51 protein-coding genes and 1 pseudogene are annotated in these 54,723 nt (G+C 62.0%); 29 read left to right on the top strand and 23 right to left on the bottom strand.

The window, feature by feature from the left end:
• Positions 1 to 874, top strand: an 874-nt coding sequence (locus DWV00_RS32555; protein WP_147298030.1) for an SMP-30/gluconolactonase/LRE family protein, incomplete at its 5' end; no start/stop codon positions are given.
• A 328-nt stretch (positions 875 to 1,202) separates the two neighbouring features.
• Here DWV00_RS32555 and DWV00_RS32550 read toward each other — a convergent pair.
• From DWV00_RS32550 to DWV00_RS32545, 3 genes and pseudogenes are all read right to left on the bottom strand, one after another.
• Positions 1,203 to 1,841: pseudogene (locus tag DWV00_RS32550) on the bottom strand (nucleotidyl transferase AbiEii/AbiGii toxin family protein); the annotation flags it as partial.
• Positions 1,842 to 1,862: 21 nt separating this feature from the next.
• Positions 1,863 to 2,066 (bottom strand): hypothetical protein, encoded by a 204-nt coding sequence (locus tag DWV00_RS34820; RefSeq protein ID WP_245965130.1) that lies wholly within the window; start codon positions 2,064 to 2,066, stop codon positions 1,863 to 1,865.
• Positions 2,063 to 3,175 carry a type IV toxin-antitoxin system AbiEi family antitoxin gene (locus tag DWV00_RS32545; RefSeq protein ID WP_245965129.1) on the bottom strand — a complete coding sequence of 371 codons (1,113 nt, stop codon included), beginning with the start codon at positions 3,173 to 3,175 and terminating at the stop codon, positions 2,063 to 2,065. Before DWV00_RS32545 ends, DWV00_RS34820 begins: the two co-directional genes overlap by 4 nt.
• Before the next feature lie 518 nt (positions 3,176 to 3,693).
• Here DWV00_RS32545 and tssC point away from each other — a divergent pair.
• The 18 genes from tssC (at position 3,694) to DWV00_RS32450 (ending at position 28,603) form a co-directional block, all read left to right on the top strand.
• Positions 3,694 to 5,724 (top strand): type VI secretion system contractile sheath large subunit, encoded by a 2,031-nt coding sequence (gene tssC, locus DWV00_RS32540; RefSeq protein ID WP_115537735.1) that lies wholly within the window; start codon positions 3,694 to 3,696, stop codon positions 5,722 to 5,724.
• A gap of 30 nt (positions 5,725 to 5,754) precedes the next feature.
• Positions 5,755 to 6,312 (top strand): Hcp family type VI secretion system effector, encoded by a 558-nt coding sequence (locus tag DWV00_RS32535; RefSeq protein WP_115537734.1) that lies wholly within the window; start codon positions 5,755 to 5,757, stop codon positions 6,310 to 6,312.
• Between the two features lie 60 nt (positions 6,313 to 6,372).
• Positions 6,373 to 6,750 carry a GPW/gp25 family protein gene (locus tag DWV00_RS32530; RefSeq protein WP_115537733.1) on the top strand — a complete coding sequence of 126 codons (378 nt, stop codon included), beginning with the start codon at positions 6,373 to 6,375 and terminating at the stop codon, positions 6,748 to 6,750.
• A gap of 8 nt (positions 6,751 to 6,758) precedes the next feature.
• Entirely contained in the window at positions 6,759 to 8,597 is a 1,839-nt protein-coding gene (tssF, locus tag DWV00_RS32525; protein ID WP_115537732.1) for a type VI secretion system baseplate subunit TssF, read from the top strand.
• Positions 8,561 to 9,724 (top strand): type VI secretion system baseplate subunit TssG, encoded by a 1,164-nt coding sequence (gene tssG, locus DWV00_RS32520; protein ID WP_115537731.1) that lies wholly within the window; start codon positions 8,561 to 8,563, stop codon positions 9,722 to 9,724. Before tssF ends, tssG begins: the two co-directional genes overlap by 37 nt.
• A complete protein-coding gene (locus DWV00_RS32515; protein ID WP_115537730.1) occupies positions 9,721 to 12,432 on the top strand; it encodes a contractile injection system protein, VgrG/Pvc8 family in 2,712 nt (903 codons plus the stop codon). The genes tssG and DWV00_RS32515 overlap by 4 nt, the downstream gene beginning before the upstream one ends.
• A 6-nt stretch (positions 12,433 to 12,438) precedes the next feature.
• Positions 12,439 to 15,081, top strand: a complete 2,643-nt coding sequence (locus DWV00_RS32510) for a DUF2169 family type VI secretion system accessory protein (RefSeq protein WP_115537729.1) — start codon at positions 12,439 to 12,441, stop codon at positions 15,079 to 15,081.
• The gene (locus DWV00_RS32505; protein WP_115537728.1) at positions 15,078 to 16,145 is read left to right on the top strand and encodes a pentapeptide repeat-containing protein; all 1,068 of its coding nucleotides are present in this window, start codon (positions 15,078 to 15,080) and stop codon (positions 16,143 to 16,145) included. Before DWV00_RS32510 ends, DWV00_RS32505 begins: the two co-directional genes overlap by 4 nt.
• Positions 16,142 to 16,699 (top strand): DUF3540 domain-containing protein, encoded by a 558-nt coding sequence (locus tag DWV00_RS32500; protein WP_245965128.1) that lies wholly within the window; start codon positions 16,142 to 16,144, stop codon positions 16,697 to 16,699. The genes DWV00_RS32505 and DWV00_RS32500 overlap by 4 nt, the downstream gene beginning before the upstream one ends.
• Before the next feature lie 34 nt (positions 16,700 to 16,733).
• The gene (locus DWV00_RS32495; RefSeq protein WP_115537726.1) at positions 16,734 to 17,132 is read left to right on the top strand and encodes a DUF4150 domain-containing protein; all 399 of its coding nucleotides are present in this window, start codon (positions 16,734 to 16,736) and stop codon (positions 17,130 to 17,132) included.
• Positions 17,133 to 17,216: 84 nt separating this feature from the next.
• Positions 17,217 to 17,639 (top strand): hypothetical protein, encoded by a 423-nt coding sequence (locus tag DWV00_RS32490; RefSeq protein WP_115537725.1) that lies wholly within the window; start codon positions 17,217 to 17,219, stop codon positions 17,637 to 17,639.
• 25 nt (positions 17,640 to 17,664) lie between these two features.
• Positions 17,665 to 19,116, top strand: coding sequence for a type VI secretion system baseplate subunit TssK (gene tssK / locus DWV00_RS32485; protein WP_245965127.1), 1,452 nt, complete (start codon positions 17,665 to 17,667; stop codon positions 19,114 to 19,116).
• Positions 19,109 to 19,888, top strand: coding sequence for a DotU family type IV/VI secretion system protein (locus DWV00_RS32480; RefSeq protein ID WP_115537724.1), 780 nt, complete (start codon positions 19,109 to 19,111; stop codon positions 19,886 to 19,888). The genes tssK and DWV00_RS32480 overlap by 8 nt, the downstream gene beginning before the upstream one ends.
• Before the next feature lie 22 nt (positions 19,889 to 19,910).
• On the top strand, positions 19,911 to 23,918 hold the full coding sequence (locus DWV00_RS32475; RefSeq protein WP_115537723.1) for a type VI secretion system protein: 4,008 nt from the start codon (positions 19,911 to 19,913) through the stop codon (positions 23,916 to 23,918).
• A gap of 14 nt (positions 23,919 to 23,932) precedes the next feature.
• Positions 23,933 to 25,078: a type VI secretion system protein TssA gene (gene tssA, locus DWV00_RS32470; RefSeq protein WP_115537722.1), complete on the top strand. Its 1,146-nt coding sequence runs from the start codon at positions 23,933 to 23,935 to the stop codon at positions 25,076 to 25,078.
• Between the two features lie 93 nt (positions 25,079 to 25,171).
• A complete protein-coding gene (locus DWV00_RS32465) occupies positions 25,172 to 25,672 on the top strand; it encodes a hypothetical protein (RefSeq protein ID WP_115537721.1) in 501 nt (166 codons plus the stop codon).
• Positions 25,673 to 25,778: 106 nt separating this feature from the next.
• Positions 25,779 to 26,873, top strand: a complete 1,095-nt coding sequence (locus tag DWV00_RS32460) for a GNAT family N-acetyltransferase (RefSeq protein ID WP_115537720.1) — start codon at positions 25,779 to 25,781, stop codon at positions 26,871 to 26,873.
• A gap of 791 nt (positions 26,874 to 27,664) precedes the next feature.
• The gene (locus tag DWV00_RS32450) at positions 27,665 to 28,603 is read left to right on the top strand and encodes a hypothetical protein (protein WP_115537718.1); all 939 of its coding nucleotides are present in this window, start codon (positions 27,665 to 27,667) and stop codon (positions 28,601 to 28,603) included.
• Between the two features lie 12 nt (positions 28,604 to 28,615).
• On the opposite strand, the gene DWV00_RS32445 is transcribed toward DWV00_RS32450, so the two are convergent.
• Positions 28,616 to 29,158: a hypothetical protein gene (locus tag DWV00_RS32445; protein WP_147298028.1), complete on the bottom strand. Its 543-nt coding sequence runs from the start codon at positions 29,156 to 29,158 to the stop codon at positions 28,616 to 28,618.
• Here DWV00_RS32445 and DWV00_RS32440 point away from each other — a divergent pair.
• The 3 genes from DWV00_RS32440 (at position 29,148) to DWV00_RS32430 (ending at position 31,000) form a co-directional block, all read left to right on the top strand.
• Positions 29,148 to 29,426, top strand: a complete 279-nt coding sequence (locus DWV00_RS32440) for a 7(1) septoil knot domain-containing protein (RefSeq protein ID WP_115537716.1) — start codon at positions 29,148 to 29,150, stop codon at positions 29,424 to 29,426. The two genes, DWV00_RS32445 and DWV00_RS32440, sit on opposite strands and share 11 nt — an antisense overlap.
• Before the next feature lie 291 nt (positions 29,427 to 29,717).
• On the top strand, positions 29,718 to 30,761 hold the full coding sequence (locus DWV00_RS32435) for a sigma 54-interacting transcriptional regulator (protein WP_115537715.1): 1,044 nt from the start codon (positions 29,718 to 29,720) through the stop codon (positions 30,759 to 30,761).
• Positions 30,758 to 31,000 (top strand): hypothetical protein, encoded by a 243-nt coding sequence (locus tag DWV00_RS32430; RefSeq protein WP_115537714.1) that lies wholly within the window; start codon positions 30,758 to 30,760, stop codon positions 30,998 to 31,000. The genes DWV00_RS32435 and DWV00_RS32430 overlap by 4 nt, the downstream gene beginning before the upstream one ends.
• A 69-nt stretch (positions 31,001 to 31,069) precedes the next feature.
• Here the strand turns inward: DWV00_RS32430 and alr are convergent, their stop codons facing one another.
• The 3 genes from alr to DWV00_RS32415 form a co-directional block, all read right to left on the bottom strand.
• Complete coding sequence (gene alr, locus DWV00_RS32425) at positions 31,070 to 32,137, bottom strand: alanine racemase (protein ID WP_115537713.1); 1,068 nt, start codon at positions 32,135 to 32,137, stop codon at positions 31,070 to 31,072.
• A 137-nt stretch (positions 32,138 to 32,274) separates the two neighbouring features.
• Positions 32,275 to 33,567, bottom strand: coding sequence for a D-amino acid dehydrogenase (locus DWV00_RS32420; protein WP_115537712.1), 1,293 nt, complete (start codon positions 33,565 to 33,567; stop codon positions 32,275 to 32,277).
• Between the two features lie 216 nt (positions 33,568 to 33,783).
• Positions 33,784 to 34,086: a hypothetical protein gene (locus tag DWV00_RS32415; protein ID WP_115537711.1), complete on the bottom strand. Its 303-nt coding sequence runs from the start codon at positions 34,084 to 34,086 to the stop codon at positions 33,784 to 33,786.
• A 99-nt stretch (positions 34,087 to 34,185) separates the two neighbouring features.
• Between DWV00_RS32415 and DWV00_RS32410 the strand changes: the two genes are divergently transcribed.
• Positions 34,186 to 34,590, top strand: a complete 405-nt coding sequence (locus DWV00_RS32410; RefSeq protein ID WP_115537710.1) for a hypothetical protein — start codon at positions 34,186 to 34,188, stop codon at positions 34,588 to 34,590.
• Between the two features lie 66 nt (positions 34,591 to 34,656).
• On the opposite strand, the gene DWV00_RS32405 is transcribed toward DWV00_RS32410, so the two are convergent.
• From DWV00_RS32405 to DWV00_RS32390, 4 genes are all read right to left on the bottom strand, one after another.
• On the bottom strand, positions 34,657 to 35,178 hold the full coding sequence (locus DWV00_RS32405; RefSeq protein ID WP_147298027.1) for a hypothetical protein: 522 nt from the start codon (positions 35,176 to 35,178) through the stop codon (positions 34,657 to 34,659).
• A 63-nt stretch (positions 35,179 to 35,241) separates the two neighbouring features.
• A complete protein-coding gene (locus DWV00_RS32400; RefSeq protein WP_181885655.1) occupies positions 35,242 to 35,661 on the bottom strand; it encodes a DUF3455 domain-containing protein in 420 nt (139 codons plus the stop codon).
• 262 nt (positions 35,662 to 35,923) lie between these two features.
• On the bottom strand, positions 35,924 to 37,273 hold the full coding sequence (locus tag DWV00_RS32395) for an MFS transporter (protein WP_115537707.1): 1,350 nt from the start codon (positions 37,271 to 37,273) through the stop codon (positions 35,924 to 35,926).
• A gap of 18 nt (positions 37,274 to 37,291) precedes the next feature.
• Complete coding sequence (locus DWV00_RS32390; protein WP_115537706.1) at positions 37,292 to 38,464, bottom strand: M20 aminoacylase family protein; 1,173 nt, start codon at positions 38,462 to 38,464, stop codon at positions 37,292 to 37,294.
• Positions 38,465 to 38,592: 128 nt separating this feature from the next.
• On the opposite strand from DWV00_RS32390, the gene DWV00_RS32385 reads away from it, so the two are divergent.
• Positions 38,593 to 39,543, top strand: a complete 951-nt coding sequence (locus DWV00_RS32385; RefSeq protein WP_115537705.1) for a LysR substrate-binding domain-containing protein — start codon at positions 38,593 to 38,595, stop codon at positions 39,541 to 39,543.
• On the opposite strand, the gene DWV00_RS32380 is transcribed toward DWV00_RS32385, so the two are convergent.
• Both DWV00_RS32380 and DWV00_RS32375 read right to left on the bottom strand, forming a co-directional pair.
• Positions 39,540 to 40,781 (bottom strand): MFS transporter, encoded by a 1,242-nt coding sequence (locus tag DWV00_RS32380; RefSeq protein WP_245965126.1) that lies wholly within the window; start codon positions 40,779 to 40,781, stop codon positions 39,540 to 39,542. The two genes, DWV00_RS32385 and DWV00_RS32380, sit on opposite strands and share 4 nt — an antisense overlap.
• 100 nt (positions 40,782 to 40,881) lie before the next feature.
• Positions 40,882 to 41,949 carry a trans-sulfuration enzyme family protein gene (locus DWV00_RS32375; RefSeq protein WP_245965131.1) on the bottom strand — a complete coding sequence of 356 codons (1,068 nt, stop codon included), beginning with the start codon at positions 41,947 to 41,949 and terminating at the stop codon, positions 40,882 to 40,884.
• A gap of 71 nt (positions 41,950 to 42,020) precedes the next feature.
• Between DWV00_RS32375 and DWV00_RS32370 the strand changes: the two genes are divergently transcribed.
• Together DWV00_RS32370 and DWV00_RS32365 are read left to right on the top strand one after the other, a co-directional pair.
• Positions 42,021 to 42,470: a helix-turn-helix domain-containing protein gene (locus DWV00_RS32370; RefSeq protein ID WP_115537703.1), complete on the top strand. Its 450-nt coding sequence runs from the start codon at positions 42,021 to 42,023 to the stop codon at positions 42,468 to 42,470.
• Positions 42,471 to 42,847: 377 nt separating this feature from the next.
• Complete coding sequence (locus tag DWV00_RS32365) at positions 42,848 to 45,187, top strand: two-partner secretion domain-containing protein (RefSeq protein ID WP_245965125.1); 2,340 nt, start codon at positions 42,848 to 42,850, stop codon at positions 45,185 to 45,187.
• A gap of 65 nt (positions 45,188 to 45,252) precedes the next feature.
• Here the strand turns inward: DWV00_RS32365 and DWV00_RS32360 are convergent, their stop codons facing one another.
• Positions 45,253 to 45,798: an NYN domain-containing protein gene (locus DWV00_RS32360; RefSeq protein ID WP_115537702.1), complete on the bottom strand. Its 546-nt coding sequence runs from the start codon at positions 45,796 to 45,798 to the stop codon at positions 45,253 to 45,255.
• Between the two features lie 197 nt (positions 45,799 to 45,995).
• On the opposite strand from DWV00_RS32360, the gene DWV00_RS32355 reads away from it, so the two are divergent.
• Entirely contained in the window at positions 45,996 to 46,952 is a 957-nt protein-coding gene (locus tag DWV00_RS32355; RefSeq protein WP_245965124.1) for a LysR family transcriptional regulator, read from the top strand.
• 143 nt (positions 46,953 to 47,095) lie between these two features.
• Here the strand turns inward: DWV00_RS32355 and DWV00_RS32350 are convergent, their stop codons facing one another.
• A complete protein-coding gene (locus tag DWV00_RS32350; RefSeq protein ID WP_115537700.1) occupies positions 47,096 to 47,554 on the bottom strand; it encodes a hypothetical protein in 459 nt (152 codons plus the stop codon).
• A gap of 246 nt (positions 47,555 to 47,800) precedes the next feature.
• Between DWV00_RS32350 and DWV00_RS32345 the strand changes: the two genes are divergently transcribed.
• Entirely contained in the window at positions 47,801 to 48,175 is a 375-nt protein-coding gene (locus DWV00_RS32345; protein ID WP_115537739.1) for an NUDIX hydrolase, read from the top strand.
• A 73-nt stretch (positions 48,176 to 48,248) separates the two neighbouring features.
• Here the strand turns inward: DWV00_RS32345 and DWV00_RS32340 are convergent, their stop codons facing one another.
• The 7 genes from DWV00_RS32340 to DWV00_RS32310 form a co-directional block, all read right to left on the bottom strand.
• Entirely contained in the window at positions 48,249 to 49,028 is a 780-nt protein-coding gene (locus tag DWV00_RS32340; RefSeq protein WP_115537699.1) for a phosphoribosyltransferase, read from the bottom strand.
• Between the two features lie 160 nt (positions 49,029 to 49,188).
• Positions 49,189 to 49,425: a hypothetical protein gene (locus tag DWV00_RS32335; RefSeq protein ID WP_115537698.1), complete on the bottom strand. Its 237-nt coding sequence runs from the start codon at positions 49,423 to 49,425 to the stop codon at positions 49,189 to 49,191.
• A gap of 41 nt (positions 49,426 to 49,466) precedes the next feature.
• A complete protein-coding gene (locus DWV00_RS32330; protein ID WP_115537697.1) occupies positions 49,467 to 49,763 on the bottom strand; it encodes a 4Fe-4S dicluster domain-containing protein in 297 nt (98 codons plus the stop codon).
• Positions 49,760 to 50,074, bottom strand: a complete 315-nt coding sequence (locus DWV00_RS32325) for a hypothetical protein (protein ID WP_115537696.1) — start codon at positions 50,072 to 50,074, stop codon at positions 49,760 to 49,762. The genes DWV00_RS32330 and DWV00_RS32325 overlap by 4 nt, the downstream gene beginning before the upstream one ends.
• 16 nt (positions 50,075 to 50,090) lie before the next feature.
• On the bottom strand, positions 50,091 to 50,672 hold the full coding sequence (locus tag DWV00_RS32320; RefSeq protein ID WP_115537695.1) for an RNA polymerase sigma factor: 582 nt from the start codon (positions 50,670 to 50,672) through the stop codon (positions 50,091 to 50,093).
• A 107-nt stretch (positions 50,673 to 50,779) separates the two neighbouring features.
• The gene (gene dbpA / locus DWV00_RS32315) at positions 50,780 to 52,183 is read right to left on the bottom strand and encodes an ATP-dependent RNA helicase DbpA (protein WP_115537694.1); all 1,404 of its coding nucleotides are present in this window, start codon (positions 52,181 to 52,183) and stop codon (positions 50,780 to 50,782) included.
• Positions 52,184 to 52,276: 93 nt separating this feature from the next.
• Complete coding sequence (locus tag DWV00_RS32310) at positions 52,277 to 53,524, bottom strand: DUF1479 domain-containing protein (protein WP_115537693.1); 1,248 nt, start codon at positions 53,522 to 53,524, stop codon at positions 52,277 to 52,279.
• Positions 53,525 to 53,618: 94 nt separating this feature from the next.
• On the opposite strand from DWV00_RS32310, the gene DWV00_RS32305 reads away from it, so the two are divergent.
• Positions 53,619 to 54,605, top strand: coding sequence for a helix-turn-helix domain-containing protein (locus DWV00_RS32305; RefSeq protein ID WP_115537692.1), 987 nt, complete (start codon positions 53,619 to 53,621; stop codon positions 54,603 to 54,605).
• On the opposite strand, the gene DWV00_RS32300 is transcribed toward DWV00_RS32305, so the two are convergent.
• Positions 54,565 to 54,723: phosphate acyltransferase (locus tag DWV00_RS32300; RefSeq protein ID WP_147298026.1), on the bottom strand; the 159-nt coding region annotated here is incomplete at its 5' end. The two genes, DWV00_RS32305 and DWV00_RS32300, sit on opposite strands and share 41 nt — an antisense overlap.

The raw sequence follows: 54,723 nt of genomic DNA, 5'->3' as shown, positions 1-54,723 counted from the left end.
CGTTTGGCGTGCGGGGCAAGGCGCGCTCTACTGGGTGGACATCCCCGCGCAGACGCTCGTGCGCTATGAGCTGTCGCGCGCGCGCCGCACCGAATGGCTGTTGCCTGAACGCGTGGGCTGCGTCGCATTCGACCGGAACGGTACGGTGCTGGCCGCGCTCGAAACGGGACTGTTCGCGGTTGAACTGCACGAACCTTCCGCCATCGATGCGGGCACCGAGCATGTCGGCGCGCTTCGCGGCGAGGTGACGGTACGCCACCTCGTCACGGTAGCGCACGAGGCGCAGCGGATGCGTTTCAACGACGGCCGCTGCGACCGTCAAGGCCGTTTCTGGGCTGGGACGATGGTGCAGGACACAACCGCACCCCACCCCGCCGGCAAGCTCTACCGCTATGACGCGCAAGCAGGACTGTCCGCGCCGATCGTCGAAGGCCTATGCACGCAAAACGGCCTCGCCTGGTCGCCCGACGGACGCACGATGTACCTCTCCGATTCGCATGCGTCGAGCCGTCTGGTTTGGGCATTCGACTACGACATCGACGACGGAGCGCCGACCAACCGCCGCGTCTTCGCCGACTTGCACGACCACGCGGGGCGCCCCGACGGCGCGGCGGTCGACGCCGACGGGTGCTACTGGACCTGCGCGAACGATGCCGGCCTGCTGCTGCGCTTCACGCCGAACGGCCGGCTCGATCGGAAGCTGGCGCTGCCGGCGTCGAAGCCCGCGATGTGCGCGTTCGGCGGACCGAACTTCGACACGCTGTTCGTCACGACGATCTGCCCGAATCCGGCCGGCGAGCACGACGGTTTCGTGTGGGCGTTCAACACGGGGGTCTGCGGGCTGCCCGAGCCGGAGTTCGCCGGAACGCTGTAGCGGCGCGAGCCGCGCACGCACGCCTCGATGTCCGCTCGTCGATCGCTCGACCGGCCCGAGCAACGGCTCTGGCGCAAATATCCGGTCGGAACGAGGAAGCAAAGCGCTTGCGCACTTATTTCGGCGTAACGCCTCGTGCAACACGAGCGTATCGACGAGCTTGACGCTGCGAATCGGCATCAGCGACCGCGCTCCTTCTCGCTCGTGTCCTGAAGGTCCTTCACGATCTGCGCCGCCTCAGCCTCGAGGTAGCCGATCGGCTTTACTCTGTCGGTCAGTCTCATGTCGATGCTCCGCTTCTCAGGACCAAATATCAACCGAGCATCAATCACGGCCCGAGCCAATCTACCAGTCCGATCCTGAATTCAGCGAGCAGATTCTCAGTTGCACTTACCGGATCGTCGGAGCGAGATTCGCTCCGCAGCATATGCATTACCAGCCGACCATGCAGTTCGGGATCATCCAGGATGCGGACGATCTGTTGCTTGCTTTCCGCAGAAGCGACTGACGCTATATCCAGGCCAAGCAATCTTGGGCCGGCGCGCTCGAACACATAATCACATGCCGCCAGCAACGGCAACTCTTCTCCATAAAGCCTGTCGGCGTTGCCCGCAGCGGCATAGTTCTCCAGCAGATATCGGAAATCCACCGCGTCTTTTGAATTGGACTGTCCGCGGTCCAGCCATGCGATCAACTTCGTCATCACGAGACCCGGTATCGACGCAACGGGGATCTCGCAATGGTCTGCAATGCGTACCACCACCGCACCGTTCAGCGCTTCGGCGTAGCCCGCTACGTTCATTACGATTGCCATGTCCGGCGGCCACGCCACTTGCGAGGGGGAAATCTCGACACCGCCGAACGGCACCAGATCGACCGGAAAGCCGTCTCCAACCGCCGGTGAATAGTGAAGCCGATGGAGAATTTCCGCGTCCGGCCGGAAGGTCGGCTCGTGAAGAAGCGCAGCTCTGAGCGCTTCGAATGCCGGTCAACTCTCGATGGCCATGGCGAAGTCGATGTCGGGACTGGCGCGGTTGAGAGGGAAGCCATGAAGGTGGTACATCAAAATATCTCGCGCCGTCGCACCGACAACGAAATACTGTAGGTTCGTCAGCCGGGCAACGCGGTCCATGATTATCAGCACCGCACGCTTGCCTTCCGGTAGCGGAGTCTTCAGTTGTATCGCCGTCATGCGCCCTTCTCCAATTGGTCGCGAATCAACATCGCCACCTCCGCGTTGCGAGGCTCCCGCGTTCGCTGGAGATCCGCATACACGAGCAAAGGTGGCACGGTCAGTTGTTTCATCCGTGCCTCGTCGAGATGCCAGAAAGCGTCGATGATTTCCAGCGTACCGGCGGGATCGGCACGCAAGCGGTGGCGCTTGGCCAACGCCATGATTGCGGCCGGTCTCGCCGCCGGTTCGACATAGAGCGTTTGCGACGCCGGCCGAAGCTGCCCGGTCAGTTTTGCAGCAGCCACTTCCCCGCTCCACCATGCTTGCCGCGCAGGAAGCTGCGCATGCTGCCACCACGACGGATCACTCGCTGTGAACCGTTGTACGTTGAGCTTCGGCAACAGGCGAAGTGAATAATTGATCGCCCACTCTTCCCTCAGGGCGGCAGGGTCGAGCAATCGCCGGTCGTCCGTGCCTGCCAGCATGCCGCGTTCACGTAGGTCGTCGAATACGCTGCCGACAGCACCAAGTGCCACCCCCGCGGACGACGCGATTTCTCGGTACGGACGGTTGATTAGTTCCGGAGCGGATACCAACACAAAAATCATCCGAAGCGCTGAGGCGCTTGCGGACACGGCCGGCTTTCCCGATCTCAAGGCGAGACGCTTGATATCCGGATTCGCTGGCCTACCTGTTACGAGGACGTGCTGACCAGGCGCGTGAACATACAGATTACCGGCGAGGTCGATGAACTGCAGACCTTGCTCGACACATTCATCCGCCAATACAGGTGTCAGGTAGGCAGTGGCCAGAAGGATAGGAAAGTCCTCAGCGACGCCTTTGGCAGCGATAGCCCTCACCTCCTCCCGCGACTTTATCCGGCCGCGGGCCGCAAGCGTGTATGGCTGGGTGACACCGTTCACCTCCAGCGTGACCTTCGCTTCCCTTGACGACGCAACGCTTCGCCTGGCCGGACGGAAGCCGATGACACGCAGAGGAACGCTCAGACGCCCCGTGGCCGCATGGACGAGTTGTCTTACCAGCGTTTCGGTTGGGCGGTCGAAGTTCGGAAGCTCGTACTGGTTGCCGTTGTTCATAATTTTCGTTTGTTCAATAAAGATGAACACGTAGATATTATGAACACAAACGGCAACGTGTTCAATTTTTCCTCACGTTCATACTTCATGAACAACAGTCCGCATTGAACAAGCGCCCACGGCCCACGGACGTCGAACTCAGAAAAGCTCGTCGCTGCGTCCAAACCCACCCACCTCTGTCAATTCCCACCCACGCGCCGCTCATCGGCTAACTGCAATCGAGACAGCGCGCCGGCCGGCGGCCGGCCCTGGGTGCGATTCGACCCATCGTCCCAAGCGAAAACAAAAACAACCAATCGAATCAAAGCGTTGCACCTCACCCTCAACATGGCATACCTCTTGCAGTAAAGACGCCGCGAATCTGTCTATCGCCCGTCATCCACGGATGGAACGGCCGGGCCATGGTGAAAGACCGAATCGAGTGCTGTACCTGTCCGCCACCAGACCATGGCTGAGTTGCGGATTTACGCAACGACGGCGCATTGAGCATGCTCGTCGCCGAACACATCGACCGTATCGAAAAGTCAGTAAATCGAGGTGAGAAAACCATGAGTGAAAGCGTTCAAAAGAAGCTCCTGCGCGTTCGTCCTCCCCGCGTCAAGATCACCTATGACGTGGAAACGGGCGGCGCCATCGAAAAGAAGGAGCTCCCCTTCATCGTCGGGATCCTGGCCGACTTGCAGGGCGAGCGGAAAGACCCGGATACCTATCCGCCGTTGAAAGAGCGCGCCATGGTCGAGATCGACCGCGACAATTTCAACGACGTGATGGCGACGATCCAGCCGCGCGTCGTACTCGGCGCCGTCAAGCAGACCGACGACGCGCTGAAGGACCTGCTCAAGGACGACAACGACAACGAATTGACGTTCGCGAACATCGATGCGTTCGAGCCGATGAACGTCATCAAGGCCCTTCCTTCGCTCAGCGCGCTATACCTATCGCGCAGCCAGATCCGCGAACTGCAGGCCAAAGCGGAAGCCCATGACCCGGTGTCCGCGCAGCTCGATGCCATGATCGAAAAGGCCAACCCGGGCAAGGAAGGCGCGCCCGCGGTCGACGAAGCGAGCGTCACCGCGGCGGGCACCGCGATCGCGCCCATGGTGGGCATGACCCCGGAACAAACGACCCCGTTGGTCACCGCGTTTTCCACGCAGTTGAATCTCTATTTCGTCGAATCCAACGCGGATGCGGCCAAGCAGATCGAGCAGGCGCGCAAGCGCGGCGCGATCGCGGTGATCGACGAACTCGTCTCGCTGATCGACGAAAAACTCAGCGTCGCGCTGTCCAGCATCATGCATTGCGACAGCTTCAAGGCGATGGAATCGACCTGGCGCGGACTGCACTACCTCGTCATGAACACCGAGACCAGCGTCATGCTCAAGCTGCGCGTGTTCAACGCCACCAAGGACGAACTGCGCAAGGACATGATGAAGGCGGTCGAATTCGACCAGAGCGCCCTCTTCAAGATGATCTACGAAGCGGAGTACGGCACGTACGGCGGCAATCCGTACAGCCTGCTCATCGGCGACTACGCCATCGGCAAGTCGGGCGAGGACGTGGACTTCATCACGAAGATGGCCGAAATCGCAGCGGCCGCGCATGCGCCTTTCATCGCGCAGGCTTCGCATGACATGTTCAGCCTCAACGGCTTCGACAAGCTCGACAAGCCGCGCGACCTCAAAAAGATCTTCGAAGGGGTGGACTTCGCGCCCTGGCAGGCTTTCCGCGAAATGGAAGACGCGCGCTATGTGACGCTCGTGTTGCCGCGCGCGCTACTGCGCCTGCCCTACGGCTCGCCCACCAAGCGCAATACCACGCCCTGCGAAGGCATCAACTTCGACGAGCACGTGGGCGGCGGCGGCTCCGCGACGGTCTATTCGATCACGGGCGAACCGTACAGCTATCCGAACCCGGAGCCGAATCACTTCCTTTGGGGCAACCCGGCTTATCTGCTCGCCGAGCGCATCACCAACGCGTTTTCCCTCTATAGCTGGACGGCCGCGATTCGGGGCGTCGAAGGCGGTGGCTTGGTCGAAGGCCTGCCCAGCTACACGTATACGTCGAGCAACGGCAGCGTCGAGCTGTTCTGCCCCACCGAAGTGTCGATCACCGATCGCCGCGAAAAGGAGCTCAACGATCTCGGCTTCATCACGCTGTGCCACTGCAAGGGGACAGGCAAAGCGGCCTTCTTCGGCGGCCAGACCACCAATCAGCCCAAGAAGTACTTCTCCGATTCGGCCAACGCCAATGCCAAGATCTCGGCGATGCTGCCGTACATGCTCGCGGCGTCGCGCTTCGCGCACTACATCAAGGTGATCATGCGCGAGAAGATCGGCTCGTTCATGACGCGCGGCAATGTGGAGACGTTCCTCAATTCTTGGATTTCCAACTACGTGCTGCTCGACGACAACGCTCCGCAGGAAGCCAAGGCCGCTTACCCGCTGCGCGAAGCCAAGGTAGTCGTGACCGACGTTCCCGGCGAACCGGGCGCCTATCGCGCCACGGTATTCCTCAAGCCGCATTTCCAGCTCGAAGAGTTGACGACTTCGATCCGGCTGGTAGCGAATCTGCCGAAGTAACTCTCACCTCTTTTCATCCGAGGAGCAGTCATGGATTTAATTCTTTTCCAGCCGGGCGACCAAACCATCATGAATTCCGAGGGCAGCGAACTCGACAATTCGGCATGGGTATCGGACGGCCCGACCGGGCTGTGTATCGAAATCGTGTCGCTGCACCAGGGCATGAAGCAGCAGCTCACGACCGACGTCAGCAACAACGCGCGAACCTCCGGCCGCCCGATCATCACGGAGTTCACGCTCGTCAAATACGTCGATCAGACGTCGGTGAAGCTGTACGAGTACTGCCTAGGCGCGAAGGTGCTCGGTTCCGGTGCCGACGCGCCGAGCACGATCTACATCGCGCGCGAATCGGGCGGCAGCATTCAGAACGTCATCAAGATCGAACTGAAGGATGCGCTCCTCAGCGAGATGCAGCTTCAGACCCATCCCAACGACATGCCGACCGAGCAGTTCAAGCTCAACTTCACCGAGATCATCTGGACATATACGCAGCAGTTCAATGATACGACGCAGAAGGGGATGAAGACGGCGGGCTGGAGTTTGGCCAAGAACACGCCGATCGCCGGCAAGTTCACGTCCGGCAAGTAATAGCGGCAGCTCGCACTCATCCTCGTCACGGCACACGCTCGACACTCATCGGGAGACGACATGCAGTTTCTGCTCGAACGCCTCGCGCAGCCTCCAACGTTCGACGGCACGCAGTCATTCGACCTGCGCGCCGCGATCGCTGCGCAGATCCAGCGTCTCGTCAGCGCGCGCATCGCACGCACGGGCGGCGACCTGGATTTGCTCGACGTCGGCTGTCCGAACGTGGTCGAGTTCGAGTTGTACAGCAAGCCTCAGCTCGAGCAGTACGCGCAGCGGCTTGCTCGCCTCATTGCACGCTACGAGCCGCGCCTGCGAAAGCCGCGCGTTCAGATCGAGCCCAACGGCGCCGCGCTCACTCCGTACCGCGTGGCGATCTACGGCTCGATCGACGAAAGCGACGAGATGGATGTCTTCCATTTTGAGTTGCCTTCTCACTGAGGTCACGCATGCAACCCGCCACCGCCACGCTCAGCGACTGCTTCCGCGAGGAATTGGCCGCCCTGCGCACCGAATCGGCACAGTTCAGCGAAAAGCATCGCGAGCTGGCGCGTACGCTCGGGCTCAACGCACGTGAAGCAACCGACCCGCAAGTCGAGTTGCTGCTGCAATCCTTCGCGTTCATCGGCGCGCGTTTGCGGCACCAGATCGATCAGGACAAGGCGGGCCTGCCCAATGCCCTGCTCGCGTTTCTGTATCCGCATCTCGAAGCGCCGATTCCGTCGATGCTGATCGCTCGCGTCGACGTGAAGCCCGACGGCACCGATTTCTCCAAGGAGCAAGTGCTGGAGCGCGGCCGCACGGTAACGGCGGCGACGGCCAATCACCTCGGGCAAAACGCGGAATGCCGTTTTCAGACGTGCTACGACACGCCGCTGCTGCCCTTGCGTATCGAGACGGTCATCCTGGAATCGGCGATCGAATACGAATGCCTGAACAAGACGCCGTCGGCTCATTCGGTGCTGCGTGTGCGCCTGCGCCCGGACGGCGTGGGCACGCTGCATGTCAACGGCCGCGGCCCGCGCCGCCTGCGCTTCTATATCGACGACGCGCAGGCGAACGCGATGGCCTTGTACGAACTGCTGGCGGTGCATCTTTGCGCGATTGCCGTGCTGCCCGCCGCCTCGTCGCAACCGGCGCGGCTGCTGCAGCCCGACGCTTTACGCTGGGTCGGCATGGAGCCCGACGAAGCGGTGTTGAAGGCGAACCCGCACACGCATCCGGGGTATCGGCTGCTGCAGGAGTATTTTTCGTTTCCGGAAAAATTCCATTTCTTCGAAATCGACCAGCTCGAGCAACTCGACTTCAGTGCGGTCGGCCCGTATTTCGACCTGATGCTGGCGCTCGACGCACCCTACCAGCCGACGCTGCATTTCACCGCGGCCTCGTTGTGCCTGAACTGCGTGCCGCTCATCAATCTGTATTCGACGCGGATCGATCCGATTGCGCTCAATCACGACGACTACGAATACCGTGTGACGGGTGACTTGAAGAATCATCGGTGCTGCGAGATCTATTCGATCGAACAGCTCGAGTCGATTTCGACCGAGGGCCAGCCGCGCCCGATCGCGCCGTACTTCGCGATGGACAATTTCCGGCGGCTCGAGCAGCAGGACTATTTTTATCTGAGCCGCCGCTTGCCGGCGACGGTCGATCACGTCGCGGGAAGCGAGATGTTCGTCTCGTTTCTCGACGCGCAATTCGACCTCAGCCAACTCACCGACGAAGTGGTCGGCGGCCGCGCATTGTGCACCAACCGGCGTCTGCCCGAAGGGCTGATGTCGGGTAGCCCGCTTCATCTCGAAGGCGCGGGGCCGGTCAACGGCATTCAAGCGCTGACCAAACCAACGCCGCACCATACGGCCGTGCAGATCGGAAGCCGCCCATGGTCGCTCGTGTCGCAGCTCGCGCTCAATCACCTGTCGCTCGACGGGGGCGCAATCGCGCTCAGCGCGCTGAAAGACATCCTGCGTCTGCACGTTGGCCCGCATCAGAACCGCGGCTGGAAGCAAATCGAAGCGATCAAGGAGATGCGTAGCCGCAGCATTGCGCGCCACGTCGGCAGAGACGGCTGGCGCGGCTTCGTGCGCGGCTGCGAACTGACGCTGGTCATGGAACCCATGGACTTCGGCGCAGGCAGCACGGTCCTGTTCTGTTCCGTGCTGCGTCACTTCCTGCGCGCCTACGCAAGCGTGAATCACCTCGTCGAAGTCACGCTGGAAACGCGCAACCTCAAAGGAACCGAGAAGCAATGGCACGCATTGGCCGGCACCGCTATCGCACTGTAAAGGAGTACATGCTCCGGCAGTACGGCAACTTCAACGTATTCCAGTTGATGCGCTTGCTGCTGTCCGATTCGGGCAGCAAGCAGTCGATCGGGCAGCGCCTGCGCTTTCGCGCCGATCTCTCCGCCGCATTTCCGGCTCGCGAATTCGCCCAGATCAGGCTGTTGCCCGCGGTTGAGAACGAGAGGGCCGCCGATAAAGACGCAGGGGAAACGGCCGGCGAAAAGGCCGACCAAGAAGCCGGCGACGAAACCGTCGAAATCGTCACCTCGAACTTCTGCGTGGCCAGCGTGACCGGGCCGATGCCCGAAACGTTCACCGAATGGGCACGCGAGCTGTCGGCACTGCGCTCGACGGCGATGGCCGATTTTCTCGACATTTTCAATCAGCGCGCCAACGTCCTGCGCTATCAGATGAAGCACGCGCTGACGCTGGGCCTGAACGACATGCCGCCGGCCGACACCGAGATGGCGCACTGCCTGGCGTCGTTGATGGGCCTCGCGAGCCCGAAACTGGCGGCCCAGGTTCCGCTGCCCGCACGCGGCTGGCTCGGCCTCGCCGGCCTGCTCGCCAATCGCCGCAAACATGCGTCGACCCTCGTCCACGTGCTTGGCATTGCACTCGGCACCGGCGTGAAGCTGACCGAGCATATCGGCGCCTGGCTCGACATCGACGAGCGGGACCGTTGCGCGCTCGGCCGGCGCAATCATCGGCTCGGCCAGACGGCGGTCGTGGGCCGTCGCGTATGGGACCAGCAAGCGCGGCTGCGCATCGACATCGGCGCGATCGACTACGACGCGCTGCGCCGCTTGCTGCCGCCGACGCCGTTGCAAAGCGCTATGTCGGAGGGCGAGGCTCCTCGCCACGACGCGAGCGGCGAGTCCGGTTACGCGATGCTGACCGGCTTGGTCAAGCTGCTCGTCGATCGCCTGGCCGATTGCGAGATCGTGCTCAATGTGAGCGCCGACAGCATTCCGCCGACGCAACTGCCCCAACCGGCCCGACGCCGAGACTTCACGTCGATGCGGCTCGGCCAGACCGCGTGGCTTGCCGGCGCGCCTGAGCAGCGCGACCCGATACGCCCGGTCCGCTACCTGATTCCGGCATCCAACTCGGTGGGGATGGCATGAGCGACGCGACACTCGAATTTTCCGTCGACAGGCTGGCCGCGCCGGAACCGCTCGTCTTCCTGCACTGCGCGATCTTCGTCGATCGCAATACGATCCTCGGTGCCGAAACGTTCCGCCTGGAGAGCTTCCAAGGACAGGAAAGCATTTCCGAGCTGTTCGAATTCCAGCTCGAACTGAGCGCCAACTCCGACGGGCAAAATCCTGTCTCGTTCCGTTTCGATCAGCTCGTCGGACGCCCGATCACGGTCGGCATCGGCAAGCAGGGATCGCCGGACGCAAACGCGAGCGACTTCAAATCGGCGATCGGAGGGCAAGCCGCCGCCGGCTCGAAGCTATCCCTCTTCAACGGGATCGTGACGAGCTTCGCGGTGAAAAACCGCGGCTCGTACAGCATCACGATGAAGCCCGCGTTGCAACGTCTTTGCTTGACGAATCACTATGTCGTGTTTCATCGCAAGACCGTTTGGGAAATGATCCGGACGCTGCTCGATGCCCACAACATCGCGTACGCACCTTTCATGCAAACCCAGGACAATCTGGCCGTAATCCGACGCCAGGACTGGATGCAGGCGGGCGAAACCGATTTCGATTTCCTCAAGCGGCTGATGGGCAAGGCGTTGCTGTATTTCTACTTTGTCCATACGGGTGCCGGCCACCTCGTGGTGTTCTCCAACCAGCCCCGGTACCCCGATGCCGTACCGGGCGGCCGGCCGCTGCGCTACACCTTCACCGACGCGCAGGCGTTGGGCCTGGAACAGGAAGACATCGTCACCGAATTCAGCATGAAAAAGACGCTGGGCAGCACCGGCGTGCAAGGCGTGTTGACGCAACAAGACGGCGCTTGGCTGCACAACAGCATCGTTCGGTTTCATTCTTATTTCGCGAACGAGGGATCCGACGCCAATCCCTTGCCGTTCAACTTGTACAAGAGCTATCAGTACGGCGGCAGCACGGACGAAGCGCAAATCTTGTCCACTGCGACACAAAGCACGCTCGACGGCAGTCATAACGAACTGAGCGGGGCCAGCAACTGCGTCAGCTTTCGCGTCGGCCACCGCTTCACCTTGAGAAGCGGCGGAACAGGGCCGACCGACCCCATCGAGCCGTTTCTCGACAGCGGCATATTCGTCCTGAGCCAGGTCTCGCATCAAGCGAGCGCGGACGGCGGCTATAAGAATCAGTTCCAGGCAGGCGACGCCTCGTTCCTCGTCACGCCCTACTCCATCCAGTCCACCCAGCAAGGCAGCGTGCTGGCCGAGGTGATGTCGGGCGCGACCGCCCCTGGGCAGAACCCCGTCGACTTCGGGGCCGTGTCGTCCTTCAGCCCGGCGCAGAGCAGCTTCGTCGACGTGATCAACGGCACGCCGTCTCCGCAAATCGGCGTCTACGTGCGCTTGTCGACGGCAGCGGCGAGCGATCCGCACGTATGGGTCAAGCTGTCGTCGTCGATGCAAACGGCGCCGACGATCGGCTCCATCGTGCTCGTCAGCCGCGCCCAGGACGAATCGGAGCTGCCGGAAATCCAGAACGTCATCCAGACCAACGGCAGCGAGCTCGTCGTGCCGTCGGGCTGGCTGTCGAACACACACGTGGGCAGCAATTACTCGACGAACTACGGCGACAACCAAAGCATCAACTACGGCAAGTATTCGACGCCCGATTTGAACCAGGCGACCCGCATCGTCACGAGCGCCTATCAAACGAGCATGTACGACAACGTGAGCTTCTCCCAAGGCACGAGCTACAGCTTCAGTTGCGCGGACTCCTTGGCGCCGAGTGCAAGCTCGAATCCCGCGGAGCTGTACGGCCCCGGCGGGGCGACCTCCGACATCGTCAATGCCTCGGAGTCGTTCGGCTCCAGCTACAGCCGGCAGAGCGGCAATACGACCAATAGCTACTCGCACTTCGATCAGTCGTTCAGCAACAGCTGGGTGCAAACCGAGGAATCGACGCGCTACGCCGGCAACAGCGTCAGCGTCAGTACGGGGCTCACGAGCACCTCGACGACGACGCTGGGCGCATCCACGACCAACACGAACATCGGGGTGTCCACCAATGTCTCGACGACCGGCCAGACATTCACCACGAGCATCAGCGGAGACGTCGTTGAGAACATCACCGTCGGCGACACGATCCGCACGTCGACGAACGGCAACCTGACCGAGACCAGCGTAACCGGCAATACCACGCGCGACTCGACGAGCGGCAACATCGTCGAAACGAGCGTGACGGGCAATACCGTACGAACGTCGACGAGCGGCAACATCACCGAAACGAGCATTACCGGCGATACCGTACGGACGTCGACGAGCGGCGCGATAACGGAGACCTCGATCACAGGCGATGTCGACCGCAACTCGACGAGCGGCGACGTGACGGAGATATCCCTCTCGGGCAATGTCACCCGGACCACGACTTCCGGCACCGTCGAAGAAACGACCACCATGGGGGGCGTCACCCGAACGACGGTCAACGGCGAGGTGGTGTCGAACGACGTGAAAGGATCGGAGACGGCCACCGATACGGCCGGCGATAGCACGCGGATCAACACCAGCGGCGCCACCACGAACATCGTCACTCAAGCGGAAAGCACCGAGGTCGAAACGGCGGGCCCCGGCGCCCGCGTGACGAACTACGACGAGACGCCGCACATCGACAATATCGTGACGCGCATCCTCATGATCGAAGCGACCGTCATCTTCATGTGAGCCGAGATGAAAGTCATCAAACCCCAATCGCTCGGCGTGCTGTTCAAGCCTTACTCGTTCATGGGACGCCACTATCTTTCCGTCGCCGCGATCGGATTCTTCGGTTTGGGCACGGAGACGGAGCGCTTTCTTCCCGAGAGCAAACAATGGGCGCACGTGGTCGCGAGCCTGCCCGCGGGCCAGCCGCTCGACGAAGCCATGTCGAAACAGGGGGCGGAGGCGCTATTGCTCGGTTCCGCCTATGCGCCGAATCGTCAAGCCTGCACGAGCCTCACCGTGCAATTGCAAATCGACGACAGCGCGGGGCAGCCGAGCATCAGCAAATGCCTGTGCGTCTGCGGTGAACGCGAATGGCGAGCCAAGGCATTGCGCACGCGCCGCGTCAGCCGCCCCAAGCCTTTTCTCCAAATGCCGCTGACCTACAGTCGCGCATTCGGCGGCCCGCGCAATCCGGCCAACCCCATCGGCTGCGGCAGCCGCGGCTCGCGACTCGGCAAGGGGCGAGGCGCGATGCCCAACGTCTCCTATGCGCCGCACGCGGTGGATACCGCCTGGCGGTCCCGCGTCGCCGCCGGATTCGGGCCGATCCCCGTCGGCCATGCCGCGCGCCAACCTAAATTCGGCAGCTACGGGCGCACCTGGCGCAAGCACGACGCGCCGGGCTTCGCGCGCGACATCGACTGGAGCGTGTTCAACATGGCGCCGCCGGACCAATGGGCCGATGCGCCGTTCAAGGGCGGCGAGCGCTACGTCTTGCGCAATCTGCATCCGCAACACGCCGAGCTGGCAGGCAGCCTGCCCCGCTTCGCCGCGCGCGCGTTCGTGCTGGACGAAGGCAAAACGCCCGAGCAAGCCCGAGAAGTGCCCTTGCAGATGGACACCGTCTGGTTCGTTCCCGATCACGATCTGGGCATCGTGATCTATCACGGTAAAGCCGAGATTCAAGACAGCGACGGGCTGGATGTCGGTGTGCTGATGGTGGGCTACGAGCACAACGGCGAACCGAAAAGCGAGGCCCACTATCACGAGGTGATGGCGCTGCGCCTCGATGCGGAAACGGGCCGGCTGCATGTCTTCAACGACAGCCAGTTGGCTCCGCAGCGCTCGGCGGCCGGGGAAGCGCGACGCCAGCAGGCCCAGCAGGCCGCCGAAGAAGCCGCGCTCGCGCGCAGCCAGCGGCGCCTCGACTTGCTCGACGCACAGTACTGGGCGAAGCGCGGCACGCCCCCGCCCGCCGACCATCAAGTCGCGCGCGCGAAGCTTCCGCCGCTCGGGCTGATGACTTCGCAAACAGCAGTGGAGGGCGATTTCGATCTGACGGACATCGTGACCAAGGCTAAGGCGCTCGCGGACGAAGCCGAGCGCCGCGGCAAGGAAGCGCTGGCCAAGCTGCCGAAGGCGGTGTCCGTCGCCGTCGATGCGGCGAAACTGTTGGCCACCGCGCTCGAGCACGCAGCGGTACCGGCCTACGACCTGCTGCCGCCCGACCAAACGGGCCGCGATCCGCAAATCGAAGCCATGCGCTCGCAATTGCCCAAGCCGGCGAGCGACGCTGACGCGAAAGCGCTCGCGCAATACGAGAAGTCGTGCGCCGCCGTGATGAAGATTCCGTCGCTCAAGCGTCAGGCGCGTCGCGCCGCGCCGAAGGTTACGCTTCCCGCGCTGCCCTATCCCGCGGACGTGGCCGAGTCGCTCGGCATGCAAATACGGCAATGGCGCGAGGCCGGCGTGAGTCTCGCCGGGCGCGATCTCGCGGGCGCCGATCTGCCCGGTGTCGATTTCTCGGGCGCGGATCTACGTGAAGTCATGTTGGACGGGGCCAATTTGACCGGCGCCAAGTTCGTCGGTGCGGACCTGCGCGGTGCGGTGTTCGTCGGCGCGCGCCTGGACCGAGCCGACTTCTCCGGGGCCAATCTGGAGAAGGCCAATCTGTGCGAGAGCGAGGGCTGCGCGATTTCGTTCGAAGGCGCGAATTTGAGTTATGTGCAGGCGCTCGGGGCCCAGTGGCCGCAAGCGAATTTGCGCCGCACGCGTCTTCACCGGCTGCTCGGCATCCGGCTGGCATTGCCGGCCGCCGCGCTCGACGACGCCGACGCGAGCAAGGCCACCCTCTTCGATCTGAACGCAGACGACAGCAGTTGGCGAGCGGCCAGGCTAGAGAAGACGGTCTTGCTGCGCGCGAGCCTGCAACGGGGCGACTTCGGGCGCGCCATGCTGAAAAAAACCGTGTTCAACACATCCGATCTGCAGTCGAGCCGATGGGATCATGCGCGGCTCGACAGCGTGCAAGGCGGCGGCAAAACGACCTGGCGCGACGCCGCGCTGGCCGGTGCCGCAGCCACGAACTGCGGTTTCCATGGCGCCGATCTCTCGCATGCCGACCTGAGCGACGCACAGTTCCTGCGGTGCGATTTCGGGCAATGCGATATGAGCGACGCCACCCTGACGGGCAGCGCGTTCTCCCGCTGCGGCCTATATCGCAGCAGCCTGCGCTCGATCGACGCCGGGACAGCCGAGTTTTTTCATTGTCTGTGCCGTAAGACCGACTTCACCGGCGCCCGTTTGTCAGACGCCGCCTTCGTCCAATGCGAGCTCACCGGGTCGATTCCGGTCGAAGGCCAATCCGCGCAAGCAAGGGGCCCAGCATGACGATATGGGACGACATTGCGTTATCGATTCAGCTCGATCAGCCGATCCGCAAGCGCGATCTGCGCGGACTGTTCGCTCGCTCGCGCGATCTCGGCGGCGCGATATTCCACGAGGTCGATTTTTCGGGGGCCTCGTTCGTCGACTGCGTGCTCGCACGCGCCAAATTCATCGAGTGCGATCTACGTGGCGCCGACTTCAGCAACGCCGATTTGGATCACGCGACGTTCGTCAAATGCGATCTGTCGCAAGCGAGGCTGTGTGCCCGCAACATGCGGCACGACTGCTGGGTCCAGTGCGATCTCTCCGAGAGCAGTTGGGAGCATGCCGACATGCAGGTCAGCTCCATCGTCAAAAGCTCGTTGAAGTCCGCCCGCTTCGACGCCGGGACGCTCGAACGCTGCACGTTGATCGACGACGAATTCGACGGAGCGAGCGTCGCGGGGGCAAAACTCACGCAATGCGTGGTCAGTCCCGCCGATTGGCACAAGGTCGCACTGGGGAATATGCGCGCGGACGGCGTCATTTTCTCGAACGCGAATTTTCATGGCCAAGTCATGAGCGGCATGCACTTGCGGCGCTGCTCGATGCAAGGCGCGGACCTGAGCGGCGTCGACCTGGCCGGGGCCGATCTCACCGAATCGAATTTCTACCGGACGCGCCTGCGGCAGGCCAACCTCAGCAATGTGAATGCGCCGCACGCGCTCCTGCTGCAAGCGCAGCTCGAGCAAGTCGACCTGTCCGGCGCCCGATTGGAAGGCGCGATCTTCCAGCAAGCCGCGTTGCGAGACTGCCGGCTCGACGGCGCCCGGCTGGCGACGAGCGTCTGGAACAAAAGCAAACACGAAAACGTGTCGTTTCAAGGCGCGGACCTCGCCTACGCCCGATGGGAGCACGTGCAGGGCGAGCACCTCGATTTTTCCGACGCCAATCTCGATCACGCCCAGTTTCATGCCGCGAACCTGTGCGATACGAATTTTCGCGGCGCAAGCATGCGCCACATCGGCAAGACCGACAAAGCACGTCTTGCCGCCGAATCCCGCACCCTCGCTCTGGAGAACGAATGATGCGCTCCGCCAAGACCGCCAACACACTTCCGCCGCCGCTGCCGCTTTATCTGGTCGAGGCTCGAATCATCGTCGCGCTCGAACAGCACGCCTTCTTGCTCAACGACGGACGCATGGCCCACCAAGCGCTCAGTTGCCTGATACGGCCGGAAGTAGGCGACCACGTTTTGGTCGCGGCCTGCCAGAACGAGACGATCTACATTCTGCACATCCTGCATCGCAACGAGCCGCACCAAGTGCAGTTGAGCGTGCCGGGCGCACACGAAGTGTGTGTTGCACAGCCGCAGATCAGCCTGAACGCCGTCGATGCCATCGCGCTGCGCTCGCTCGCCGACGTGGAGGTCAGCGCCACCACCGGTGCCCTTAGCCTGAACGGCCGCAACCTGTTCGCCACCGCGCAGGACAGCTTCGTGCAGAACGTCGGGCATTTCGTCGGCCAGGCCGAACACTATCTGCTGGAAGTGCGCCAACTGCTTCGCCTGCACGGCCAGCAGGCGATCGTGACGGCCGAAGAGGACGTGAAGGTCGACGGCGAACGCATCAGCATGGGCTGACGCCACCACCCGACGATTGCCTCAGGAGAAGCGCATGTTCGCTACCAATAGCGTTGCCGCCATGTCGATGATGACGATACCGGACGTCTGCAAGACGCCCATCCTCGTGCCCGTGCCGATCCCGTATCCGAACATCACGATGTCTACGCTGCACATTCCATCGGTGTTCAACGTGATGTTCGGCGAAGGACTCGCCGAGAACCTGATGACGGAAGGCACGATCAGCATGGGCGACGAACCCGGCGTCGAAGGCGGCATCGTCTCGGAGATTTTCATGGGCCCCGACACCTATGTGATGGGCAGCATGAAAGTGATCGTCGGTACCGCGTTCGCCGCCCGCCTGACCTCGCTCGTCGGGATGAACGGCATGCCGTTCAACACCATGGGCATGTCGATCGTGCCGGCGCAATTCCGCGTTCTGCTGCTGGGGTAGACCATGCACTCATCGCTCACCCCGGTACTTCGCCGGCCCTCTCTGGCCGCGACATGGCGGCGATGCCGCACCGCCGCCGCCGTCATGACCGCTGCGTACCTGCTGGCCGCCTGCAGTTGGCTCGGCTTCAGCAAGCATGCAGCCGTATCGCAAATCAAGGTGGTGGCGCAGGTCGACGCCGATCAAAACGCCGCGACGCAGCTCGATATCGTGTTCGTCTACGACAACAGCGTGCTGGGCCTGCTGCCGAGCACGGGACCCGATTGGTTTCAGAAGAAAGACGCATTGATCTCGGGGCTCGCGAACGACATCGACGTCGTCAGCTTGCAGGTGCCGCCCGCCACCGTGGCCGGCCCGACGCTGCCCAAGCGGCACGGCAAGGCGATCGCCGTCTACGTGTATGCCAATTACCTGAGCCCCGCGGGGCAGGCGAAGGGCAACATCACGCCCTACAAGAATGTGACGATCTGGCTCACCGCGACGACGATTCAATACAAGCCGCAATGAAGCCAGCCAAAGAAACGAGCATGGAATGAACAGCGCCATGATCCAAACTGCTCCTCTGCCCGACGCGATCCAGTGGTCGGAAGGCATGATGCTTTCGCCGCAGCATCTTCAGCAGAACGACCGCTACTGGCATGCCCATTTGCGCCATCGTCTGCAAGCCATCGCACCGAATTACTGGGGCGTGCTAGCACTGCGTTTCGAAATCGTCAACGAAGTGCTGAGCATCGGCGAACTCGAATGCGTGTTGCCCGACGGCCTGCTCGTGGCGTTTCCGGGCGCGCTGCCGCGCAATCCTCCCGGCAACGTCGAACTGGCGCTCGGGGCCGCGTGCAAGAGCGGCGACGCGCCGGTCAAGGTCTGGTGCTGGGTCAAACCGCGCGGACCGCAGGCAGCTTGCCAGGACAGCCTCGAGCGACGCTACAACTCCATCATCGACGAGCCGTGCGTCGACGAGAACACGGGCGACAACGGCTTGGCGCTGCCGCGCCTGCAAGTGCAGTTCGAGCTCTACCTCGGCAACAGCTCGCCGGCAGCGCATAGCGCCGTGCCGCTTCTCGAGCTCGTGCGCGGCGAAAACCAACAGTTGCAGGTCACGGCCTATCATCCGCCGATGCTGCACGTCGAGGTATCCGACAGCCTCGGGCAGTCGAACTTGTGGCGCAGCCTGCATCAGATGCACGACCGTCTGTGGGACAAGCTCGCGCAGCTCGGCGAACATGGCAAGACCAGCGATGCCGAAGAAAACATGGGCAACGAACGGCGCCAGCACTTGAGCGCGGCCCGTCACATCAGCGCCTGCCTGCCGCCGTTCTCGACCCTGTTGCACGAGCAGACTCACCCGAGCCTGCTCTATCAGGCGCTCGCGGGGATCGTGGGCGCGCTATCGAGCATCGGCCCCAATCCGCTGCCGCTGCTGATGAAACCCTATCGGCACGACGATTGCCGGCCGCAATTCCAGCAGGCGATGGACTTCATCCAGGCACGCATGGATCTCGTCGACACACGCTATGAAATCCTGTCCTTCCTGCGTGTGGACCAGCACGACCCGATGCTGCAGGACGCCTGCTTCGAGCGGCGACTGCCCGCGGACATCGGGGACGAACTCCTCATCGAACTGGAGCCGCGCGAGGCACAGACGGCAGCCCAATTGCTCGGATGGCTGAACGAAGCGGTCATCGCCGACGCCGCGATGATGCCGCTGCTGCGCCGCGCCCGCGTCGGAGGCGCCACCGTGCGCGCGCTGCAGCCCCACGAAATCGAGCGAGAAAAGTTGCGTCCGCAAGCATTCCTGTTCGTCGTCGAGAACGAGCGCCTCTCCCTCGACGATCAAGGCACGCAAGACGCCTTCCGCACAAGCGAACTCCTGCAGATACAGGGCAGAAAGAACGAAAGCCAGCCGGCAGGGATCACGCTGTACCGCAGAAAGCAAAAGACGAGCGCCGCGCCGGCGGCGCCTTCCGAGAACGGCCATGCGTGAAGCGCCGACATGGCTCGCGCCGCCGCCGGGCAACCTCGAACTGGTGGCGCGCTTTGCCGATTTCTATCAGGAAGTGGCCGCGCTCAAGCGCGCCCAGGCCGACGGTTGGCTAGCCGCCTACCTCGCGGGCGAGAACGCGCCCCAGCCGACGACGAGCGCCGAATTCGCGCAGCGCGCGAGCGCGCGGCTGCTCGGCGCGCTGCGGCAGCAGGAACGCCGCTGCACCGCCCAGGCGGGGTCCGAGGCGGGCCAGCTCGAGCGCACGGCACTGTATCTGATGGCTGCGCTCGCCGACGAAATCCTCATCTTCGAGCTCGATTGGCCCGGACGCGAGGCGTGGCTCGGGGTGCTGCTGGAGCAATCGATGTTCGGATCGAGCAACGCGGGCTCGCGCTTTTTCTCGAAGGCCGAGCAACTTGTGCGCGACAACTTGCACGCACCGCTGCGCATCGACTTGGCCTCCGTGTTCCTGCTCGCGCTGGAACTCGGCTTCAAGGGCTGCTATCGCGCGCGGCAAGCACAGCCTCAGTTGGACAAGATACGCAGCCAGTTGTACCAGCTCGTCTCGGCCTCGGGCCGCCACGTGTACGACGATGAGCCCGCTTTTGCCCAAGCCTACGCCTACCCGTTGACCGGGCGCAGGGACGAACGTCTTGCGCCGATTTCACCGTGGCGCAACCTCGGGCTGTACGGCTTGATCGCGTACCTCGCGCTGACGACGGTGGCGTGGATCGTGTTGATGCATCCGTTCGCGCGGTATCTGAATTCGTAGCGGCTCAAGCAGGAGCGCACTTGTGGAAGTGTTGCAAAAATTGATCGAACTGCCTAAGGATCCGAGCAAGTGGGTGCCCAGTCCCCACGCGCTTCACATTGCGCTTTTCGCGGCGGCGTTCCTGCTCGCGTTCGGCTTGGCGGTGGGCGTCGCCCGCAAACTATGGGGCGCGCTCAAACCGCTCATCAAAGCGCCGAAAATCCCGGCCCTGTGCGGCTGCGCGCCGCCGTCCACGTCACGCTTGGCCGGATGGACCGAGCGCGCTTCGCTCGCGATCGACTACCTGCGCACCCGGCGCGAGTGGCGATACGCCACGCCTTGGCTCCTGATGCTGGGCCAAACGGCCGCCGGCAAGACGAGCCTGCTCGGCTCGGTCGACCCGCAATTCAGGCAGCCGCTCGACGAACGTGAGCAACGCATGAACGTCGACGGGGCGACCTGGCACGGGCTCTCGCAAGGTTTCATGCTCGACCCCGACGGCAAACTGCCCTATGCCGCGGCGAACGCCGTGCTGGAGGGCAACGAGCCGGACGAGCCGGACGTGCGCCGCTGGCGCAAACTGCTCGACCAGCTCGATGCGTTGCGCCCGGAGCGGGCGCTCGACGGCATCGTGCTGGTGGTATCGGCCCGCACGTTCTTGCAGCGAGACCCGGCACAATGCACGACGGAAGCGCAGAACGCACGGCAGCAGTTGCGCACGATCGAAGAGCGGTTGGAATTTGCGCTGCCGGTGTACGTGATCGTCACCGCATGCGATCTCGTCGACGGCTTCAGCGCATTCTGGCGCTCGCAAACCCCGAGGCGGCGAGGCGAAATCATCGGCTGGTCGGCGCCGAATCAGACGCTCGACGATCCGCCCTCCCAGTGGGGCGCGACGATCTTCGAGGAGATCGGCGGGCAATTGCGCGCGCTGCAGGTCGAGACCGCCGCGCATTGCGACCGCATCGCGCCGCACGACGCGGATCCCCTCTTTCTGTATCCACGTCAATTCGCGCAGATGCAGGCCCCGTTCCAGCAATGGCTGTCCGTCGTGTTTCAGGTCTCGGCCTGGCAAACCGGCTTCTTTCTGCGCGGCGTCTACTTCACGGGTGCGGTCGCGGAACACGGTGAGCAAGTCGCCCATCAAGACGGCCCGCGCACCGACGTCGCGTTCGTCAACGACTTGATGCTCGACAAGGCGCTCGCGGAAAAGCACCTGGCGCGCCCGACACGTGCGGGAGTCTGGTCGCGCAACTTGCTGATACGCCGGGTTCAATGGCTGTGCGTTCTGATTTTCTCCGTGCTCGTGCTCGCCTGCGGCGTGCGGGTCTATCTGCTCGATGCACAGATCGACCGCGTCGTGTACGACCTCAAGCTCATGCAGCAACTGCAAGCGCCCGCCCCCGGCAGCGGTTGCATTCAACAAGCGCCCGTCTATCAATTGATCGATCAGGTCGCGCGGATCGACGCGGACGCGCATAGCTGGCTGCTGCCGCTATCGCTGATCGATTCGCGATTGAGCAGCGAGAGCGCGCGGCGTGTTGCCGAGGGCGCATTCAAGAAAGTCGTTCTGCCGGGCCTCGCATGCCAGATGTCACAGCGGGCCTATCAATTGAGCGCTCTAGCGGCCGCCGGGGTTTCCGCCAGCCTCGACTATACCCATGCCCTGAATCAATTGAACGGGTATGTGCAGCAAGTCGATACCTATGAGCAGAACGCGAGCCGCTTCCAGCGGCTGCTGGGGCAAACGCCTTATGCGAAGGATCGCGTGCCGCTGCCGAACTTCATCGATCTCGTCGAATATGCGTATCGCGCTCCGCTGCCGGCGTCCGTCAAGTCTCGGCCCGGTTTGCTGCCGGCTGCGCTCGAGAGCCTAACCGATCAGGATTTCGGCGGCACCATCGCTTTGCCGCCGCAATTCAAACGGAACGTCGGCGACCATATCGTCGCACTGGCCACACAGACCGGCGACATGATGCAGTCCGAACTCCAAGCCGGCCCGACCCTGCTCGAGCAATTGGAGGAGAAGAAGCTGCCCATCCTGCCGCACGTGCAGCAATTCACGCAATGGCTGACCTGGGTACGCACGTCATGGCTCGGGTCGAGCGCGACCAGCAACCCGATTCTGACCGTGCAAAACCAATTGGCGGCAAGCCTTCAACCTCTGATCGCGAACTACGGATACCCGCGCTACCTGCTGCCGCAAGCGACGGCTCACCTCGACTCGTCGAATCAGTACCCGCTCGCCATGCAAACGCTGAACAGCATGTCGCTGCCCGGCTACGGTGCCCTGTTCGTCACCGCCAACGACCAGACCACGCTGAATCCGGCAATGCAGAACGAATTGGCCGGCTTGAATGCGCTGAGCAGCCTGAGCTACATGTCGATCACTCCGGTTGAGACCTTCACTTGCATGGGGAACCTCGCCAACTGGAGCTCCGGATTGCTGAAGAACGCGAACCAGTACGCGCTCGATTATCAGAAGTTCCTGACTCAGCCCACGTTGAAGAACGGACAGTCTGATGCGCTGTATCGGCAGTTGGCCTTCTACCAGCTCGAACTGGCGATGCACACGAGCCTCGAGCAAGCCCAGGCCGCCGCGTATACGGCATCGGGCGCATCGAGCACGACGACGGCCGAAGCGCAGCAAAGCGCCGATAGCAGCAACTTCGGCACGATCTCCCCGCTGCTGCTAGCCGTGCAAAAGCAATTCAGCACGCTGGGCATGAGCGGCAGCTCGACGCAGCTCTCGCAGTGCGCGAGCCGATACACCAACGCTCAGTTGGGCCACATCGCTTTGCTCGCCGAGCAAAGTCAGCTCTACGATCCGGCCTACCAGCCGGCATCGTCCGACCCGGACGCCTATTTCTTCGACTTGGGGAGTACACCTGTCATCAACGACATGCTGTCGCGCCAGGTCAGCCGAGTGCAGGTGCTCGTGGGCTATGCGCAGCCGATCTTGAACTACTTGAATCAGGCCGATCCGTCGTCGTCGAGTGCCAGTACCAGTGCCAACACGTCGAACGCCGCCTATTGGAACAATACGGCCAATGAAGTGCAGAGCTACTTGCAGGGCAAGAATCCCAACGGCCAGGCGGCCCTGATCAACAACCTGTTCCTGCAACTGTTGCCGGGTCTGCAGAACAGCACCTGCAGCAGCCTGCTCGCGGCTTATCAATCGCCGCCGCTCGGCAACGACTTGTTCTCGAGCCATCGCCAGGAACTGCTGCAAAGCGCGCAGATGCGTTGCAAGGGCGAACGCTATGCGCAGGCTCAAAGCGCCTACCAGGCCGTGTCCAGCCGCTTCAATCGTGAGCTGGCGGGACTCTATCCGTTCGGCTCGCTCGATGCGAACGACGCCGGCATTGCCACGGTGCAAGCGTTCTTCACCGACTACGACAGCAAACGGGCCAGCCTCGAAAAGCAGGTGGCGGGCCTGAAGGATCCGTATTGGAAGAGCGTGAGCCAGTTCCTCTCGCAGCTCGACCAGGTAGATGCATTCCTGCAAGGGAACCTCGTACCGGGCAGCACGCCGGGCGACGCACCCAACCCGAACCTGAACTTGAACGTGAATTTCCGCGCGCTGCAGACCGCGGCGAACGGCAGCAATCAGATCGGCCAGATGAGCCTGATGTCCGGCGCAGCGGGCGTTTCGTTCCCGAACGGCGGCAGCACCATGAACTGGCAATTCGGGCAGCCGCTCGTGCTCGACTTGTCCTGGGCCGGTTTGTCGCTATGGCGGCCCGCCGTCAGCGTCGACGCGCCCGACCTGCAGGTGGAAGGCAACACGGCATCGTTCGCGGACGCGGGCAACTGGGGGCTGTTGCGCTTGATCGCGCGCCATCAGCCCACCTCCGGCCCGGCGACCGATCCGCACGATCCGTCGCGCACGCTGCTTCAGTTCGATGTCGCGGTGCTCAACTCCAGCAGCGCGGGCAAGCCGGCGAGCGATACGGCGCACGTATTCCTCAGCCTCGAATTTTCGAACGTGAATGCCAAGACGAGCACGCCGCTGAAGCTGCCGGCGGTGTTCCCGACCTTGGCGCCTTGACCGCGGGAGCACACATGAACAGCGCACTCTATTCGGATGCGGACCGGCATTTTCAACACTGCCTCGGGGTAGGCTTGGACGCCCTGCTTGCGCCGATCTCCGCAGGGAGCCCATGCGGCGAACCCGCACGCCGGTGCCCGAGCTACGCTGCCTTGCGCGAAGCACGGCGCCAGGACGACCCGAGCTTGCCGCTCGGCGCCTGGGAGCGGGAACTCAAACGTGCCGACTGGGGCGCGGTCAGCCATCTCGTCGGCCATGCATTGCAGCGCGAAAGCAAAGACATGCAATTGCTGGCTTGGCTGTTCGAAGCGCAGATCAAGCAGCACGGCATTGCGGGCATTGCGCCGACGCTGACGCTCGTTCGCGAGCTCTGTACACGCTACTGGGACGAGATTCATCCGAGCGTGGCCGACGGCGACGTCGAACATCGCGCCAATATCGTCGGGGCCATTGCAGAGAAGAATTTGCCTGCCATCCGGCTCGCCCCGCTGATCGGCATCGAAGACACGCAGCCGCACTGCTGGGCGGATTGGGAGCAGGCGCATCTGAACGAGCAGATTCGATCCGTGCAAAGCAAGGCCAACCTCGAACTCGACGGCATCACGCTGCAGGCGTTGCAAAGCGAACTCGCGAACGCCTCGACGGAAGGCTTCGTCGAATTGCGAACGAATCTACTCGCCGGCTTGCAGGCCATCGGGGAGTTGAGCGCTGCGCTCGATCCGCTGTTCGGCGACCAAGCACCGAGCTTCAGCAATATGACACGACTGCTGGAGCAGATGCACTCGCTGGTCGATGGGGAATTGCATAAGCGTGGCGTCAGGGCGCAGGGAGCGGTGCACGAGGAAAGCGCCCCGCAGGCGGAAGCCGTGGCCGGAAACGGCAGCGAAAACGAAAGCGCAACAATGCCCGAACAACACGCGGTGAGCGGCGCGATACGCGACCGTGCCGACGCCTATGCGCGGCTGGCCGAGACGGCGGAGTTTCTGATGCGTCTCGAGCCGCACAGCCCCGTGCCCTATCTCGTTCGCAGGGCGACCGAATGGGGGCGGCTCAATACGGTGGAGCTCTACCAGGAGTTGTTCCTTCGGCTCGGTGGGCAGTTGAATATTTTTGAGGTGCTGGGGTTGCAGGAAGCGCAAACGCGCATTCAAAACCAATGAGAAAAGCAACGGAAAACCGGTAAAGACCTACCGCGTACGGCCTGAATCTCGGCCAATCGGACCAATGAATGATGACCTATAGGAGATCAAAACATGGCTGCCAATCGTCCGAGTGACGCCGCCTTTGAAGGACGCGAGACGCGCGCCAACTCAGGTGGCGGAATCACCGAAGCGCGCAATCGGGGAGGCTGGAGCTCCTACCCTCACGTGACGCCGGCAACTCCGGCGACGCCGGGAACGCTTGCACGTGCGGAGCACGTGACCGACGTGCGCCGCGTGGCTACAGTGACAGGCAGCGCACCGGGGCAGCGCTTCGAAATCCTCCAGCGTTTCCATCAGGACAACGTGGCGGGCGCAACGCCCGAGCATGATCGATATATCGCCGCCGACGCCGAAACGGGTCGCGTCCACACCGTCAGAGCAGCGCTCAATCCCGACGTGCATCAGCCGCATCGCGCCGCAGTTCCAGAGCGAGGCCTCTCGCTCAGCGACACTCGCCGGGTTCACCTGACGTTCACGGTTGAAGGCGAGACCGGCGACCCACCCCTCTCGCCCCGGACACGACGGCGCTCGGTTCGGGACGAAGGATATTGAACGCGCACACGACATTGCCTTGTCTCAGAGCGTCACCGATCGTGTCCATTTGAACGTCGAACACCTTTAACCGCGCCGTGCGAACCGCGAACGACAAAGAGCAACCATGCAACCCCTAGCACTGCAGTTGCCCCAGCGATACGTCCGTCACGGGTGCGATGCAGCCGAGGCGCCGCTCGACGACGTATTGAGCGAGTTGAACGACTGCGATTGGGATCCATCGACGCTTGCGCGTCGTTTGCCCTGCCTCGTGCGACAGGCTGCATCGCTTGCGCCCTCTCAGCGCGCGAACTGCCTCATTGGGCTACGCCGATCATGGGAGCGGCATCGGGCCGAGCTCGACATTTCCGCATGGAAGTCGTTGCTCGAATTGGCATCGGCATGGTCGTACTGGCCGCTCGTCATCGCCGTCGGCGAATCGCTCAGGCCGACTCACCGCCTCGACGACGCCCTGCTTCTCTATCTATGCGAGGCCTATTACGTCGTCGGTGAAGTCGATGCGGCCATCGATTTGGCCGTTGCGATGCAAATCGCCTGCCCCGCGCGGCAAGGTCACGCGGCAACGTATCGGCATCTCGTGGCGTGGCGCGATTGGCGACGATGCACGCTACCGATGACCGGGATCGTCAGCGATGAGGACGCGCTGTATCTGGAGCCGCTGGGACATCATCATGTTTCGGACTTCCGTTGGCAGTACTACGACCCCGCCATCGCGCAATTGTGCTGCTTGCCGGATTTCAAAACGACGGACGACTGGCACGCCTGGCTCGACGACGCTCACTCACGCGACGATCATCGATTCGCCATCATGCACCGATCTTGGGGATTCATCGGCAGCGTAGGCCTGACCCTGCATGGCGACGTCGGCTTTTTCTACTATTGGCTCGGCCGTGATTTTCAGGGATACGGGTTTGGGCCGGATGCCGCCACGCAATTGCTTGCGGCCGCGCATCGGCACGCCGGTATGCGCTGCTGCTACGCCAAGGTTTATGACTACAACACGCCGTCGCGCAAAGCCTTGGAAAAGATGGGATTCCTCGATACGGGCATTCGCGCGGCGGCGCCCAATAACGATCAGATGTTTTATCGGCTTGGCCCCGGCGAGGCCATGGCACACATCACCACCGAATTGCACGCGTTGTTGCAATACATGAACTCGGATGTTCAAGCAGCAGTACCACTGACGAACCTCTCTCTCTAACATCGAAAAACTCGGCTCAACTCATGCCCACCGATCCCAAAAATACGCTTCACCCCACGCTTAGGCAGCGGACCGTGACGGGAGGGTTCGCATCCGTGCGAATGGCTGATATCCCGTTGCATTTGCGCTATAACACCGTTGGAGTCGCCGCGGCACAAAGCGTTGCGCCGCATCCATCTCCCGCTCCGAGCGAGGCACTTTCGCCTCTCGTTCAGCCTACGTGGCGCGATCGCGCTGCAGAGGTTGTCAGGAATGAACTCACGCCCCACGCGATAATCGGCAGGGTCAGCACGGCGGCTTCGATGCTCCCGGGGCCTACCCATGGATGGGACGCGGAGCATGCGAGACATCAGAGCCACGTTGCGATGGAAGAAGCTTCCAGTGCGTGGTCAGCCTTGAAACAAGGAAATCTCAGCGGGGCAGTGACAATGGGCGTCCAGGCAGTAGCCAGTACCGCACGCGCTGCCACGGGAGTCGCCCCCGTCGCAGCCGTGTTGCACAGCACGGGCGTGCCGTTCGCTTCAGAGGTGGCGGATCGAACGGCGCAGGCCGTGCATGCCCTCATGCCTTCGCCTGTCGGGCCGATCAAAAGGCCCGGACCGAAAGAGAAGATGGATTAATGCGGCTACGTCGAAAAATTTAAACCTTCGAGGGGTAACGGCATGTCCAACAGCAATCGCGGATCGCAACGCAAAGCACCGTCGCCACCACCGGTTGGCGGAACGGGCACATCGTCCTCGGCGATTCGGCAAAGCACAACCGCCCTGGCACCGCCAAGCCTGAGCGATGTAATGGCTACGCTGGACATGCGCGAGGAACTCGCGCGAACCATGCACACCGCCGATACCCGTTTCGCCCATCAGATATCGTCAGAGACACAACCTCATCTGCAGGGCGAGACCGAAGTCCGCAACAAAAAGCGACGCGTAGCGGAAATCCAGACGCCGCAGGATCGTCTTCAACTGGCGGCGGAACCGCGCTCCAACGAAAGCAATTACGTGCAGTTGCGGCGCAGAATCGGCAATGAGTCGGTTACGGTCGGGCGCTCCCAAAATCCCTCGCATCTGCCCGACCACGAGCGGCATCTCTACTCCGCCGGCAGCCGAGGGGCGCCATCGTATCCGGCGGAAGCAAGACATCTGTCGCAGATGGCCGATTCCGACCGGGAAGCATTCGCTCTAGTGCAATCGGAGATGATGCTCGAACCCGTCACCGTGCCGCAGGCACATGCAGTCCATCTCGCGACGACCGCCAATATCGTCGGCATCGCCGAGCAGCGGCGCGATCCCTACATGGCCCTAGCGAGTGCCCAATCGATCGCGCACGGAGCGATGGAAGGATCGGAGGACACGTTGCCAAGCGTTTTTGGCCAACGCAACCCCAAGGGTAGCGGCAATCTGCCGGGCTCCATGCCCGCCACCGGCACCGGCGCGGTGGCCAGCTTTCGCGGCGTGCGCGGCGCACTCGAAGACGGAACGGATACGTCCCCCGCCAGCACGAGTGTGCTCAGCCATATGGAATCGACACATAGAGACTTGATGGCTTCCGGCTTCGATGCCGAGCAGGCCCGAGTCCTCGCCGCCGACGGCTGGAGTCACTCGGACATCATTGAATCCCAGGCCGCTCGCATGCGCTCTGCGGCCACCCGAGACGCAGCGCGAATGACCGGACAGATGCCCTACCGCCTCCGTTCCCTTCACAGCGGGGTCATCCCTCCGAAGGACGACTGAGTGGCCCACCGTTCATTTTGTCTTGCCATAGCCTCGGTCTTCCAAATCCGCCGCGGACAACAGCTCGATTTCGCCACCACGGTCCGCTCGCCGCGAAGATGCAAGACTCTCCCCTCCGCCATCGAGTCGCTCCTGCACGGCACGCGGCAGGCGATGCGTCAACACGGTCTGCACACGCTGCGGCAGCGGCTGCTCGATCGAAACGGGCACCTCCTGACGAGGAGACCGTCCCGCTCCGCCGGCATGCTCGATGGTGGCGGCTCGCGCGTCTTCGTCGCCGGGTTCGCGTGTGCCCATTACCGGCTGCGTCGTGCCGTTCGGAACGATGATCTCCACGCGGTGAGCATCGCCGCGTAAACGCAGCGTGGGACGGCCGAAAGGCTTTTCTTTTCGCATGACGGGTTCAACCAGAGACAAATGAATAGCGCGCAATGTGCGTTCGCATGCACAATTACAATGCCGCTCGCACAGTATCGTCGCTTCAATGCCACATCGCAAATCGGCGCCTAAAATCGATTTCATCCAACTTGGAGCAATCCACTCGATGGCGTACATCTACCAAACCTCAACCATGGGCGAAGCACATATCCGCGTCGCGCTGGTAGCACGCGGCTTCGCCGATTTGCTCGTCCATCGAGTCAATTCCCTCGGCCTAGCACACGGCGATGCACTTTGGTTCATCACCAAAGACAAGCAACTCGCCACATCGTGGCTTTTCTTTACCAGCCCCGGCATGGCCGACGTCAAAATTTGTTTCGTCGACAGCTACGGGGAAGCCGGCTGGCAGACTCCACACTCATTCAAAGGCCGCTTCGGATACTAATTGCACCCACATCGTAGGCCTTTTGCCACGACAACGCCCAATAAGCACGATCTTGTAAACTCCCGTCACATTTTCACTGCCGGCTCTCGGTCTTACGGGCCTCCAGCAAGCGCGCCCGGATTATGAAAGCAAGTTGAAATATATCTTTTATTGACGCCAAAAAAAATCACCCCCTACAATCTTCACATCATTAGAGCCTCAGCATTGGGCTCATCTAAAAGAAGGGGGCGCGATTCCGTGCGAAACGCATCGGATTTCCGGCGCCCCTACGCAGCGCAATGGGGACGATAGATGGACGATTTTCTGAAACACCGTTTGATTGGTTCGTCGGCAAGATTTAAGCAAACTTGCTCGGAAATACAGAAAATCGCTTCTGTCGATGCAACTGTAATGATTGCCGGTGAAACCGGTACGGGAAAGGAAGTAGCGGCCCGCGCCATTCACTATCAAAGCCGCCGGTGCGACAAACCCTTCATTCCCGTCAATTGCGGGGCATTACCCGAAGCGCTAATCGAAAGCGAACTGTTCGGCCACGAGCGCGGTGCGTTCACCGACGCCAAAGCGGCGGCCGTCGGCCTCGTCTGCGAGGCCGACGGCGGCACGCTCTTTCTCGACGAGGTCGATGCATTGAGCTTGCGCGCGCAATCCGCGCTATTGCGCTTCCTCCAAGACAAAAGCTATCGCCGTCTCGGCAGCGGCGTCGAACGGCATGCCGATGTGCGCATCGTCGTCGCGAGCAATGCGAATTTGGAGCAGTTGGCACAGACGCGCCAATTCCGAAGCGACTTGCTCTATCGCCTCAACGTGCTGCTGCTACGCATGCCCCCGCTGCGCGAGCGAGACGGCGACAGTATCGAGTTGGCCCGAACGTTCCTGGACAGGCTCAGTCATCAGTATCGGATGCCGCCCAAGGTGCTGCACCCGGACACGCGCGCCTTCATCGCCGAATACCATTGGCCCGGCAACATCCGCGAACTCGAAAACGTCGTACACCGCGAATTTCTGATGACGGACGGAGAGGAAATTCGCTTCGGCACGGCCGCGTCCAACGTCGAGCGCACCGAAGGCAAACACGGTCTATTCAAAACTGCCAAGGCCCATGCGATTGCCGAATTCGAGCGGCGCTATCTGAGCCATATCCTCGAAAAAGCCGGCGGCAATCTCACGCTGGCGGCCCGGCTATCCGGGCAAGAACGCAGCGCCTTCGGAAAACTGGTCCGCAAGCACAGTCTGCAGAATACGAATGCAATTCCACTCTTGTCCGAGGCGCGTGCCGACGCGAGCCAATCGATGAATGCTGAAATCGCATCCCCCGTGTGCGCGGCAAAGAAATGATCGACGATGACCTAGTTCGAGTAGCGGCCGATGCCATCATGCGTTATCTGCACTCGCATCCCCACAGCGCCGATACGGTCGAAGGCATCCACGAATGGTGGATCGACTGGCCGTCGATGCCTGAATCGCTCACGATCACGCATATCGCGCTCGTGCGACTCGAAGCAGCCGGCTTGTTGGAATGCCGGCGCGTGTCGAATCGGGAAGTCTGGCGCTTGAGGCAATCGCAGTCCGATTGAGCGAACGATGACGAGGCGCATCGCAAAAGCACGAGATGGCGATGGCGGACGCGCCACTCGCGCGCAGCGTCAGACCGCCTTGACGGGCACCCGTCGAGCCAATGCACACATCAGCTCATATCCGATCGTGCCGGCCGGCGCGGCCACGTCATCGATCTTCACCTGATCGCCCCAGAGTTCGACCTTCGAGCCGATGCCCGCAGCCGGACACGGCGTGAGATCAACGGTAATCATATCCATCGATACGCGCCCCACCACACGCGTGACGATGCCGTCGACTGCAATGGGCGTTCCCGCCGGCGCGTGCCGTGGATAGCCATCGGCATATCCGCAAGCGACGACACCGATCCGCATTTCACGATCCGCGGTGAATGCCCTCCCATAACCGACCGTCTCATCGGCGCGCAAGGTCTGCGTCCCGATGATTTCGCTGACGAGGCTCATCGATGCGCGCAGCGGAACATCGGCGATATCGCGCGAAACACCCGACGGCGAACCGCCATAGAGAATGATGCCCGGCCGAACCCAATTGCGGTGAACGGCTTTGTGCCATAGGACGGCCGCCGAATTAGAGAGGCTGCGCTGTCCGGGAATACCGCCGCTTGCCGCTTCGAACCGGTTCATCTGCCAATCGATGTCGCCTGCGTCGGCACTGGCGAAATGGCTCATCAGCGTAATCTCGCGAATGGACGGCGCCGCATGCGCCCGCTCCCACGCTGCACGGAACGTGTCGGGCGTGTAGCCCAGGCGGTTCATCCCCGAGTTCATCTTCAGGTAGATGTCGATCGGCCGGCTGCGCTTCGCGGCGGCGATGAGATCGAGCTGCTCGTCGCAATGAACGGCTACCGTCAATCCGAGTGCGTCGGCCATTTCGGCGTCCTCGGGCTTGAACACGCCTTCAAGCAGGAGAATCGGCTTCTTCCATCCGAGCTCGCGGACGCGCACGGCTTCGTCCAGATCGAGCAGCGCGATGCCGTCGGCCGCGGCGAGCGCGGGATAGATGCGTTCGATCCCGTGACCGTAAGCGTTCGCTTTGACGACGGCCCACACCTTAGCCGGCGCCGATCGTTGCTTGATGACTTCGAGGTTGTGCCGGACAGCATCGACGTGAATGTAGGCCGTAATCGGACGGGGCATGGCGATCCTTTAATGCGAAAAGAAATGAGGCTTGGCTCGAGGCGTGCGCGAGCCGACTCCGCGCGGTGGAGTCACCCGCGCGATCCCCCCAGCAGCATGAGAGAGAAACGCGCCCTGGGGCGCGTGCTTCGAGCCGGCTAACCGAGTTCGAAATCGGCGGGCGCGGCCGGCTCGTCGGCGTATCGAAAAACGTTCAGGTCGTCGAAGCGAATGGCCGGCTGCTTGCCCGAGATGAGATCTGCGAGCAGTTGAGCGGAACCGCACGACATCGTCCACCCGAGCGTGCCGTGCCCCGTGTTCAGAAAGAGGTTCTGCAGTGCCGTACGGCCGACGATCGGCGTGCCGTCGGGTGTCATCGGGCGCAGGCCGGTCCAGAACGTCGCCTTCGCCGTGTCGCCTCCGCCGGGGAAAAGATCGTTCACGCACATTTCTAGCGTTTCGCGCCTCGCTTCACGCAGGCGCTTGTCGAAGCCGACGATCTCGGCCATGCCGCCCACGCGAACGCGATTATCGAAGCGCGTGATCGCGATCTTGTATGTCTCGTCGAGCACGGTGGAAACCGGCGCCGCGGCTTCATCGGCGATCGGCGCCGTAATCGAGTATCCCTTGAGCGGGTAAACGGGGATCTTGACGATGCTGGAAAGAAACTTGGTTGAATAGGATCCGAACGCAACGACGAACGCATCGGCATGGATCAGCTTGCCGCCATGCTGCGCGCCCACCACCGCACCGCCTTCGACGACGAGGCCATCGATGCTGGTGTTATAGCGGAAGCTCACGCCGGCTTTTTCGGCCAGGGCGGCAAGGCGAGTGGTGAACAACTGGCAGTCGCCCGTTTCGTCGCCGGGCAAGCGCAGCCCGCCCGTCAGCTTGTGCGCGGTGGCGGCAAGGGCCGGCTCGGCGCGCGCCAGCTCCGATCGAGAGAGAAGCTCGTAGGGAACGTTCGCCTCTTTCAGCACGGCGATATCCTTCGCGGCGCCGTCGAATTGCTGCTGCGTGCGAAAGACCTGGAGCGTACCGCCCGTGCGGCCCTCGTACTGGATGCCGGTGTTCTCTCTCAACACCTTGAGGCAGTCGCGGCTGTATTCGGCCAGCCTGACCATTCGGTTCTTGTTGACGGCATAGCGTTCGGCCGTACAGTTTTGCAGCATTTGCCACATCCACTGAAGCTGAAACTGCTTGTCCTCGTCGTCGGGACGAATCGCCAGCGGGGCATGCTTCTGGAACATCCATTTCACGGCTTTCAGCGGAACGCCCGGCGCGGCCCAAGGGGACGCGTAGCCCGGTGAGATTTGCCCGGCGTTTGCAAAGCTGGTCTCGAGCGCCGGACCGGCTTCGCGGTCGATGACCGTCACCTCGTGCCCGGCGAGCGCGAGGTAGTAAGCGCTCGTCACTCCAACAACCCCGCTGCCCAGCACGACGACTCGCATAGTCACTCCGATGGCTTCGTTGCCCTGAAATCAAATGCTTTTCACTGCCATCTTGGAAGATCCTAGGCAGTGAGCGCATCATATTGATTTCTGAGCAGTTTTATTTAATGTCTTTTATCCATTTTTTGGTGATAGTTACTACCCGCAGCTGGTGCCGGTAGACGCTGACAGATGACCGGAGATCGGCGCGATACAGTGGACGGAACAGCGGCACGCTCATTTGCGATGCGGCGTTTCTTGCCTCTGCATTGCACGCCATCGACGGAATCGACCTTCAATCCGTGCAATCAACCATGCAACCAGCAGAGCCAGCAGCAAGCTGGCCGCCAGCAACGTGCCGGTGAGAACGGCATTGGTTTGTTCCTCGCCGACGGCGCCGAAGAGCCGGAAAAGCGGCTCCACCAAGTCCCATCCGCCACCGTTTGCAAACCAAGGGGTGAGAAACGCAAGCCAAATGATTCCCGCCAGGATCACGGAGGTCAGCACCAAGGTCAGTGCAATGTAGGCAATCTTTCGCATTTCATCGTCGCGCAGTAATCGACATGCCTCGCACCGAACGAGGCACAATCTCGGATCCTCAAGCATTCGAGTGAATGCAAACCGTCAGGACAGTGCCCTATGAAACATACCGTCGCGTTGACATTGGTGGCCGCGGTGGCCATTGCGACCACAAGTGCGCCCGCGCAAGCCCAAGCTTCCAGCGGCGATGCAACGCCCAAACAGCCGTGTGAGATTGGGTATGTCACGGGCGTCGGGGGTTCAGCGCAGAGCTTTCGCGAGTATCTCGCGAGTTCCAACAAGTATCGCTACCTGGCCGACAACCCGATCCAGTGCAAGGTATCGCAGGGCCAAGGCCGCACCTCGGACTGCACCGGGGTGACAAACCTCGAACACGCGCAGGTCAGCGTTTTCGACGACTCGGATCCCGCAACGATGACCGTGGTCGCACGCGTGGAGCTTGACCAGGGAACATACCCGGCGATCATCGTCGTGCGCAGGCAGGACGTCCAATGCGAACACTAGGGAAGAAAAAAGAAAGAGAGCGGTGGCGGCCTGCTCGCCGCCCCCGAACGCGCCGGTGCTAAAAGATTACCGGTTAACTTCGTCGAGCAGCGCCGCGGTCGGAACCTGCATGATCATCGAGTAGTAAGGCCTATATCCGTCGATGGTCATCACGACCTTGCATGGGATGCTGGATCGGCCTGCAAGCAGGCTGTCGACATCAGCCTTGCTTAAAGCACGATCGGATGCGCCGCCATCCAGCGTCTCGCTGAAATTCAGCTCGGTTGAATAAGCGAATGGGAGCTGTCTTCCCTTCCCCGCTTGGTCGGCCGAAACGGTGCTGCCTCGCATGAACCTTCGCAGGGAGAACGCGTGATCGATGGAGAAATCGGTGTCCTCATCCAGGGAGCAGATCAACCAATGGCCTACGACGGGCAGCTTGTCGGTATAGGGCGCGGCAAGAAATCCCTTGTTTGACACGAACGTGAGCTTGTAAGCGTAGCCCGTCCTCTCAAATCGAACGAAGCTCACGGATGCGGGCAGCGCTTGCAATTGCTGGACGCAGCCCGCGCACACCAGCATCAGCGGCAGGAGCAGCAACCTGTTCACGCGATCATTCATTGAAGGCGGCAGCCGTCAGGGTGAGCCGAGCCCGAAACGGCCGAAGCTCGCTCACTCGAGGAACACGTATCGCGCGAAGTAAGGCGATTCGCCCTTATCGTGCTCTTTCACGCAGGGTGTGCTCGGTGCCGTGCCGCCCACCGTATCGATGCGGCGAACGTATTGCACTTTCGACAAAAGCCCCGTGCCACTGTGCGCGGTCACGCTCAACAGCAGCCATGGGATCGCTCCGGGCGTCGGGCTCGGCGCTTGTGCGGCCACCTTTGCCTTGATTGCGCTGCCATCCCCGGCGCGCCATGTCGGCCCCGCGAAGTGATGCACGGTCAGTTGGCCGCGATCGTCATACAGGCTCGCGAGCGGACTTTTGAATTTCCATCCAAGTTGATGCGCAGCATCGTATTCGCACGCGTAGACCTGTACCCCCGTAGCGGTCAGCGTCTTGATCTCATGGGTGCCGGAGGGCGCATCCACGGCCGAGGCAGCGTCCGCACTTGCGTTCGGGGATTGCACGAGCGCAAAAGGCACCGCAGCGGCGATTATCCAATGCCGGAAATCGAATTTCTTGGAATGGCGTGAAAGGCGCATGTTTGTCCTTGGCGTTGACAGACGGCGACGACGGGCAATCGTACGCCATTTGGCGAGACTCCGTGTGCTCACGCGAACGCCCGTACTCCACGTCGATCGCTGCCCGCTCTCCCCGAAAATCGGGAAGCCCGGGCAGTCAAGGCATGCTTCAATCGATCGGCCGCCCCGCCGTCTCGCGAATGAACGGCAGCGGCAGCAGGGACACCAGACCGCACCCGATCAAGTACCAGGCCGGCGCCAGCGTATTGCCGGACAGTTGAATCAGCCAGGTCGCGAAGAACTGCGCGAAGCCGCCGAAGATCGACACACCGAGGCAATAAACGATCGACATTCCCGTCGCGCGAATCTCACGCGGAAACATCTCGGGCAGCATCACGATATTGGGCACGGCCGTGAATGCAACGAGCACGCCCAGCCCAGCGACCACCGCCAGCAGCACGGGCACGGTCGGCACGGCATTGATGACCATAAACGCGGGATACACCGCCGCGATCAGCAATGCGCGCGAGATCCACAGTACGCGCTTGCGTCCATGGCGATCCGAGAGCGAGCCGGCGAACGGCGAGCAGATCGCCGTAACGAACGCCGCCGTCCACGATGCCCACAACGCGAGCGACATCGGCATATGCAGGATCTTGATGGCGTACGTCGACAGATAGAACAGCACGATGTAGTTCGCCGCCGTGCCGCCGATCGTCGTCACGACGCCGGTCACGATCACGCCCCAATGCGTGCCGAAGATCTCGCGTAGAGGCCGAGCAACGGCCGATACCTCGATCGCTTGCACCTCTTCCGAAGACGCAGGCACCGACAGCGTTTCATCGAGATGCCGCCGAATGTACACGCCGATCGGCCCCATCGCCATGCCGATCACGAACGGCACGCGCCAGCCCCAGCTTTCTAGTGCATGCGTCGACAGCATCGCCGCGAGCGCGACGCCAAGCAGCGAGCCGACCACCGTGTTCAGGCCCTGGCTCACGAACTGCCAACTGCCATAGAAACCGCGTGTGCGGTCGCTGCCATATTCCAGCAACAGCGACGTCGATGCACCGATTTCGCCGCCCAACGCGAAACCCTGAATCAGCCGGGCCAGGATGACGAGCACAGGTGCTGCGAGTCCGATCGCTGCATACGTCGGGGCGAAAGCAACGATCGCGGAGCCGAGGGTCATCAGCCAGAGCGTGAGGCTCATCGCCGCCTTACGCCCCGCCCGGTCCGCATAGGCACCGAGCACCACACCGCCCACGGGCCGCATGATGAAGCCGACGCCGAACGTGCCGACCGCGAGCATCAGTTGCGCAAGCTGCCCTTCGACGGGGAAATACAGCTTTCCGATAATCGTCGCGAAGAAGCTATAAATCGTGAAGTCAAAAAATTCGAGACCATTGCCGAGCGTGATTGCGGCGATCGCTTTCGCGTGGCTGACGCGCCGCGGTCGAGCGTCGCTCGCCGATGCGTTCTCTTTGGGTGAGGAAGCCGATGCGGCGGTATAGGCCATGACTGTCTCCCGAACGCATCAGGACAGAAATGCCTGCGCGAGACGCACCCAGTAGGCAGCGCCCGTCGCGAGGCAATCGTCGTTGAAGTCGTAGCCGGGGTTATGGACCATGCAACCGCCCTCGCCGTCCCCATTGCCGATGATCAGATATGAGCCTGCGCATTGTTCAAGCATGAACGCGAAGTCCTCGCTGCCCGTCAGCGGCTGCATGTTCTCGATCAGACCGTTCTCGCCGACCCACTCGCGCGCGACCTGCATGGCGAAGGCCGTCATCCGCGCATCGTTGACGAGCACGGGATAGCGGCGCCGATAGTCGATCTCGGCGCGAGCGTGATAGACGGCCGCTTGCCCGTGAACGACTTCCTGAATGCGCGCCTCCAGATAGTCGCGAACTTCGGGCTTCAATGCGCGAACCGAAAGACGCATTTCCGCCGCTTCGGGAATCACGTTCGGCGCTTCGCCCGCGTGAATCGCGCCGACGGTGACGATCGCCATATCGAGCGGCGAGACATTGCGCGACACGATGGTTTGCAGCGCCAGCACGATCTGCGAACACACGACGACGGGATCGACGGCCTTGTGCGGCACGGCTCCGTGGCCGCCGCGCCCCGTCACCTTGACGATGACCGTATCCGAGGACGCCATGAACGGTCCCGGCAAAAAGCCGAACTTGCCCGTCGGATAACCGGGCATGTTGTGCATCGCGAACACGGCGTCGCAGGGAAACGTCTCGAAGAGACCGTCTTCGATCATCTTCTTCGCCCCCGTGAGGCCTTCTTCGGCGGGCTGGAAAATCACGTTCAGCGTGCCGTCGAACGAGCGTTCCTGTGCGAGGTGCTTCGCCGCGGCAAGCAGCATCGCGGTGTGGCCGTCGTGCCCGCACGCGTGCATCTTGCCGGGCAGCTTGCTCGCGTACGGCAAGCCCGTCTCTTCGTGGATGGGCAGTGCGTCCATGTCGGCGCGCAGGCCCAGCTTGCGCTCACCGCTGCCGACTTTCAGTTGTCCGACGACACCCGTCTTACCCAGCCCGCGTGTCACCGTATAGCCCCATTCGATGAGCTTCGCGGCAACCAGATCGCCCGTGACGTGCTCCTCGTAAGCCAGTTCGGGATGCGCGTGAATCTGACGGCGCAAGGCAATCATTTCTTCCTCGAGACCGGCGATGCCGGCTGGAATGACCATCGTGTTCACGCTGCTGTCTCCATGAGTCGTTTGTGCACTCACGATAGCCAATCGTTTTTTTGACGGGCAGACGAGAAACGGTTACGGTGGCAACCAACAGTTGCCGTCCGCGGTGCCACCCTGCATACATCCGACAGATGAAACTGCACCAACTGACCACGATCGCCGCGATTGCCGAGACCGGGAGCATTCGTGCCGCGGCGCGCCAAATGGGTCTCTCGCCCGCCGCCGTGACCAAATCGGTGCGCGAACTCGAAGCCGATTTGCGCGCGCCGCTCGTGATTCGGGGCACGTCGGGCATCGCGTTCACCGAGTATGGGCGTGCGCTTGTCGTGCACGCGCGGCTGGTGCTCGGGCAACTGGCGCGCGCGGAAGCGGAACTGGAAGCGATGCGCGGCGCAGCCGCGGGCAAGTTGTCGATCGGCGTGACGCCATGGCTTGCACTGACGTTTCTGCCGGAAACGGTCACTCGCTTCAGGCGGAAGATGCCCGAGGTGCAGTTGGAATTTTTCGAGGGATTATTGGCTGTCGTGCAGCCGCGTCTGCGCGACGGCAGCCTCGACTTTTCGATCGGCCGCCCATCGCCTGCCTCGCCGCAATCGGAGTTTCATAACGTCCCGCTCTTTTCGACGCATTCGGCCGTAGTCGCGCGACGCGGGCATCCGCTTAGCGAGGCCCGTACGCTGCATGAGTTGCAAGATGCCGAGTGGGTGTTGAACTGGGACCCGGCGAGCCGAGAGTCGATGGCCGACAATTTGTTCCGCAAGCGGGGCGTGAAAATCCCCCATACGATTCATCTTGCCCATTCGTTCGCGATCGTGCTGGGCCTGCTTCAGCAGACTGATCTCCTGAGCATCTTTCCGTGGCCGCTCATCGAGGTGAGCATCGCGAAAGAGAATTTGCGGGCATTGCCGCTGCGCGAGATCGTCGATGAAACGACGGTCAGCATTACCTCGCGCCGCGGCGTGCCCGTCAGCCCGGCAAGTACCTGCTTTATCGAATGCCTGCGGGAAGTGATCGATGAAGGCGCGCGGTCGCGGGACGCCGACCGCCGGCGCCTGTTCCACTCCATCGAATTGCTGTTTTAAGCGCCTCGCAGCGCCGGGGCAAATCCGATCAGCCCAAGAACCGGCCCCGGCAACAGCAGCCACGCCACATCCAGTCCGACATGCTCGAACAACATCGTTGCGGCTGAAATCGACACGACGGTGATCGCAAAGCCTATCGAATTCTGAATAGCCAACGCGCTTCCAACCAGCTCTCGCGGGCAAGCCTTCGCCGACAATGCGGAAAACTGGGGCGAATCGGCAATGACAGCTGCGCCCCAAATCAACAGCAGGATGAAAAGCGCGGGTGCCGGCATCGTGCGCCAACCCAGCGCGAATACCACGCTGCACGCGCCGGAGAGCGCGAGCGCGCCCGCGGCAACTCTGGCGCTCCCGACACGGCGAGACAGCATGCCGCCGAACAAGCATCCGAGCGCACCGATGCCGATAATGCAGAACGACAACCCGGGGACACCGCCGACGTGAAGCCGGTGCGCGAGCGACGCGCGGGAAACGAACAATGGCACCATCGTCCAGAATGCGTAGAGTTCCCACATGTGGCCGAAGTAGCCGAGTGCTGCGACTCGGAACGCCGGAAGACGGAACGCGGCGACCACAGGTGGAGGGGTGCCGCTCCGATTGCGTGCCTCACCCGAGCGGCGGCTCGCGGGCCCGCGCAAATGCGGACCGTCGCCGAGTATTCGGATCATGCATGCACCGAGCAGCGCAAGGACGGAAGACGCCGTTATGACGTCCTGCCACGGCAAACTCGCGCCCACGGCCCTCAATGCATGAGGCAAGCCCGTCCCGATCGTGAGCATCGCGACGAGTTGAGCCAGCGCGGCCCCTGCCCTGTCCGGCGCCCAACTGACGATCAGCTTCATTCCTATGGGGTAGATGCCTGCGAGACACACGCCCACGAGGAAGCGGAAGATCGCGCCGCTGACGATATCTCCCGCGAGCCAGGCAAAGCATGCGTTGAAGAACGCCCCCAAGATGGCGCTCGAGACAAAGATCGTACTTGCGCGAAATCGGTCGGCCATACCGCCGACCGACATGCTCAAAGTCCCGAGTATGAACCCTGCCTGCACAGAACTCGTCAGCCAGCCGATGTCCACGGCGCTCGCATGCCATGACTTCATCAGGTCTGCGGCCGCGCTATTCGCACTGAACCACAGCGACGTACCAAACAACTGAGCAATGGAAATGGTCGACACCGGACCGAGCCGATTGACGAGCAACCCGCGGGCGCCACCCATCCCAGTCTTAGTCAGGCTCATTTGATTTCCTCGCGCGCGTCGCCACGAATTCGAACATCGATTGACGTACCGGCGCCGCGTCGGAGTGTTGCGAATGCGTGCAAAACCATCGATCCGAATGCTATCGACCGACGCGCTCGAGCGCTTGCGCCAAATCGTCGATGAGATCGTCGGCGTTCTCGAGCCCCACCGATACGCGAAGCAAACCCTGCGGCGTCTTGCTCTCGGGCCCCTCGATCGACGCACGATGCTCGATGAGGCTTTCGACTCCGCCGAGGCTCGTCGCCCGCGTGAAAAGATCGACGTGGCCTGCAACAGTCATCGCGGCGTCCTTTCCCCCCGCGACTTCGAACGACAGCATCCCGCCGAAGTCGCTCATTTGCCGAGCCGCCAACGTGTGGTACGGGTTATCTGGCAGCCCCGGATAATGAACGACCGAAACCTTGGGGTGCTCGTGGAGATAGGCTGCGATCTTTCGCGCATTCGCGCAATGGGCCTGCATCCGATAAGCCAGCGTCGGCAAGCTGCGCATCACAAGCCAACAGTCGAACGGGGACGGCACGCCGCCGCCGAACAGTTGCGCCTGGCGCACTTGAGCGAACGTCTCGTCTTGCTCGAGCCCAATGACGGCACCGCCGAGCACGTCGCTACGCCCTCCGAGATACTTCGTCATCGAGTGCATCACCATGTCGCAGCCCAGCTTGAACGGCTGCTGCAGCACGGGCGACGCAAACGTGTTGTCCGCGATGGCGCGTGCCCCGGCTCGATGCGCGAGGTCTGCCACCGCCGCAATGTCCACGCACTGAAGCAGCGGATTGGACGGCGTTTCGATCCATACGATTTTCGTCGCCGGACGAAGGGCACGGGAAACCTCGTCGAACTGCGTCATGTCGACGAAGCTCGTTTCAATCCCCCACTTGGCAAAAAGATGCTTCAGAACATTGGCCGTGCCGTGATAAATGTCGGCGGGAGCCACCACATGATCGCCCGGCTGCAGTCCTTGGAAGATGGCCGTCACCGCGGCTAGGCCCGAACCGAACGCGGCGGCGGCGGCACCTCCCTCGAGAGCGGCCAATGCGGCTTCGAGCGCATTGCGATTCGGGTTGTGGTTGCGCGTGTAGATAAAACCGTGCGGATAACTGCCATCCGCGCCGCGCTCGAAGGTGGTCGACAAATGAATCGGCGCAATGACCGCACCGGTGGCAGGGTCGACCTCGTGGCCGGCGTGAACGGCAAGGGTCTCGAATCGTGTCGAAGGCCATGATCAGCAAGATCGAGCGAGGCGAAGCGAGCCCTACCGCGACGGTGCTGGGCAGGCTCTCCGGCGCGTTCGGATTACAGCTTTCGACATTGCTCGCGCTGGCGGAGCAAGCCGGCTTGAGGGTCAGCCGAGCCGGCACTCAACCGGTTTGGCAGGATCCCGAGACGGGCTACACGCGGCGCGTGATTTCGCCTTTGAATGGTTCGGTGCTCGAGTTGGTAGAGGTCAGCTTACCGGCGGGCACACGCGTTTCATATCCGCCTTCGGCTTTCACCTTCCATCATCAGCAAATCTGGGTAACGCCGGGAACGTTGGTGTTCGAGGAAGGGGACACGGCCCATGTCCTCGACGCGGGCGATTGCTTGCAGCTTGGGCCGCCCGTCGAGTGTACCTTCGTCAATCAAACGCGAGATGCGTGCGTCTATGTGCTCGCTCTCGTGAAGCGATAGCAGGGCTGGCGCCGCCAGCCATTCTCCCGCGGCTCTCTCCGAGCCCCCGCTAGGATATTCATTTCAGGCCATTCGGCGGAAGCGTTTCCCCTTCCTCCGCTCCTCCACCCGCTTTTCATAATTATCGACACTCCATTAAATCAAAGGCACAAAAAAGCGACATCCCATCATAAATACCCGCCTTCGAAATGATATTTAACAATCACCCCCAATCCGTTGATCATATTGTTACCCGCCCAGTTTCATGAAAGTATAGTTCTTATTTAATTAGGGTGAATTCGAACAGGCATTCCGAAAGGGAATCTCAACCATACTGATGAGGGGTGGGTGTGATGAATAGCATACGGAGTACTGACTCTTCTGTTAAGTTAAAGCCAATGATGTTGTTTGTGCTGAGCGCGGTGGCGACACTGTGTGGTGCACCTTCATTGGCGAACGCCGGTACGCCTTCGCTGCCCAGCGGCGGGCACTTCATTGCGGGTAGCGGCTCGATCACCGGCAACAGCGCCGGCACCACGCTGACGATCAATCAAAACACCTCACGCGGCGTGATCGATTGGGATGGTTTCTCGATTGATGGCGGCCACCGCGTGAACTTCAATAACGGCTCCGGCGCTACGTTGAACCGCGTCACCGGCGGCGATCCCTCTCTCATCGTAGGCGCGCTCACGGCCACCGGCAGCGTCTACCTGATCAATCCGCAAGGCATCGTCGTCGGCCCGACCGGAACCGTCTCCACTGGCGGACGCTTCGTCGCCTCAACGCTCGATGCCGATAACACCGCGTTCATGAATAACGCACCGCTGACGTTAACTGGCAGTTCGAATCATAAAGTCATCAACCTCGGCAAGATCGGCTCGAGTGGCGGCGACGTATTTCTCGTCTCGGCCAATGAAGTCGATAACTTCGGCAGCATCTCTGCCCGCAAGGGCACGGCCGAGCTAGATGTGGGCCGACAGGTCCTGCTGCAGGATTCATCGAGCGGCCAGCAAGTCTTCGTTCAAACGAGCAGCGAAGGCACGGTGCGAAATACAGGGGCCATCAAGGCAGCGCAAATCAGCCTGCAAGCGGCCGACGGCAATATCTTCGCCCTTTCGGGCAACCACGAAGTGCTCCGGGCCACCGGCACCACCACGCGTGACGGCCACATCTGGCTCGTGGCCGATACCGGCACCGTGGATTTCGGCGGCGAGGTCGAAGCGAAGAACCATGATCGCAGTGGAGGCACCGTCGATATCAGTGCGGGCAACTTGATGCTGTGCGACTGCGGCCCCACCGTATCGGCCGGCGTCTGGAACATCACCACGCCGAGCTTCGTCATCGGCGATACCGCTGCGCTCGCGTTCTCGCACAGCCTTAATGCCGGCACGTCCATCAACTTGCAAACGACGGGCGCATCCGGTCAAAGCGGCAACATCGACGTGGCGTCGAACCTCGCCTGGCATGGCGCGGCGTCGCTCAACCTCGCCGCCTATCACTCGGTGTACATCGACAAGGGAGTCGTCAAGAACCGAGGCACCGGCAACCTGACCTTGCGCGCGGATGCAACAGCGATCGACAACGGCGGCACCGTCGCCAACTTCAGTGCCATCGACTGGTCCAAGAGCACCGGCAGCGTGAGTGCCTATTACGATCTAAACGGCAGCTACCGTGCCGGCACGCAGCTCGCTAACACGTCATGGACAGCCCCGGCCTACAGCGGCCTGCGCACGCAGTTCACGGGCTACCAACTCGTCAATGCGTTGGCCGACCTCGAGAACATCGGGAACAATCTCGCCGGCAACTACGCGCTCGGAAAAGACATCGACGCAAATGGAAATAGCATAAACCCCCTAGGATCGTTTGCGGGCCAATTCGACGGTATGGGGCACACGATCAGTTCGTGGTCGATCCAAGGGCAAAGCGGACAGACGGTGGGTTTGTTCTCGTCCCTAGGTCAAGGTTCGATCGTGCGCGACCTAAACGTCAACGGCAGCGTGTTCATGAACCAAGGTGACGACTTCGGATCGTCTGGTGTCGAAGGAATCCTGGCCGGCGACAACGAAGGGACCATCTTGCGCGTCAACACGTCCGGCAGCCTCGGCGTCGGAGGCTGGTTCTATGATTCCACGACGGCGGGTGGAATCGCGGGCGTCAACCACGGCACCATCTTGCGTTCGTCAAGCAGCGCCACGAACAACGCCGGCGGGCCGATGGGCGGGCTTGTCGGCGAGAATGACGGCCTCGTCAGCCAATCATTTGCCTCGGGGTCGGTGTCGGCGGCGGCCTTTGGTGCTCACGGCGAAAGCTCCGTCGGAAGCCCAGGGGGGCTCGTCGGCACCAACAATGGGACGATTACTCAATCTTATGCGACGGGCTCGGTGGGAATCGGGTGCAATGAATACTATTGCGGTAATGGCGCAGCGCTCGTGAATACCAACCACGGGACAATCAGCCAGTCGTTCGCAACCGGTGGAGGAACCCCCGATGGCGTTGCCGCACAGAACAGCGGCACGATCGCAAGCGATGTGTACTGGAACAAGGACACGACAACAGCGGCGATCGGTGTTGGATCCGGCACCCCGGTTGCAGCCTCGAACGGGCTCACCACCGCTCAGATGAGCAACCCCGCAAGCTTCACGGGTTGGAACTTCGGCTCCGGCGGCGATTGGGTCATGCCCGCCGGCGCGACGCACCCCGTGCTGGCGTGGCAAGTCAGCTCCCCTGCTTCGCAATAAAAGCGCTCAGCCCTTCGTCGACAGCAAGACGGAGGGCTGATCTCGGCGCAACGCTTTAAGCACCGCTATTTATCGATCGCCGGCACCATGCCATCGAGCCACAAAACATGGTCTGCGTAGGATTGAAGGTCAGCGGACAAGGAGTTCTGCGCGCCGTTGAGCCAGAACTCCTTGTGCAGCCCGGACTTGATATAGGAGATGGCGTCCTCGAAATCACCGTCGCCGGCAGTCAAGATGAGGCGGTCATACACGCCTTGGACGGCCAGCCTGATGATCAACGTCGCGATGCCAACGTCGACGCCCTTTTGAACCCGGCGGTCGAAGTGGTTCTCGCACCTCGGACATTTCAGGTGTAGGTCTTTGAGCTTGTACAGCTGGACTCGCATCTTCGGCCCGCGAGGCGGCGCACTTTTCAGCCACGTGTGAAACCCGTCCCACGCATCGGTCGCCGGATCGGGCGTCGAGTTCAGGTAGTAGGACTCGTAGATCGCCTCTCCGGTTGCGGCCTCGAGTTCATTCTTCAGCTTGAGGTAGTCGACACCGTTCGGTCGCCCTTTGCCGTAGCTGTAAAGATATGCACCGTCAACGATCCAAACTGTTTTTCCTGCCATAGCTGCCTCGTATTACGTGCTTCCTCAACTGTTTTCTGGGTCCGCGCCGCGTGCCACACGGGATAAGTAAGTTGACGCCGGTGCCGGTAGTGACGAACGAGTTTAACCGCTCTCCACTCAAGGTTGATAATGAAGCCTTCGCCAAGCACGCCGATTGCCCGCGTGCTTGGCGCGCTAATCGATCAATGGAGAACGGCTTGGATTCGACTCAACGCGTCCGTGCGATTCTTTCCTTCGTCCAGGCCGCGGACGCGGGCAGCTTTGCCGCGGCAGGGCGCGTGCTCGGCGTGACCTCGGCGGCGGTCAGTAAAAACGTCGCCAGTCTCGAGAAGGCATTGGGTGTGCGCCTCATGAACCGCACGACGAGAACGCTCAAGCTCACCGAAGAAGGCAGCGCCTTTCTTCGGCAAGCTCGCGTCGCCCTCGATGCGCTCGACACGGCGATCGATACCGTGTCCGCACAGCGGGCCGCACCCAGCGGACGCGTTCGAATTTCGACGAGCGTCGCCTTCGGCCAAGAGCATTTGATGCCCGTGCTGCCGCAACTGTTGTCGCGCTATCCGGCGCTGTCGGTCGACGTCGATTTCGACGATCGAGTGGTCGACCTCGTCCGCGAGGGCTACGACGTCGTGATCCGAGGCGGAAACATTCCGGATTCGGCTCTGATCGCGCGCCCGATCTTTCATTTGAATCGCGTGCTGGTTGCATCGCCGGACTATTTGGCGCATCACGGTGTGCCGCGTGCGCCACACGAACTGCGTGCGCACAGGGTGATCGCGCGGCGGTTCCTAAGCGGTCAGATTTCGCCGTGGAGTTTCAAGGCGGAAGACGGCAGCCTGACTACGTTCGACCCGAGCGACACCGCGGTACTCACGTTGTCCGCGCCCGAATCGCTCGTTCGAGCCGCATGCGATAGCGCGGGGATCGCCCAGGTCGGCGTCCATCTCGCCTGGGCGCACCTTCGCTCAGGGGCGCTCAAGGTCGTGCTCCATCGGCAGCATCAGCCCGGGAACTACGAGATGGTCTTGCAGTATCCGCACCGGGCGTTATTGGCGCCACGCGTCCAGGCAACGCTCGATTATCTGCAGGAAGCGTTCGCGAAAGACGAAAGGCTGCACATCCCGCTGAACGCGTTGCGCGCTTACGCAGCGTGACGCGGATTTGAAGATTCGTCCGGATACCTCGCTGGGAGAACGCAGGCGCCCTCCCTCCTATTGGTGGCCGGAAGCGCGACGGTGCCGACCGACAGTCTCACGACAACGGGCGGCACCCTCGGGCTACGCGCACGTGGCGCGCCTCATTCGCCTTTGGCGGGGCGGCCCGTCTTCACGGCTTCGAGCGCCGAGATCGCTGCCAGCAGGCGCTTCGGCGGCGCCGCTTCCAGCAGTTGGAGGCCTGCGCGCAGCAATTCGCTTTTCTTGACCGCCACGCCGGCGTCGAGGCACTTGCGCTTGAGCAGCGCGATGCGCTCGTAATCGGTCTGGGGCATCGTGAAACTGTCACGCACGACCTTTTCTTTCTTCGCGCGCTTGAGCTTGCCCTTTCCGGACTCTTCACCGGCGACGGCGTCCGCGGTTGCGCTAACGGCCTGCGTCCCGTTCGGTGCGGACTTCGGTACGGACTTCGCGCGCTTGGACTTGCCCGCTTCGGCTTCCCCGGCGGGCTTCGCGGATTTCGTTGCGTCCACTTCCGCCGCTTGCGGCTTCGGAAGTCGGGACGTCTTCTTGGTGGTCTTGCTTGCGGCTTCGGCGGTCATGGTCACCTCTCGGTCTAGAAACGGTATATACAGTATATATTGTTTTTACCGCACCGGGAGCCACGCAAAGATCGTGACATCTTGATGAAATACTGGAAAATGTCGCGCGGCGCATCGCCCTCGCTTCCCTATATCGCCAGCCTCCGCCGTTCTGTATTAGGATGCTCGGCAATGTCAGGGATCGCCCGATACGCCGTCGCCTCGAGCGTGCCTCGAAAACGTCTGGAGCATAAGCAGGAGTTCGGTTTGAAGAAACGCGCCACCGTGATCTGTCGCAGAGGTAAGCGAATCCTCTTGGTCGCACGCAGTCAATCTGAATCGAAGTGGGCTTTGCCGGGCGGGATCCTCAAGCGCGGAGAACGCCGCTTGGACGCCGCCCTCCGAGAACTCAAGGAAGAAACACAACTATCGGGGAAGTCGGCCAGGCACCTGTTCGACTTCCGCGGCAAACAAAAGCATCACCATGTGTTCTTCTGCGAAATTTCGGATCGTGCCAAAGCGCGCCCGAGCAACGAAATATCCCGGTGCCGCTGGGTTCACGTGGACGACATCGCTCGCCTCATCACCAGCCGGCCGACGACCGATATCGTGAAGCTCATCGGTCAGCGGCGCAGGAAGTAGCCTTGCGATCGACCGGGTCGCGTTGCGACGGGGGTCGATCGTGCGCAACGATTGCACGGAGGCCACTCAACGCTCAATCCAGCGGGCTTATTCTATATCTTCTTTGGTCGATCACCTTATACATCACAACAAACGGAAATTTATTCAATAACCAAATTATTAACGACTCGTTATTACAGTAAATTTCCTCGGGCCCGATGGTTTCGACCGCCTCCAAGGTTAAATTGTAGTCACCATCGAATTCCAAATGACAGTCCACCACCCACTCGCGCCGCAAGCTCATCGAAATAGCGGGATCGTGGATGGCCAGCGTCTTTTTGTAGCGCTGATCGTCGATCAACGCCTCCCCCACCTGGACGAAATCATCCAAGCATAGGCTGCCGGTGACGTATCTCTCCCACGGCAAAATCGCGCGAACGCCCGAGCAGTCTTTGCAGTAGTCAGGTCTCGCCCTGCTATTTTCGTGGTGCACCAGCGTGAGCACTTTGATTAGAGACTGATCCTCGACCAAGGAACGCAAATATTCCAGGCAATTGATCAGCGTTCGTCCGACGCCCGCCATATCCTCCACGAGCAGAATCCTCTTGCCCTCCGCGACGCAAGCGTTAATGGTGAAAAACACTTCCTCATTCTTTATTTCAGCCCGGGCTTCACGGCGGCTGTAGTACACGAAATCCACGGGAACGCCCAACATTTGGGACAGCATGAGCGCAGGAATGCCGCCTCCGCGCAAGACACCCAAAATCAAGCCTACCCGATCCTCGACCAACTCCTCTCTTTTGGATAGACAAAACGTTTCTATTTCGTCGTATCCGTAGAAGTAGGCGGGGAATTTTGCAAATTCCGTGTCCATCTATCTTTCACCCCATTCAAGGACGCAAAATAGCCGACCAACCGACTTGACGGAACAGCCTCACTCCAATTGGACGCCGTCTCAGGCGTCATCTTGCTTTACTCGGGCATCTTACGATATTGCGGCTCGATTGCGCCACGAACGCGACAATGAGTGCGATTCAAAACGTGTGAAAATCGACCTCGTCGTCGAATCCGATTTCCGCCAGGCGTGCGGCGGCATCCAGCAGATGCGCACCGGCCGACGTCAGTACCGGACGGCGCCGCTCGCCGACAGGCGACTCGAGCGAGATGAGCCGGCAATCCATGAGCGTATCGAGTTCGACGCGCGTCATGTCGATCTGGTCGGGCGCGCTACGGACGAGCATCAACGTGGACAATTCATGTGGACTCAGCATGGGCTTTTCCTCCGCCGAGATGTAGGGCGAGTTATTCAGGTTCAGCGCATCCTCACGAGCGTGATCGCATGCTCGGGGCACGCCGATACACATAGTCCGCAGGCTCGGCACGCGTCCGCGCGCGGCGTGTAGGCGACTTTCATGCCGTGCACGCGCAGCTTGAACCGTTGCAATGGGCGCAGCTTCTGGTAGTCGGTCGCATCGATGCGGCGAATATCGAATACATTCTCGGGACAGACGGCCGCGCAATCCGCTTTGCCTTCGCAGCGGGCGAAATCGACGCTAGGCACGATGACACCGGGCTCCTGTTTGCAGGAAGCCGAGACATTCCGTGTCATAGGCCGGTCCCCTCGCTCCCGCGCGGTGCCGGTGCCGAATCATTGCGAAGCCGCTCGCGCTCCTGCTCGGTCATCCGTTGCCAGTGCTGCCAATGCCCGTGCCGATGACAGCCGCCGCGTCCGCGGAATCCGCCGAATAGGATCCGGCAAAGGACGAGCAAGCCGATCGCGCGCGGATAATCGATCGCATGCGCGCCGACCACGAGGGTCGGGATGATCCAATTCCACAAACTCATGACGATCCAGCCGACCACCACGATGATCAGCACGATCAGCGGCACCTTGATCAATAATTTCCGGCGAAACTTCATTTCTCTCTCCTTCGGTTCAAATCTCGAGTCCGTCGTAGGACGATTGCAAACGCTCGCGCAGATGCAGCACCGCATATCGCTTGCGCGCGAGCAGCGTATTGATGCCGACGCCGGTCGCGGCCGCCATTTCCTTGAAGCTGCACCCATCCAATTCGTGGGCGATGAAGACCTCCCGCTGGTTGGCGGGCAACTCGTCGAGCGCGGCGTGCAGCGTATCGAGCAGCGCCGCGCGTGCGTAAGCGGCTTCCGGTCCGGCATCGGCCGAGGGCAACGCGAGATCTAGGCGATACTCGCCGTCGGTTTCGTCCGTATCGGCCGCAACATCGGGCAGAGGCACTTCCTTCTTCTTGCGGAAACGGTCGACGATTCGGTTTCTAGCCACGCGAAACAGCCACGCGCCAACCTGCTCAAGGGGGTCGGGCAGCCGCCAAGCCTCCACCAGTTCTTCGAAAACGTCCTGAAGAATGTCTTCGGCTTCGTCTTGATCGATGACGCGCCGGCGGATGAAATTGCGCAGCCGCGGGCGCTCGCGAGCGATCGCGTCGGCGATCTCTCGGTTCTGCTCGGTCAACGGAGGTGGAGTGTTCGGTGGGGCCATACCCGTGATGACGATCCGGGAGGCGAAATATTGTGGTGCGGGCGGCTCGATCGTGAAATTTTATTTATTGCCGCCCGGCTCGGCCTATCAACGCATATCAGCGCATATCAATGCCAATCGTCCATTAGGCGGACCTTCACCTTCTTGCCCTTCACCTTGCCGGCGCTGAGCTTGCGCACCGCTTCGCGCGCGATGCTGCGTTCGACCGCGACGTAGGTCGAAAATTCGGTCACGTTGATCTTGCCGATCTGTGCGCCACTGAAGCCGGCTTCCCCGGTCAGCGCGCCGAGCACGTCGCCGGGACGAATCTTCTCTTTGCGTCCGCCGAGGATCTGCAGCGTTTCCATCGGCGGCCGCAGCGGTGCGGTGTCCGGGGCCTCGAGTTCGGCAAGCGGATGCCATTCGACATCGCGCTTTTGCGCCTGCTCGATGCCGCCGACCCGCCCCATTTCGTTCATGCTGGCCAGACTCAAAGCCCAGCCTTCCTGATCCGCACGCCCGGTACGGCCGATCCGATGCACGTGCACTTGGGGATCGGGCGTCACGTCGACGTTGATGACCGCTTCGAGCTGAGCCACGTCGAGACCGCGCGCGGCGACGTCGGTGGCGACCAGCACCGAACAGCTGCGGTTCGCGAATTGAATCAGCACCTGATCGCGTTCCCGCTGATCGAGTTCGCCGTGCAATGCCAGCGCATGAAAGCCCTGCGCGCGCAGCACGTCGAGCAGGTCTCGGCATTGCTGTTTCGTGTTGCAGAACGCTAGCGTGCTCACGGGACGATAGTGATTGAGCAACAGGCCGACGGCGTGCAGCCGCTCGTCCTCCGTCACTTCGTAGAAGCGCTGGCGGATTTTAGTGTCGTCGTGGCGCTCTTCGAGCCTCACTTCCTTCGGGTTGCGCAGGAATCGCTGGCTCAGTTTGGCGATACCTTCCGGATAGGTCGCGGAGAACAGCAACGTTTGACGCTCCTTGGGGCATTGACTCGCAACTTTCGCGATATCGTCGTAGAAGCCCATGTCGAGCATCCGGTCCGCCTCGTCCAGCACGAGCGTATTCAGTGCATCGAGGCCAAGGGTGCCGCGCTCCAGGTGATCCATGATGCGGCCGGGCGTACCGACGACGATATGCGCGCCATGTTCGAGGCTGGCGGTTTGCGGCGCCATCGGCGTGCCGCCGCACAGCGTCAGCACCTTGATGTTTTCCTCGGCGCGCGCGAGGCGGCGGATTTCCTGCGTGACCTGATCGGCAAGCTCCCGGGTCGGGCATAGGACCATCGCTTGCACGGCGTAGCGGCGCGCATCGAGCCGTGCCAGCAATGCGAGCGAGAAGGCCGCGGTCTTTCCGCTGCCGGTCTTGGCCTGCGCGATGAGGTCATGCCCGGCGAGCGCGACCGGCAGGCTCATCGCCTGGATCGGCGTCATGGCGACGTAGCCGAGCCGATCTAGATTGGCGAGCACGGCGGGCGCGAGCGGGAGCTCGCTGAAGGATGTAGCTGTGGGTTTGTTTGTCATGTCGTGCGTCGTTCTATGCGGCCGTAAGGCTGCATTATCGCATCCGACATCGCGCCCGAGGCCGCCTTGAATACCGTGCTTCGCCGCAGCCGGCTAGAGGTCGAACCCCAACTGCTGTCTTCCAAGCTCCGTCAGAGCGCCCTCCGTCGCCCGGCCGGAGAAGTCAGTCTCGAAGTGATCGGCCGGAAAGTCAGGCGGGCTCTCGCCCTTCAGGAAGGCCGGCAATTGCCGCTTCAGATATTCGTCGTTCTTCGAGCACCCAGGCGCGGCTGCGATGTACATCACGTTGCTGTAGCCGGTCCCGCGATGGGCGTCCTCGACCGCATGAATCACGTCGCTGTGCCAAAAAACCGTATCGCCGGGCTGCATCAGCGGAATGGACGACAGCGCTTCCTGCAAAGGTGCGTGCCATTTTGAATTGATCGACAAGGCACGGCCCGGCATCGCACCGCACAGATCATCGTCGGCAACGTCGTCCTGTAGCGCCCGCAGCAGGATATAAACCATCGCGTTCGCGATCGGCACCAGCTGCAAGGTGCCGTCGCCCGGCCCTTGCTGCGTGAGCGCTGTCCACCCCTGGAACGTCCGAAACATCGAACAGACGGCCGGCGACGGGATCTCGCGCGCTTCGGGCCGGTACGCCGCATCGAACGCATCGTAGCGGTGCCACTCGCCGCTGAACACATGCCGGTAGACGCGGCGAAAATTCTCGTCGAGCCATCGCTCGACGGACCCGCCGTCGCAATGCGCGGAGAGCCCGAGCGACTCCGAACCGGGCGGGCGCCGGCGCAGGCGATCGGCGTACGCAGGCGCGCGCTCGGGATCGAAGTGAATCCGCCCTTCGCTCTCCCATTTCCATAACCGATTCAGAAACACGCGCGTGGCCGTCAGCTCCGGCGACTGGCGCGCCTCCATCTGCGGGCCGGACCAGTAAATGCCGTAAATTTGCGGCTTGCTCGATGCCAGATCGCCGAAATACTTGTCCTCCGCCCGATGCGCGAGCTTTCCGTCCAGACGATTGCTGTCGACGTAGTCGGCAATGGCCTCATCCCACTTCGCTGCCCGCTGCGGGTCGAATACGCCGCGCACCACGCATGCGCCGCAATCCTTGATCGCCGCAATCGCAGCCTCGCTCACTTGCCCCGCCGCGATGTCCGCGTACCGGATTTCCGGAATCACCGGTTCGCCGCGCCGCCGCTTTTCCACGATGACATCGGCCTTGCGCCGGATGTCGGCCTCGACCTGAGCGAACACGGCCTTGTAGTTGGGAAGACACTCGCGCAATTGCTTCTTCGCCGCGCGAATGGCGGCCGGCAGGTCTTCGATATGCAGGGATTCCACGGGGTGTCTCCAAATGTCCGGTAGTGGGCATAGATTAGCCGCGGGCACGCTTTAAAAGAGATACGATTAGGACAATCTCTTTGCGCTTTCAGACATGAAGCCGACGTACGAACACGTCACGATGGATGCGGGATGCTCCATCCGCGTTTACCACCGGAAACTGCCGCGGATACCGTTCGAATGGCATCACCATCCCGAGTACGAACTCACGCTCACGATGAACAGCCGAGGCAAGCGCTATATCGGCGACTCGGTGGCCGAGTACGAGGGCAACGATCTGGTGCTCGTGCCGCCGGACCTGCCGCACACGTGGGCCTCGAACAAATCGATCGACGCGGGGGTCCCACAGGTGGCGATCGTCGTCTGGTTCAGCGGCGACTGGGCGCGCCGCATCGCCGACTGCTGCCCGGAATACGAGCCGCTTCGAACGCTGCTGCGCCGCGGAGCATCCGGCCTCGCATTCGCTCCAAAGGCCCGATCGGCCGTCGTTCGGCGGCTCGACCGCCTGCTGTCGAAGTCGCCGAGGGAGCGCTTGAGCGTCGTACTCGATGTCTTGTGCGAGTTGGCGGACATGGAAGCGGCGCCGCTCGCCTCCCCGGCCGCGTTCGATCAGGAACAGGTGGGACGGCCGTCAGGCTACGAGCCCGAACGTCTGAACCGCGCGCTGAGCGTCATCGACGCGCGGTTCGCCGAGCGCCTGACATTGCGCGAGCTAGCCGATGCAGCGACGCTTTCCGAGCGGACGCTCAATCGCTACTTCGTTCAGCACCTCGGCGAAAGCGTCGGCAAGTACTTGAATCGTGTTCGCATCGGCCACGCGTGCCGGATGCTAGCCGGTACCTCGTGGCCGATATCCGTCATCGCCGCGCGCTCGGGGTTTCCGAACGCCGCCAACTTCAATCGGCAATTCCGTGCGATGAAGCAAACCGCACCCGCCGCTTATCGGAAAGCGTTTGCAGGGGCGAGCCAGGCAGCGGACGATCCGCTGCCGCTCGAAGCCAGATCGCCTTCGCTGGAAAGCGGCGAACGCGCGGGCCAAGTCAACCGAGCTGTTTTGCCGAAGCGGGCGAAGCCTGGATAGCAGCCACATCCGCCACGAGCATCGCCGTCATGTTGACGATGCGGCGCACCGTCGCCGATTCGGTCAGCACGTGCACGGGCTTGGCCGCGCCGAGCAGGATCGGCCCGATCGCGATGTT

The organism is Trinickia dinghuensis (assembly GCF_003367175.1).
GTDB classification, from domain to species: Bacteria; Pseudomonadota; Gammaproteobacteria; order Burkholderiales; family Burkholderiaceae; genus Trinickia; species Trinickia dinghuensis.
The sequence above is the reverse complement of the archived record's forward strand: the minus strand, read 5'-3'. Positions and strand labels throughout refer to the sequence as shown.

Excerpts from the sequence above, each read along its gene's own strand:
- DWV00_RS32465 (WP_115537721.1), top strand. The coding sequence starts at position 25,172 with ATGGCTGCCAATCGTCCGAGTGACGCCGCCTTTGAAGGACGCGAGACG.
- tssF (WP_115537732.1), top strand. The coding sequence starts at position 6,759 with ATGCAACCCGCCACCGCCACGCTCAGCGACTGCTTCCGCGAGGAATTG.
- DWV00_RS32445 (WP_147298028.1), bottom strand. The coding sequence starts at position 29,158 with ATGTACGCCATCGAGTGGATTGCTCCAAGTTGGATGAAATCGATTTTA.
- DWV00_RS34820 (WP_245965130.1), bottom strand. The coding sequence starts at position 2,066 with ATGACGGCGATACAACTGAAGACTCCGCTACCGGAAGGCAAGCGTGCG.
- DWV00_RS32325 (WP_115537696.1), bottom strand. The coding sequence starts at position 50,074 with ATGAAGTTTCGCCGGAAATTATTGATCAAGGTGCCGCTGATCGTGCTG.
- DWV00_RS32335 (WP_115537698.1), bottom strand. The coding sequence starts at position 49,425 with ATGCTGAGTCCACATGAATTGTCCACGTTGATGCTCGTCCGTAGCGCG.
- DWV00_RS32440 (WP_115537716.1), top strand. The coding sequence starts at position 29,148 with ATGGCGTACATCTACCAAACCTCAACCATGGGCGAAGCACATATCCGC.
- tssK (WP_245965127.1), top strand. The coding sequence starts at position 17,665 with ATGAACAGCGCCATGATCCAAACTGCTCCTCTGCCCGACGCGATCCAG.
- DWV00_RS32460 (WP_115537720.1), top strand. The coding sequence starts at position 25,779 with ATGCAACCCCTAGCACTGCAGTTGCCCCAGCGATACGTCCGTCACGGG.
- DWV00_RS32515 (WP_115537730.1), top strand. The coding sequence starts at position 9,721 with ATGAGCGACGCGACACTCGAATTTTCCGTCGACAGGCTGGCCGCGCCG.
- DWV00_RS32480 (WP_115537724.1), top strand. The coding sequence starts at position 19,109 with ATGCGTGAAGCGCCGACATGGCTCGCGCCGCCGCCGGGCAACCTCGAA.
- DWV00_RS32415 (WP_115537711.1), bottom strand. The coding sequence starts at position 34,086 with ATGCGAAAGATTGCCTACATTGCACTGACCTTGGTGCTGACCTCCGTG.
- DWV00_RS32380 (WP_245965126.1), bottom strand. The coding sequence starts at position 40,781 with ATGAGCCTGACTAAGACTGGGATGGGTGGCGCCCGCGGGTTGCTCGTC.
- DWV00_RS32360 (WP_115537702.1), bottom strand. The coding sequence starts at position 45,798 with ATGGCAGGAAAAACAGTTTGGATCGTTGACGGTGCATATCTTTACAGC.
- DWV00_RS32395 (WP_115537707.1), bottom strand. The coding sequence starts at position 37,273 with ATGGCCTATACCGCCGCATCGGCTTCCTCACCCAAAGAGAACGCATCG.
- DWV00_RS32430 (WP_115537714.1), top strand. The coding sequence starts at position 30,758 with ATGATCGACGATGACCTAGTTCGAGTAGCGGCCGATGCCATCATGCGT.
- DWV00_RS32500 (WP_245965128.1), top strand. The coding sequence starts at position 16,142 with ATGATGCGCTCCGCCAAGACCGCCAACACACTTCCGCCGCCGCTGCCG.
- DWV00_RS32535 (WP_115537734.1), top strand. The coding sequence starts at position 5,755 with ATGGATTTAATTCTTTTCCAGCCGGGCGACCAAACCATCATGAATTCC.
- DWV00_RS32505 (WP_115537728.1), top strand. The coding sequence starts at position 15,078 with ATGACGATATGGGACGACATTGCGTTATCGATTCAGCTCGATCAGCCG.
- DWV00_RS32385 (WP_115537705.1), top strand. The coding sequence starts at position 38,593 with ATGAAACTGCACCAACTGACCACGATCGCCGCGATTGCCGAGACCGGG.
- DWV00_RS32365 (WP_245965125.1), top strand. The coding sequence starts at position 42,848 with ATGATGTTGTTTGTGCTGAGCGCGGTGGCGACACTGTGTGGTGCACCT.
- tssA (WP_115537722.1), top strand. The coding sequence starts at position 23,933 with ATGAACAGCGCACTCTATTCGGATGCGGACCGGCATTTTCAACACTGC.
- DWV00_RS32305 (WP_115537692.1), top strand. The coding sequence starts at position 53,619 with ATGAAGCCGACGTACGAACACGTCACGATGGATGCGGGATGCTCCATC.
- dbpA (WP_115537694.1), bottom strand. The coding sequence starts at position 52,183 with ATGACAAACAAACCCACAGCTACATCCTTCAGCGAGCTCCCGCTCGCG.
- DWV00_RS32450 (WP_115537718.1), top strand. The coding sequence starts at position 27,665 with ATGGCTACGCTGGACATGCGCGAGGAACTCGCGCGAACCATGCACACC.
- DWV00_RS32320 (WP_115537695.1), bottom strand. The coding sequence starts at position 50,672 with ATGGCCCCACCGAACACTCCACCTCCGTTGACCGAGCAGAACCGAGAG.
- DWV00_RS32370 (WP_115537703.1), top strand. The coding sequence starts at position 42,021 with ATGATCAGCAAGATCGAGCGAGGCGAAGCGAGCCCTACCGCGACGGTG.
- DWV00_RS32350 (WP_115537700.1), bottom strand. The coding sequence starts at position 47,554 with ATGACCGCCGAAGCCGCAAGCAAGACCACCAAGAAGACGTCCCGACTT.
- DWV00_RS32420 (WP_115537712.1), bottom strand. The coding sequence starts at position 33,567 with ATGCGAGTCGTCGTGCTGGGCAGCGGGGTTGTTGGAGTGACGAGCGCT.
- tssG (WP_115537731.1), top strand. The coding sequence starts at position 8,561 with ATGGCACGCATTGGCCGGCACCGCTATCGCACTGTAAAGGAGTACATG.
- DWV00_RS32410 (WP_115537710.1), top strand. The coding sequence starts at position 34,186 with ATGAAACATACCGTCGCGTTGACATTGGTGGCCGCGGTGGCCATTGCG.
- DWV00_RS32530 (WP_115537733.1), top strand. The coding sequence starts at position 6,373 with ATGCAGTTTCTGCTCGAACGCCTCGCGCAGCCTCCAACGTTCGACGGC.
- DWV00_RS32340 (WP_115537699.1), bottom strand. The coding sequence starts at position 49,028 with ATGGACACGGAATTTGCAAAATTCCCCGCCTACTTCTACGGATACGAC.
- DWV00_RS32510 (WP_115537729.1), top strand. The coding sequence starts at position 12,439 with ATGAAAGTCATCAAACCCCAATCGCTCGGCGTGCTGTTCAAGCCTTAC.
- DWV00_RS32330 (WP_115537697.1), bottom strand. The coding sequence starts at position 49,763 with ATGACACGGAATGTCTCGGCTTCCTGCAAACAGGAGCCCGGTGTCATC.
- alr (WP_115537713.1), bottom strand. The coding sequence starts at position 32,137 with ATGCCCCGTCCGATTACGGCCTACATTCACGTCGATGCTGTCCGGCAC.
- tssC (WP_115537735.1), top strand. The coding sequence starts at position 3,694 with ATGAGTGAAAGCGTTCAAAAGAAGCTCCTGCGCGTTCGTCCTCCCCGC.
- DWV00_RS32495 (WP_115537726.1), top strand. The coding sequence starts at position 16,734 with ATGTTCGCTACCAATAGCGTTGCCGCCATGTCGATGATGACGATACCG.
- DWV00_RS32435 (WP_115537715.1), top strand. The coding sequence starts at position 29,718 with ATGGACGATTTTCTGAAACACCGTTTGATTGGTTCGTCGGCAAGATTT.
- DWV00_RS32490 (WP_115537725.1), top strand. The coding sequence starts at position 17,217 with ATGACCGCTGCGTACCTGCTGGCCGCCTGCAGTTGGCTCGGCTTCAGC.